This is a genomic window from Actinotignum vesiculae, assembly GCF_051267215.1.
Lineage (GTDB): Bacteria > Actinomycetota > Actinomycetes > Actinomycetales > Actinomycetaceae > Actinotignum > Actinotignum schaalii.
Window position 1 is genome coordinate 1 of record NZ_JBOZGG010000008.1, and the last position, 57,671, is coordinate 57,671.

Annotated in this window: 54 protein-coding genes and 1 tRNA gene (1 of these 55 running past the window's edge); 43 read left to right on the plus strand and 12 right to left on the minus strand. The window is 62.9% G+C overall.

Annotated elements, in window-relative coordinates; translation table 11 throughout:
• A partial coding sequence (locus ACRQHG_RS05460) for an Ig-like domain-containing protein (protein ID WP_435719700.1) occupies window positions 1–1,983 on the plus strand: 1,983 nt, incomplete at its 5' end.
• A 131-nt stretch (window positions 1,984–2,114) separates the two neighbouring features.
• Here ACRQHG_RS05460 and ACRQHG_RS05465 read toward each other — a convergent pair.
• The 7 genes from ACRQHG_RS05465 to ACRQHG_RS05495 form a co-directional block, all read right to left on the minus strand.
• On the minus strand, window positions 2,115–5,189 hold the full coding sequence (locus ACRQHG_RS05465; protein WP_435719701.1) for an AAA family ATPase: 3,075 nt from the start codon (window positions 5,187–5,189) through the stop codon (window positions 2,115–2,117).
• Window positions 5,190–5,195: 6 nt separating this feature from the next.
• The gene (locus tag ACRQHG_RS05470; RefSeq protein WP_435719702.1) at window positions 5,196–6,515 is read right to left on the minus strand and encodes an exonuclease SbcCD subunit D; all 1,320 of its coding nucleotides are present in this window, start codon (window positions 6,513–6,515) and stop codon (window positions 5,196–5,198) included.
• Between the two features lie 120 nt (window positions 6,516–6,635).
• Window positions 6,636–7,262, minus strand: coding sequence for a phosphoribosyltransferase (locus tag ACRQHG_RS05475; RefSeq protein WP_435719703.1), 627 nt, complete (start codon window positions 7,260–7,262; stop codon window positions 6,636–6,638).
• A gap of 14 nt (window positions 7,263–7,276) precedes the next feature.
• Complete coding sequence (locus ACRQHG_RS05480; protein ID WP_435719705.1) at window positions 7,277–8,149, minus strand: inositol monophosphatase family protein; 873 nt, start codon at window positions 8,147–8,149, stop codon at window positions 7,277–7,279.
• Complete coding sequence (gene rsgA, locus ACRQHG_RS05485) at window positions 8,150–9,268, minus strand: ribosome small subunit-dependent GTPase A (RefSeq protein ID WP_435719706.1); 1,119 nt, start codon at window positions 9,266–9,268, stop codon at window positions 8,150–8,152.
• Entirely contained in the window at window positions 9,265–10,614 is a 1,350-nt protein-coding gene (gene aroA, locus ACRQHG_RS05490) for a 3-phosphoshikimate 1-carboxyvinyltransferase (RefSeq protein ID WP_435719707.1), read from the minus strand. The genes rsgA and aroA overlap by 4 nt, the downstream gene beginning before the upstream one ends.
• A complete protein-coding gene (locus ACRQHG_RS05495; RefSeq protein WP_435719708.1) occupies window positions 10,615–11,118 on the minus strand; it encodes a DoxX family protein in 504 nt (167 codons plus the stop codon).
• Window positions 11,119–11,225: 107 nt separating this feature from the next.
• Between ACRQHG_RS05495 and ACRQHG_RS05500 the strand changes: the two genes are divergently transcribed.
• The 10 genes from ACRQHG_RS05500 (at window position 11,226) to ACRQHG_RS05545 (ending at window position 17,459) form a co-directional block, all read left to right on the plus strand.
• A complete protein-coding gene (locus tag ACRQHG_RS05500) occupies window positions 11,226–11,819 on the plus strand; it encodes a sigma-70 family RNA polymerase sigma factor (RefSeq protein ID WP_307886242.1) in 594 nt (197 codons plus the stop codon).
• On the plus strand, window positions 11,816–12,145 hold the full coding sequence (gene rsrA / locus ACRQHG_RS05505; RefSeq protein ID WP_026429087.1) for a mycothiol system anti-sigma-R factor: 330 nt from the start codon (window positions 11,816–11,818) through the stop codon (window positions 12,143–12,145). Before ACRQHG_RS05500 ends, rsrA begins: the two co-directional genes overlap by 4 nt.
• Window positions 12,146–12,306: 161 nt before the next feature.
• The gene (locus tag ACRQHG_RS05510; RefSeq protein ID WP_096334972.1) at window positions 12,307–12,381 is read left to right on the plus strand and encodes a 50S ribosomal protein bL37; all 75 of its coding nucleotides are present in this window, start codon (window positions 12,307–12,309) and stop codon (window positions 12,379–12,381) included.
• Window positions 12,382–12,985: 604 nt separating this feature from the next.
• Window positions 12,986–13,684 (plus strand): MIT C-terminal domain-containing protein, encoded by a 699-nt coding sequence (locus ACRQHG_RS05515; RefSeq protein ID WP_435719709.1) that lies wholly within the window; start codon window positions 12,986–12,988, stop codon window positions 13,682–13,684.
• 248 nt (window positions 13,685–13,932) lie between these two features.
• Window positions 13,933–14,283: a PadR family transcriptional regulator gene (locus ACRQHG_RS05520; RefSeq protein WP_435719710.1), complete on the plus strand. Its 351-nt coding sequence runs from the start codon at window positions 13,933–13,935 to the stop codon at window positions 14,281–14,283.
• On the plus strand, window positions 14,270–15,082 hold the full coding sequence (locus ACRQHG_RS05525; RefSeq protein WP_435719711.1) for a DUF5808 domain-containing protein: 813 nt from the start codon (window positions 14,270–14,272) through the stop codon (window positions 15,080–15,082). The genes ACRQHG_RS05520 and ACRQHG_RS05525 overlap by 14 nt, the downstream gene beginning before the upstream one ends.
• Before the next feature lie 2 nt (window positions 15,083–15,084).
• Window positions 15,085–15,459: a hypothetical protein gene (locus tag ACRQHG_RS05530; RefSeq protein ID WP_435719713.1), complete on the plus strand. Its 375-nt coding sequence runs from the start codon at window positions 15,085–15,087 to the stop codon at window positions 15,457–15,459.
• Window positions 15,452–16,303 carry an ABC transporter ATP-binding protein gene (locus ACRQHG_RS05535; RefSeq protein WP_435719715.1) on the plus strand — a complete coding sequence of 284 codons (852 nt, stop codon included), beginning with the start codon at window positions 15,452–15,454 and terminating at the stop codon, window positions 16,301–16,303. Before ACRQHG_RS05530 ends, ACRQHG_RS05535 begins: the two co-directional genes overlap by 8 nt.
• Window positions 16,300–17,139 carry an ABC transporter permease gene (locus ACRQHG_RS05540; RefSeq protein ID WP_435719717.1) on the plus strand — a complete coding sequence of 280 codons (840 nt, stop codon included), beginning with the start codon at window positions 16,300–16,302 and terminating at the stop codon, window positions 17,137–17,139. The genes ACRQHG_RS05535 and ACRQHG_RS05540 overlap by 4 nt, the downstream gene beginning before the upstream one ends.
• 83 nt (window positions 17,140–17,222) lie before the next feature.
• Window positions 17,223–17,459 (plus strand): type II toxin-antitoxin system Phd/YefM family antitoxin, encoded by a 237-nt coding sequence (locus tag ACRQHG_RS05545; protein ID WP_435719718.1) that lies wholly within the window; start codon window positions 17,223–17,225, stop codon window positions 17,457–17,459.
• 52 nt (window positions 17,460–17,511) lie between these two features.
• Here ACRQHG_RS05545 and ACRQHG_RS05550 read toward each other — a convergent pair whose 3' ends face one another.
• Entirely contained in the window at window positions 17,512–23,817 is a 6,306-nt protein-coding gene (locus ACRQHG_RS05550) for a DUF4011 domain-containing protein (protein WP_435719720.1), read from the minus strand.
• A gap of 320 nt (window positions 23,818–24,137) precedes the next feature.
• On the opposite strand from ACRQHG_RS05550, the gene ACRQHG_RS05555 reads away from it, so the two are divergent.
• Window positions 24,138–24,923, plus strand: a complete 786-nt coding sequence (locus ACRQHG_RS05555; RefSeq protein ID WP_435719722.1) for an L-threonylcarbamoyladenylate synthase — start codon at window positions 24,138–24,140, stop codon at window positions 24,921–24,923.
• A gap of 96 nt (window positions 24,924–25,019) precedes the next feature.
• Here ACRQHG_RS05555 and ACRQHG_RS05560 read toward each other — a convergent pair whose 3' ends face one another.
• On the minus strand, window positions 25,020–25,613 hold the full coding sequence (locus ACRQHG_RS05560) for a GDSL-type esterase/lipase family protein (RefSeq protein WP_087069889.1): 594 nt from the start codon (window positions 25,611–25,613) through the stop codon (window positions 25,020–25,022).
• A gap of 160 nt (window positions 25,614–25,773) precedes the next feature.
• Here ACRQHG_RS05560 and ACRQHG_RS05565 point away from each other — a divergent pair, with 160 nt between their 5' ends.
• The 5 genes from ACRQHG_RS05565 (at window position 25,774) to ACRQHG_RS05585 (ending at window position 31,975) form a co-directional block, all read left to right on the plus strand.
• Window positions 25,774–27,075: a hemolysin family protein gene (locus tag ACRQHG_RS05565; RefSeq protein ID WP_435719724.1), complete on the plus strand. Its 1,302-nt coding sequence runs from the start codon at window positions 25,774–25,776 to the stop codon at window positions 27,073–27,075.
• Complete coding sequence (locus ACRQHG_RS05570) at window positions 27,068–28,093, plus strand: hemolysin family protein (protein WP_435719726.1); 1,026 nt, start codon at window positions 27,068–27,070, stop codon at window positions 28,091–28,093. Before ACRQHG_RS05565 ends, ACRQHG_RS05570 begins: the two co-directional genes overlap by 8 nt.
• Window positions 28,094–28,296: 203 nt before the next feature.
• Window positions 28,297–29,925, plus strand: coding sequence for a M23 family metallopeptidase (locus ACRQHG_RS05575; protein ID WP_435719728.1), 1,629 nt, complete (start codon window positions 28,297–28,299; stop codon window positions 29,923–29,925).
• On the plus strand, window positions 29,925–30,845 hold the full coding sequence (locus ACRQHG_RS05580; protein WP_435719730.1) for a glycerophosphodiester phosphodiesterase family protein: 921 nt from the start codon (window positions 29,925–29,927) through the stop codon (window positions 30,843–30,845). Before ACRQHG_RS05575 ends, ACRQHG_RS05580 begins: the two co-directional genes overlap by 1 nt.
• 185 nt (window positions 30,846–31,030) lie before the next feature.
• On the plus strand, window positions 31,031–31,975 hold the full coding sequence (locus tag ACRQHG_RS05585; protein WP_435719732.1) for a zinc-binding dehydrogenase: 945 nt from the start codon (window positions 31,031–31,033) through the stop codon (window positions 31,973–31,975).
• A gap of 523 nt (window positions 31,976–32,498) precedes the next feature.
• Here ACRQHG_RS05585 and ACRQHG_RS05590 read toward each other — a convergent pair.
• Window positions 32,499–32,571 (minus strand) — tRNA-Arg (locus ACRQHG_RS05590).
• Window positions 32,572–32,643: 72 nt separating this feature from the next.
• On the opposite strand from ACRQHG_RS05590, the gene argS reads away from it, so the two are divergent.
• Window positions 32,644–34,320, plus strand: a complete 1,677-nt coding sequence (argS, locus tag ACRQHG_RS05595) for an arginine--tRNA ligase (protein WP_435719733.1) — start codon at window positions 32,644–32,646, stop codon at window positions 34,318–34,320.
• Window positions 34,317–35,852: a diaminopimelate decarboxylase gene (gene lysA, locus ACRQHG_RS05600; RefSeq protein WP_435719735.1), complete on the plus strand. Its 1,536-nt coding sequence runs from the start codon at window positions 34,317–34,319 to the stop codon at window positions 35,850–35,852. The genes argS and lysA overlap by 4 nt, the downstream gene beginning before the upstream one ends.
• Here the strand turns inward: lysA and aroD are convergent.
• Window positions 35,849–36,655, minus strand: a complete 807-nt coding sequence (gene aroD / locus ACRQHG_RS05605) for a type I 3-dehydroquinate dehydratase (protein ID WP_435719736.1) — start codon at window positions 36,653–36,655, stop codon at window positions 35,849–35,851. The genes lysA and aroD overlap by 4 nt on opposite strands.
• Before the next feature lie 287 nt (window positions 36,656–36,942).
• On the opposite strand from aroD, the gene ACRQHG_RS05610 reads away from it, so the two are divergent.
• The 24 genes from ACRQHG_RS05610 (at window position 36,943) to ACRQHG_RS05725 (ending at window position 57,030) form a co-directional block, all read left to right on the plus strand.
• Window positions 36,943–38,229 carry a homoserine dehydrogenase gene (locus ACRQHG_RS05610; RefSeq protein WP_126134862.1) on the plus strand — a complete coding sequence of 429 codons (1,287 nt, stop codon included), beginning with the start codon at window positions 36,943–36,945 and terminating at the stop codon, window positions 38,227–38,229.
• Window positions 38,229–39,113, plus strand: coding sequence for a homoserine kinase (gene thrB / locus ACRQHG_RS05615; RefSeq protein WP_126134863.1), 885 nt, complete (start codon window positions 38,229–38,231; stop codon window positions 39,111–39,113). Before ACRQHG_RS05610 ends, thrB begins: the two co-directional genes overlap by 1 nt.
• A gap of 98 nt (window positions 39,114–39,211) precedes the next feature.
• Complete coding sequence (gene rho / locus ACRQHG_RS05620; RefSeq protein ID WP_435719737.1) at window positions 39,212–41,167, plus strand: transcription termination factor Rho; 1,956 nt, start codon at window positions 39,212–39,214, stop codon at window positions 41,165–41,167.
• Between the two features lie 195 nt (window positions 41,168–41,362).
• Window positions 41,363–41,575: a 50S ribosomal protein L31 gene (gene rpmE, locus ACRQHG_RS05625; protein WP_016441737.1), complete on the plus strand. Its 213-nt coding sequence runs from the start codon at window positions 41,363–41,365 to the stop codon at window positions 41,573–41,575.
• Between the two features lie 124 nt (window positions 41,576–41,699).
• Entirely contained in the window at window positions 41,700–42,806 is a 1,107-nt protein-coding gene (prfA, locus tag ACRQHG_RS05630) for a peptide chain release factor 1 (RefSeq protein ID WP_087069881.1), read from the plus strand.
• Between the two features lie 16 nt (window positions 42,807–42,822).
• A complete protein-coding gene (gene prmC / locus ACRQHG_RS05635) occupies window positions 42,823–43,740 on the plus strand; it encodes a peptide chain release factor N(5)-glutamine methyltransferase (RefSeq protein ID WP_284896330.1) in 918 nt (305 codons plus the stop codon).
• The gene (locus tag ACRQHG_RS05640; RefSeq protein WP_087069879.1) at window positions 43,727–44,323 is read left to right on the plus strand and encodes an L-threonylcarbamoyladenylate synthase; all 597 of its coding nucleotides are present in this window, start codon (window positions 43,727–43,729) and stop codon (window positions 44,321–44,323) included. Before prmC ends, ACRQHG_RS05640 begins: the two co-directional genes overlap by 14 nt.
• 78 nt (window positions 44,324–44,401) lie before the next feature.
• Window positions 44,402–45,604, plus strand: coding sequence for a glycosyltransferase family 4 protein (locus ACRQHG_RS05645; protein WP_126134866.1), 1,203 nt, complete (start codon window positions 44,402–44,404; stop codon window positions 45,602–45,604).
• Window positions 45,601–46,020 (plus strand): hypothetical protein, encoded by a 420-nt coding sequence (locus ACRQHG_RS05650; protein WP_126134867.1) that lies wholly within the window; start codon window positions 45,601–45,603, stop codon window positions 46,018–46,020. Before ACRQHG_RS05645 ends, ACRQHG_RS05650 begins: the two co-directional genes overlap by 4 nt.
• Before the next feature lie 221 nt (window positions 46,021–46,241).
• Entirely contained in the window at window positions 46,242–47,060 is an 819-nt protein-coding gene (gene atpB / locus ACRQHG_RS05655) for a F0F1 ATP synthase subunit A (protein ID WP_016441731.1), read from the plus strand.
• 23 nt (window positions 47,061–47,083) lie between these two features.
• Window positions 47,084–47,302: an ATP synthase F0 subunit C gene (gene atpE / locus ACRQHG_RS05660; protein ID WP_016441730.1), complete on the plus strand. Its 219-nt coding sequence runs from the start codon at window positions 47,084–47,086 to the stop codon at window positions 47,300–47,302.
• A gap of 3 nt (window positions 47,303–47,305) precedes the next feature.
• The gene (gene atpF, locus ACRQHG_RS05665; protein ID WP_016441729.1) at window positions 47,306–47,836 is read left to right on the plus strand and encodes a F0F1 ATP synthase subunit B; all 531 of its coding nucleotides are present in this window, start codon (window positions 47,306–47,308) and stop codon (window positions 47,834–47,836) included.
• Window positions 47,836–48,675 (plus strand): F0F1 ATP synthase subunit delta, encoded by an 840-nt coding sequence (locus ACRQHG_RS05670; protein WP_435719738.1) that lies wholly within the window; start codon window positions 47,836–47,838, stop codon window positions 48,673–48,675. Before atpF ends, ACRQHG_RS05670 begins: the two co-directional genes overlap by 1 nt.
• 9 nt (window positions 48,676–48,684) lie before the next feature.
• Window positions 48,685–50,310, plus strand: a complete 1,626-nt coding sequence (gene atpA / locus ACRQHG_RS05675; RefSeq protein WP_016441727.1) for a F0F1 ATP synthase subunit alpha — start codon at window positions 48,685–48,687, stop codon at window positions 50,308–50,310.
• A gap of 3 nt (window positions 50,311–50,313) precedes the next feature.
• Window positions 50,314–51,246, plus strand: a complete 933-nt coding sequence (locus ACRQHG_RS05680; RefSeq protein WP_435719739.1) for a F0F1 ATP synthase subunit gamma — start codon at window positions 50,314–50,316, stop codon at window positions 51,244–51,246.
• Between the two features lie 29 nt (window positions 51,247–51,275).
• Window positions 51,276–52,736 carry a F0F1 ATP synthase subunit beta gene (gene atpD / locus ACRQHG_RS05685; RefSeq protein WP_016441725.1) on the plus strand — a complete coding sequence of 487 codons (1,461 nt, stop codon included), beginning with the start codon at window positions 51,276–51,278 and terminating at the stop codon, window positions 52,734–52,736.
• Complete coding sequence (locus ACRQHG_RS05690; RefSeq protein WP_126134871.1) at window positions 52,736–53,011, plus strand: F0F1 ATP synthase subunit delta/epsilon; 276 nt, start codon at window positions 52,736–52,738, stop codon at window positions 53,009–53,011. The genes atpD and ACRQHG_RS05690 overlap by 1 nt, the downstream gene beginning before the upstream one ends.
• 13 nt (window positions 53,012–53,024) lie before the next feature.
• A complete protein-coding gene (locus ACRQHG_RS05695; RefSeq protein WP_026429109.1) occupies window positions 53,025–53,414 on the plus strand; it encodes a DUF2550 family protein in 390 nt (129 codons plus the stop codon).
• Entirely contained in the window at window positions 53,415–54,110 is a 696-nt protein-coding gene (gene nucS, locus ACRQHG_RS05700; protein WP_126134872.1) for an endonuclease NucS, read from the plus strand. It abuts the gene before it with no gap.
• Window positions 54,111–54,119: 9 nt separating this feature from the next.
• Window positions 54,120–55,280, plus strand: a complete 1,161-nt coding sequence (locus ACRQHG_RS05705; protein ID WP_126134873.1) for an N-acetylglucosamine-6-phosphate deacetylase — start codon at window positions 54,120–54,122, stop codon at window positions 55,278–55,280.
• 66 nt (window positions 55,281–55,346) lie between these two features.
• Window positions 55,347–55,631 carry an Rv1322 family protein gene (locus tag ACRQHG_RS05710; protein WP_126134874.1) on the plus strand — a complete coding sequence of 95 codons (285 nt, stop codon included), beginning with the start codon at window positions 55,347–55,349 and terminating at the stop codon, window positions 55,629–55,631.
• 47 nt (window positions 55,632–55,678) lie between these two features.
• Complete coding sequence (locus tag ACRQHG_RS05715; RefSeq protein WP_126134875.1) at window positions 55,679–55,939, plus strand: type II toxin-antitoxin system Phd/YefM family antitoxin; 261 nt, start codon at window positions 55,679–55,681, stop codon at window positions 55,937–55,939.
• Window positions 55,940–56,191: a type II toxin-antitoxin system RelE family toxin gene (locus tag ACRQHG_RS05720; protein ID WP_126134876.1), complete on the plus strand. Its 252-nt coding sequence runs from the start codon at window positions 55,940–55,942 to the stop codon at window positions 56,189–56,191.
• 62 nt (window positions 56,192–56,253) lie between these two features.
• Window positions 56,254–57,030 carry an alpha/beta fold hydrolase gene (locus tag ACRQHG_RS05725; protein ID WP_126134877.1) on the plus strand — a complete coding sequence of 259 codons (777 nt, stop codon included), beginning with the start codon at window positions 56,254–56,256 and terminating at the stop codon, window positions 57,028–57,030.
• Between the two features lie 157 nt (window positions 57,031–57,187).
• Here ACRQHG_RS05725 and ACRQHG_RS05730 read toward each other — a convergent pair whose 3' ends face one another.
• Window positions 57,188–57,671, minus strand: partial view of a cell division protein DivIVA gene (locus tag ACRQHG_RS05730; protein WP_241227345.1) — the 3' portion only. 842 nt of this gene lie beyond the right edge of the window; the window shows 484 of its 1,326 coding nt (coding positions 843–1,326); its start codon lies beyond the right edge, outside the window — the gene reads right to left on this strand; the stop codon is at window positions 57,188–57,190.

Here is a 57,671-nt window from a genome sequence, read left to right on the forward strand (position 1 = left end):
TTCGACACCTCCAAGGTGACCGTCACCGATCCGGATACCGATGGCGATACGGTCCCAGATTCTTTGGATAAGTGCCCAGATGTTGCCGGCCCGGCTTCCAATAACGGTTGCCCTGCGTGGGGTGATGGTGATGGTAAGCCCGGTGCTGAAGTGACGCTGGAGAAGGATCCTGCTAATGGCAAGGTTCCGGATACTGCATCATGTGAGGCGACTGGTGGTGCTACCTGCACCATTGGCCCGGATGGCAACGTCGTCGTCAAGGTTCCGGAAGATTCTGTCCCCGGTACTGAAATTCCGGTGACCATTAAGGATGGCGACACGACCCTGGACACCTCCAAGGTGACTGTTGTTCCCGCGAACAACCCGATCTGGAACGACACAACTACCAAGCCGTCTGTACCGGCCGAGCTGCCCAATGAGGGTGGCCCTGTCCCGGCAGGCTCCACGGTTGAGGTGACCGGTCCGGGTACCGCAACCCTGAACGAAGACGGCTCGATTACCGTCACTCCGAACGCGAACGCCAAGGATAAGGACCAGATTGTCGTCAAGGTTAAGGACCCGAACGGTAAGGATCTTGACTCCGCTACCGTGACCATTGTTGACCCCGACACCGACGGCGACAATGTCCCCAACGGTAAGGATCAGTGCCCGACCATTGCTGGGCCGGCTTCCAATAACGGTTGCCCGGCGTGGAACGACGGCGAGGGCAAGCCCGGTGCGGATGTGACGCTGGAGAAGGATCCGGCTAACGGTCCGATCCCGTCCTCGGCCACCTGCGAAGCAACCGGTGGCGCCACCTGCACTATTGGCGGGGATGGCAATATCGTCGTCAAGGTTCCTGGGAATGCGAAGGATAAGGACGAGATTACTGTCACGATCAAGGATGGTGACAAGGTTCTTGATACCTCCAAGGTGACCGTCACCGATCCGGATACCGATGGCGATACTGTCCCGGATGCGCTTGATCAGTGCCCGGATGTTGCCGGCCCGGCTTCTAATAACGGTTGCCCTGCGTGGGGTGATGGTGATGGTAAGCCCGGCACTGATGTGACGTTGGAGAAGGATCCGGCTAATGGTCCGATTCCGGATACTGCGTCGTGTGAAGCAACCGGTGGTGCTACCTGCACTATTGGCGCCGATGGCAACGTCGTCGTCAAGGTTCCTGGTGACGCGACCCCTGGAACTGAAATCACAGTAACCATTAAGGACGGCGATAAGACGCTCGATACCTCTAAGGTAACGGTTACTGAGCCGGACAAGCCCGTGTGGAACGACGGAAACAGTAAGCCGGGTGTTCCAGTTGACCTTCCTAATACCGGCGGGCCGGTACCCGACGGCACCACGGTGGAAGTGAACGGTCCTGGCACCGCGACCCTCAATCCCGATGGTTCAATCACGGTTACTCCGAATCCGGACGCTAAGGATAAGGACGAAGTTGTCGTCACGGTCAAGGATCGCGATGGCAAGGAACTCGATACCGTGACCGTGACTGTCACCGATCCTGATAGCGATGGGGATGGCCTGACCGATTCTGAAGAAGAAAAGATCGGAACCGATCCCAACAACCCGGATACTGACGGCGATGGCATCAACGACGGGGACGAGGTCAATGGCACCAAGAACCCGTTCAAGGACGATAAGTTCAATAAGGACGGTAAGCCTGGTAACACTGACCCGCTCAACCCTGACACTGATGGTGATGGTCTCACTGATGGTGATGAGGTGACGGGCGCGAAGAATGGTGGCAAGCCGACTAACCCGAATAAGGCCGATACCGATGGTGACGGTATTAACGATGGTGACGAGATCAAGAACGGCACCGACCCGTTGAACCCGAACGATCCGGGTAAGCCTGCGCCGAAGACTAAGAAGGTCAAGAAGACTCTTCAGGTCACTGGTGCAACGAGCGTTGGTCTTGCTGGTACGGCGGCATTCTTGCTGCTTGCCGGTGGGCTCGTGGTGACGCGGCGCCGTAAGGCATAAGTGCTGAACTGATCGCGTAACGCAAGAGAGGGGCTGGCAGACGAACCTTCACAAGGACAGTCTGCCAGCCCCTCATCTATGTACAAATCCGCTCACTCAATGGTTCTGAACGGCGGATTTCCCTAGAAAATTTAGGCAGTCACGCGGATATGCGAGGTGCCGTCGTCTTGCGGGATAACGGAGATGCGTTCGCTGATCATCTGTTTCATTTCCGAGACGTGGGAGACAACCCCTACGGTGCGCCCGTTTTTCCCTAGGCCGTGCAACACTCCCATGACCTGATCGAGCGCTCCATCTGAAAGCGAGCCGAATCCTTCGTCAATGAGGAGGGTATCGAGGTGGATCCCTCCGTTTTCCGCGCGCACCACTTCCGCTAAAGCGAGTGCCAGGGAGATGGACACATAGAATGTTTCGCCTCCCGAGAGTGTGCGAACGGAACGTTGGACCGGTTCGGGGCCGGCGTGGTCGATAACAGCCAAGCCGAGGCCGGTTTTCGACTGGTGACTGCCCTTCTCCTTTTCGTCCGTTCGGATGAGTTCAAAACGCCCGAGGGAAATATCCGCGAGCTGCTCATTAGCAACATCAACAACTTGCTCGAAACGGTGTTGCAGCACGAAGGTTTCCAAGGGAACCTTCGTTACTGATTCGGGGCCCGCGGTAGCCAAGGAAGCTAAACGCACAACCGCCCCGGAATGCTCACGCACCTCCCGCCATGCCTGAAGATCCCGCTGTGCGACGCGTAAGCGGTCCCCGCCGGAGCGGGCCTGGTTCTCCGCCCGAGTGGCTCGCGCCCGCGCTTCTTGCGAAGCGCCGCGTGCTAACGCGCTGGCTTCGGCAGCCCCCGCGACGTCAGCCTGAGCATCCTCGGGAAGTTCCGCGAGTTCCGGTTCGGCGAGCTCGCGTTTCACATCGCGGCATTCCTCATCAAAAGCGGTGATGGAATCTTGGAGCTGTGCCTCTTCCACTTTGCTGAGCACGGCAGCCTTTACCGCCTGGGCATCCGCGAACTCAGTGCCGGCCAGAGCCGCAGCGAGCTCATCACCGCGAGCCTGTTCATCTTCACGTGCTGCGAGCACCCCACTCGCGGCGGTGGTCCAGGCATCCTGGGCTTCGCGTAGTGCATCAAGAGCCGTGCGGCGCGCTGCGATAGAAGAAAAGCCGGCGTATTCCGCACTGAGGCGAGTGAGCTGGGTGCTGATATCACGTGCGAGAGAGGTGTTTTCAGCCTCTAATTGCGCCACTTCGGTGCGCAATTGCTCTAGGTCGGTTTCCCGCGTGTGGGCTTCCTCGGCAAGCTGCGCCAGCCGCTTCTCCAAGTTCGCAACGTGCAACGCTCCCTGCTGCGCCGCACTCACATCAGCACGGGCAGCAGCTAATTCCGTGCTGGCCGCCTCCGTGGTGGCATCCCCGGCCACGGCGCGTTGTTCAGCAAGCTGAGCTTTTATTTTCTCCACATGAGCTAGGCAGGTGCTGTAGTGTTCTCGGGCGGTGCTGGCAGCTGCCTGGGCAGCCTTCACCTGCGCGGCAGTGGCACGCACCGCTTCGGGCGGGGCGGGCGCCGGGTGAGTACAGGATCCGCACACCGGGCAGGGCTCATTCTCACGCAGCTGCCCCGCTAATTCACCTGCGGTGGACTGCACCCACGCATCGGTGATTTCCCTGGCGGAGCTTTCCTTTTCCTGAACCTGGGTGAGAGCATCTGCCAGCGCAGCACGGGCTTCTGCTTCCGCTTTTTCGCTGGCGGCCACCCGCTCCAATACCTCAAGGAGTTCCGTGGCGCTGCGCACCCGCTGCGCGGCAGCAGCCTCACCGCTGGCGGTGGTGCGGGCAGTATCGAGCTTGCCCTCTACTTCCTCGCGTTCAGCTGTGGCGGTAGTGGCTTCCTCACGCAGTTTTTCCGCCGCGCGCTGGCGCTCGGCGAGCTGTTCGGTAGCGCGGGCAGCTTCCTGCTGTTTGGTCTCTACCTCTTTTTCCGAGCGCTCCAATTCGGTCAGGCGCCCGCTAGCTTCGCTCAGCTCGGTGACCAGACGGCGCCCGGATTCCACCCCGGCAGGGCTGAGATCAGTGACGGGGCCGTGTTTGCCCCCGGTGCCCGTGCCGACTTCTGCGAAAACAGCCACGAGGCGGGCTTGGGCTTCTGTGCAGGCAACGGCACAATCGCGCCTCTCTTGGAGAGCCCGATCAAGGGCATGCACATGTGGCAGGAGCGGGGCGGCGGCGCGGTGGGCAGCGAGGCGGACACGTTCCGCTGTGATAGCGGCTTCGCGTTCCTGGAGCTGGCCGGCCCGGGCGCGCAGATCCCGGCGGCGTTCAATGCGGGCAGCCAGGGTGCGTTGTGCGTTTTCAGCTTCCCGAGCCCGTTCGAACGCGGCCTCGGCTTTTTCAGCCTGGGCGAGTGCCTCGCTAGCACGCCCAGCGGTGGTAGCGAGTGCCTGGTCGAGGCCAGAAACAACCGCTTCGCCTTCAGCTGGTAGATCCACGCCTTGAGCGGCGGCGGTAAGGGACTCGCTTTCCTCAGGGGGTAGCTCTAAGGCGGTCGCGGTATTGGAGACGGCCCGCACGAAGGTTTCCTGAGCGTTTGCGATAGCTCCGCGTGCCGCACGGGCGTGATCTGTGAGCCACTGGGTGACGGAGCCAAATACCCGGGTATCGAAAATTTGGGTGAGCAGCTTGGTGCGCTCTTGGCTTTCCAGCCGCAGAAATTCGGCGAACTTTCCTTGCGGAAGCACGATAGTTTGCAAGAACTGTTCTGCATTGAGGCCGAGGAGGTTGCTGATATACACCCCGACATCGCGGGCTTTGGTGGCAATCGGAGTTCCGCCATCTATATCCCCGAGGTCCACCGCCGTTTCGGAGAGTTTCCATAATTTCGCGGTGGCTGCGGTGGGTGAGGAATTTCCCGGTTTGGTGAAGCTCGGGGTGCGCCGCACCCGGAATGTGCCCGCTTCGATGGTGAAAATAACGTCCGCGTAGCTGGTGGTGGAGGGATCAACATACGTGGAGCGCAGGCGCTCGGTTGAGCTTTCTTTCCCGCCCGCGACAGTACCGAAAAGCCCGAAAACGACGGCGTCAATAATGGTTGATTTGCCAGCTCCGGTGGGCCCTTCCACCAGGAAAAGCCCGGATGCTCCCAGGGCGTCAAAATCAATAACTTCCCGCCCCGCGAAGGAGCCGATACCTTGAAGTTCTAAGCGGCGCAGCTGCATGAGGCCCTACTCCTTCTCCCCGGTGCGGACGGCTTCCCATGCCGCCACCATGACCTGGTTTTCTTCTTCTGTGAGATCCCGGTGCCCGCTTTCCGTCATGAATTGGCGCAGCACACTCAGGGCATCAAGGCGGCGGGTATCCGCTGTGCTGTGGCGGGTGGCGGCCGGATCCACCACGTGGCGAATTTCCAAAGCGTGCGGGAAAGCGGCCCGTACCCGGGTGGTGAGATCTGCCGGACGGGCCGGATCGGTTACCAGAATACGCGCGAATTTATCCCGATTATCACGGTGTGCGGGGCTGAGTACCTCAGCTAGCGGCGCTTCGATGGTGACGATGGGGCGCCATACCGGAGCTGGAATGAGTTCTTCTTCCACCAGGGCGCCGCCTTCAAAGGTGAGAAGAACAGAAGATTTGGGCCGGGTTTCCGAGAAAGAAAAAGCGATGGGCGAACCCGAGTATCGCATAGGCGGCAGCCCGCTAGCTTCACGCGTGCCCGGTTCTGGCGCACCGCCCACTCGCTGCGGGGAATGCAGGTGGCCCAGTGCCACGTAGCTCAGGCCCGCCGTGGCGCTTGCCTCTGCGCCTCCCAGGGCGAAAAGCGCGGCGGGAACAACTTCCACTCCGCCTACCGAAATATCGCGTTCGGATTCACTGGCTGCCCCGCCGGCAACGAAAGCGTGTGCCATAGCGATGCGTGCCACCGGCTTGCCAGCGTGCGGACCGTGCTGAATATCCGCGGCAATACGCTCCAAAGCTGCGTGCATGACCGCGGCGTGTGAACGCTCCAGCAGCTCTGCGCCATCGGCGCGATCAACATGATCGACACGATCCGCATTATCCGCGCTTTCCGAATGATCCGCACTGGCATGACCAGCGTGACCAGCGTGCGCATCACCGCCCGCCAGGCGGCGGCGTTCCACATCGGGATCCAAATAGGGGATGGGGTAGACCAGCGCTCCAAGATTACCGGCGCGATCACGCACTTCTATCGGTTGGGCGCAGCGCAGCGGATCGGTGCGAATGACAATGCGCTCCTGGAAAAGCTCCGCCCCGAATCCCAGGCGCTGCGGGGAATCATGGTTCCCGGAGATCAAAATGACCGTGGTGAGTTGCGCGAGCCGGCGCAGGGTGCGCGAAAAAAGCTCAACCATGGGAGCGGGTGGGACGCTGCGATCATAGACATCCCCGCTAATCAGAAGGGCATCTACGCCGCGTTCCCGCACGGTATCCACCACGTGATCCACCCACATTTCAAAGGCGGGAGTGAGATCCGCCCGGTGCAGGGTGCGCCCGAGGTGCCAATCGGAGGTGTGCAAGATCTTCATGGCTTCAGCCTACTGTGGGGCTACGACAAAAATTTTGGCCCGATGGAGTTCTTGCTCGCGGAGCGCACCGGCTCACGGAATGCACCGGCCCGCGGAATGCCCGGTGCACCGCACCCCGCTTTATGCTTCCGCCTGGCCTCCATTGACCGGGTCCTTATCCGACCACGGGAAGGCAATCCACGCGTCGGTGTGCAGATAGGCGTAATCGGGTTTGAGCACCGAGCGCGACTTTTCATAGAGGACCGCCACGCGAATCTCAGTGGCGTACTCTTCGCAGAGTTCCTTCACGAAGCGTAAGGTACGCCCTGAGTCAGCGACGTCGTCGACAATTAAAACCCTTTTGCCGGCCATTCCACGCACGTCACCGGACGGTTCCACCAGGCGCGGATCTTTGAGCGTGACGCCGATGCCGGTGTAAAACTCGACGTTGAGGACGAGCATGCTCTTGAGGTCTAAAGCGTAGGCAATTGCGCCGGCGGGAAGCAGTCCGCCGCGGGCCACGCTCACGATAATCTCTGGGCGGTAGCCGGAATCCCAGATGTCGCGGGCGAGTTCGCGGGTGACCTCGCCGAAACGGTCCCAGGTGAGAACCTCGCGCGCGGGCGTGTTGGCGGGCGCATGCGTGGGTGCGTTCACGGGCACATTCACGGGCACATTCGTGGGCGCACTACCGGGCGCACTACCGGGCGCGCTGCCGGGAAGACCCTCGTTCTCGATCAACGGCTCGGCCTTATCACTGCTTCCCACGGCTCCTCCTTCGCTTAGTTCCGGCTACCCGGCTGCACATGTGTCTCATTAATAATTGCTTGGGCGGCGGCGTGCAACTTTCCGTTGGTGACCAGTGCGCTTCCCCACCACGGCCCCGGCTTGCCCTCCAGCGAAGTGAAGGTTCCCCCGGCCTCTTCCACGATCGGCACCAGCGCCGCCATATCGTAAACGTCAAGGCCCGGCTGCGCGGCAATATCGAAAGCCCCCTCGGCCAGCAGCATGTAGGGCCAGAAAGCCCCGTAGGCGCGGGTGCCCCAGGTGGCGCGGGCGAAAGCAATGAGGGTGGCCATGCGCCCGGTTTCGTCCCAGCTTGAGAGGGAAGAAAAACCGAAAGCGGCCCGGTCCATCCGGTCAATATCGGAGACGCGCAGGCGCTGGGGTTCGCCCCCGTTTTCACTCAGCCACGCCCCGCCGCCGCGGCTCGCCCACCAGCGCCGCCCGAGCGCGGGCGCGGAAGCCATACCGGCCACCATCTGGCCGTTTTCTTCCACGCCGATGAGGGTGGCCCACACCGGGTTGTGGCGCACGTAGTTGCGGGTGCCGTCAATCGGGTCGATAATCCAGCGCCGCGGGGCGTGCTCCAGGCTGCCGCCCTCTTCCTCCCCGTACACGGCATCCCCGGGGAAATCCCGCTCCAGATACTCGCGGATAAGTCGCTCGGCCGCCCGATCCGCATCGGATACCGGCGAATTATCGGGCTTCGTATCCACGGTCAGGCGGCGGCGTTCATAACGCTCCAGGGTGAGGGCGTCCACGGCATCCGCAACGGTGTGCAGAAAAGCGATGGTGGAGCTGGCATTGAGCATTTCGCGACCGTCGAACGCGGCGGGCGTGGTAGTCGCGTCAGACCCGGTGTGAGCATCCATTTATTTCTCCCATTCTTCGAAGCCGCGCGAGGCGAGCACGCGGCGCAATGAACTCACCCGCTCGCGCAGGCGTGGATCGGTGAGGCTATCGAGGGCGCATTCGGGTTCGGTGGCTTCGTGGCTGCACCCGCGCGGGCATTCCAGCGCGGTTTCTTCCAGGTCGGGGAAGCCGCGGAGGATATCTGCGGCATCCAGATGAGCCAGCCCGAAGCTGCGCACCCCCGGCGTATCAATGAGTTGCCCGCCGCCGGGCAGCGGAAAGGCGATAGCGGAGGTGGAGGTGTGCCGGCCTTTCCCGGTCACCTCGTTGACGTGCCCGGTTTCGCGCGCGGCGGCCGGCACCAGCGCATTGAGCAGGGTGGATTTGCCCACTCCGGAATGCCCCACGAGCACCGTGGTGCGCCCGCGCAGCGCCGCGCGCACGGCCTCCAAGCCCGAGTGCGTGGTTGCGTTCTGAGGTGCGGGAAGTGCGTCCACGTCCGATTGCGTGGCAGATTCGCCAGGCGCGGGCACCGTGTCAGAACCCGCTTGCGTGCCCGCGTCCCCGGCTGCGGGAGCTGCGCCGTCGTACCCCAAAGCCGTTGCGAGAATCGGGACCCCGAGCGGTTCGTAATACGCACGCAAGGCGTCGGGGCGCGCCAGATCCGCTTTGGTGAGGATGAGGAGCGGATCCATGCCGGCGTCGCGCGCGGCCACCAGGCAGCGGTCGATCATGCCGCGCCGCGGTTCGGGTTGCGCGAGGGCCGCCACAATCGCCATCTGGTCCGCGTTCGCCACGATGGTGCGTTCGCGTTCGTTGCCTTCGTCCGTGGAACGCGTGAGTTGCGAGCTGCGGTCCTCGATAAAAACGATGCGGGCCAGGGTGTCCTTGCGCCCGGAAAGGTCACCGGTCAGGCGTACTTTATCTCCAACAACGACGGCGCCCCGGCCCAATTCCCGCGCTTTGACCGCAATGACGCGGGTGCCTTCGTTCATGAGCACGGTGTAACGCCCGCGGTCGATGGTGATGACCTGGCCGAGGGGCCGGTCGGAGTAATCGGGCCGAATCTTCGTGCGCGGCCGCGAGCCCTTTCCGGGCCGCACTCGCACGCGGGGATCGTCGGTGCCGATATCCCTCATCGGTCCACCAGGTCTGTCCACATCTGGGCGAAACGCGGCATGGTTTTCCCGGTGGTCGCAATATTTTCCACCCGCAGCCCGGGGATGCGCAGGCCGAGGATCGCCCCGAAAGTTGCCATGCGGTGGTCTTCGTAGCTGCGGATAATCGGGCTGTTTGGCGTAGGTACTGCAGCCGCCGGCGTGATGATAATGTCATCGCCTTCTTCGCGGGCGGGAATTCCCACGCCGCTCAGCTCCGCGGTGATCGCAGCCAGCCGGTTGGTTTCGTGCCCGCGCAGCTGCCCGATATTGCGCAGCGCGCTCGGGCCGGTGGCGAAGGCCGCCACCGCGGCAATCGTGGGCGTGAGCTCCCCAACATCGCTAAGATCCGCATCGAGGGGTACAATATCCCGCGGCCCGGTCAGCTCAAGCACACCGCCATCGCGCAGTTGGGCGCGCGCCCCCATCGCCGTGAAAATATCGACGATTTGCGCGCCGGGCTGGGTGGTATGCTCCGGCCAGCGCGGAATTTCCACGGTCCCACCCGTGACCATAGCGGCGGCCAGGAAAGGCGAAGCATTGGAAAGATCCGGTTCCAGCACCACTGTGCCCAGCTGCGGGATGCCCGGATGCACGTGCCATTCCACCGCCGGGTGTTCGCGATCCGCGGGCGCTCCGCCGGCCGCGAATTCTTCCACGTGAATACCGGCCCGGCGTAGCACGTCCACCGTCATGGCCAGGTGGAAAGCGGAAGGAACCTTCGGCCCCACCGAACGCAACACTAGCCCGCCCTCGCAGCGCGGGCCGGCCAGCAGCAGCGCGGAAATAAATTGCGAGGAGGCGGAAGAATCAATTTCCACGGTTCCGCCGGCCAGGCGCCCCTGGCCGTGCACCCGCACCGGGAGGACCGCACGCCCGGCGCTATCGCTGGCGGCATCAACCTCCACTCCCAGATCACGAAGAGCCCGCACCACCGGGTCCATAGGGCGCACGCGGGCGGCGTCGTCGCCATCAATCACAACCTCACCACGCGCGAACGCGGCCACGGGCGGGACGAAACGCATGACCGTTCCCGCGAGCCCCGCGTCAATAGTGGCGCCGTGGAGCGGTGCGGGGGAAATATCGAGGACGCCCTCAGCTTCGGTTGTACCGCGCTGCCAGGCGACCCCCACGCCCATGCTCGCGAGGGCGCGGGCCATGAGCTCGGTATCGCGGGCGCGCAGGGGCGCGAGGATTCGGCCCGTGGTGCCGGGCCCGCCCAGCGCGGCGGTAATAAGGAAGCGTGCCATGAGTGATTTGGACCCGGGAACGGCCACGCTGCCGCGCACGGGGGAGGGGTGGAAGGGTGCTGGCCACAGGTCAGTCATTTAGGAACGCTTCGCCTCTCTGATTTGTTCGCGTGCGTGAGCGCGCACATCCGCGAGCTCATTGCGCTGATCGCGCCATTCGGAAACACGGTACCCCAGGGAAGGCTTGCCCTTGCGATCCGTCCACGCCAGTGCGGCGCCGCCGGCCAGCCCGAGCGCGCCGAGCAGCCCGCCCAGCACCTCGCGCCGCTCGCTCTTCTCCGCCGCCCACACCGGGTGATTGGCCAGGGCCACCGGGATTTGGGTGAGGGCGAGAGCCGCGCCGGATAGGCGCTGGAATTTGCCGATGGAAAGGAATGCCCCGCCGATGAGCTGGACGGCGCCCAGCGCGCGGGTGAGAGTGGTGGTGTCAACGGATTCGAGATCAACCCCGGCCATTCCGGCCAGGCCGGCGATGTTCTCAGCCCGTTCCTGGTGGTCCTCGGGGTGGCGTACCGTGGACAACCCCTGTGCAATAAAGGGCGCGGCAAGCAGGGGCCGCGCGAGGAATCGAATCATACCCATACCTATATTGTTACACTAAATCGGGGAATATACCCGTGTTTTCCGGGCGTTATACCCATGTCAGTCCAGCAGACGGACTAGGCTAGACCATGATGAGCACAGACCTAATGAGAAGCGCCCCCGATGAAACCGCAGCCGAACGCGCCGCGCGGTTCGAACGGGATGCTCTTCCGTATCTCGACCAGCTATACGGGGCCGCGATGCGCCTCACGCGCAATCCCACCGACGCCGAAGATTTGGTTCAGGAGGCCTACGCCAAAGCCTTCTCGGCCTTCCACCAGTACCGGCCGGGCACGAATTTGAAGGCGTGGCTCTACCGCATCCTCAATAACACCTTTATTTCTAATTACCGCAAGGCGCAGCGCCAGCCCAAGCAGGCTGACTCCTCGGAGGTGGAGGATTGGCAGGAATATCGGGCGGCTTCGCATGCTTCCTCGGGGATGATGTCCGCGGAAGCGGAGGCCTTGGAAAATCTGCCGCAATCGGAAATTCGCGATGCTTTGAGCGCGCTGCCGGAAGACCGCCGCATGGCTGTCTACCTGGCGGATATTGAAGGCTTCTCCTACCAGGAGATCGCGGACATCATGGAAACACCGATCGGAACGGTGATGTCCCGTCTGCATCGCGGGCGTAAGCAGCTGCGGGAATTGCTCGCGGATTACGCGCGTGAACTCGGCTATGGGAAGAAGGAGAAGAAGTGAGCGGTGAGGATAGGTTGCAGCGCGGGGTAGAAGACTCGTTCCGGAACCGCGGAATTGAATTAGATAGCGCCGCGGGGGAGTGTTCCTGCCGGGATATTACTGATTATCTTTTCGAGTATCTGGATCACCAGCTTTCCGCGGTGCAAAGCGAGCGTTTGCAGGCCCATATTTCGGGGTGCTCGCGGTGTACGGAACGGGCGGAAGCGGAAACCCACGTGCGCGATATTTTGCGAGCCTCGTGCCGGGAAGTCGCGCCGGCGACGCTGCGGGTGCGCATCGCCCAGCAGATTTCGGTGTATCGGCGTACTACTCGCGATTTCGGGTAGCGCGCGTTACGCTTCGCGCGGGCGCCGCGACGGTTGTTGCGCGCGCCGTTTCGGGTAGTTTCGCCACATTGTGCCGGTTTTATTTACCTGACCGGTCGCCCTTGGTAAGCTAATGTGGTTGCTCGTTTACGAGCTGAGAAAACGTGACGTGAGGAGAGAACATGAGCCAGCGTGGTCGTAAGCGCAAGGATCGCCGCAAGAAGAAGGCGAACCACGGCAAGCGCCCCAATTCCTAAAGTGGTGTGCTCGCTGTTGCGAGAAGCGTAGAGGGTCCGGTTTTCCGGGCCCTTTATTTTTACGACGACGCCGCTAGCTGGCGGGATGGGATTTGGCGGGGTATGCCGCCGCTCGACTCGATCCGACTCGATTCGAGACCCCAGTGTTCCCAAGAATCACAGGAGTCACATGAATCTCAGCGGGGAGGGGGTATGTTTTCACGGATGTACTTCATATGTAACACAGACGCAGTACACCTCGGAAAGCACCCCCATTCCAGCCACTTTTGCGCCCGAGCTAAGCGACAATCCATAGTGACAAAAATGTCACTATGCATGTCACTATGCAGAGAAAGGTGGCGCTCACGGTGAGGGTTCGCGGGATGCCAGTTCCAGAAAATACGCCTGTGAACTGGTGAAATGATGCGCGGGTGCTGGCCGGTGTATGGCCGTATTCCATAGTGACAAAAATGTCACTATGCATGTCACTATGCAAGCCGGAACGGCGTTTGTGGCCGGTCCTGGGGAGCTGTTGGCTTTGGGGTACTGGCTTGTCAACTGGTGAAATAGCGGGAAATGCGTCGTCGTATCCACAGTGGTATTCCATAGTGACAAAAATGTCACTATGCAGAAAGTATGCAGGAGGAGAAGGCGCGATTCGCGCGGTGATCTGCAAGCGGATGCTGTGAGCCGCGGGGTGGGATCAGCCACCTCTGCCGGGAACGCCTGGTCGGTCATCTATATTTTCCTTATGGGGAAACGTGTATTGGAAACTAGTGGTGACCACGGCGTGCAGGGATCTTTGCACCGATACGGATCTGGCCGGCACAGTGTCGCGTTTCCGGGCTACCGCATCTTCGACGAGGGGCAAACCGGTGTTACCTTCGATTTGCTATTTGCCTCCTATCTGCGGGGATGTACGGATGTTGAATTGCATGACCCGTTCATCAGCTATTCGTATCAGGGGCGTAACCTCGTCGAGCTAATGGCGGTTGTGGCTCTAGTGAAGAAACCCGAAAAGCGATGCCGCTTTCGGTTGTTCACACTGAGGGCGAAGAAGGATGAGCATCACGAACTTCAGGTTCGGATGCTCGATAAGATCACGGAAAATGCCGCTGAGCAGGGCATTGACCTCGATGTGATTTTCGATTCGCGTGCGCACGACCGTTGGTTGCGTGCCGATACTGGATGGCTCATCTTCTTGGGCCGGGGCCTCGATATCTACCACAACTTCGAGGGTGGCCGCTATGCCTTCCCTACCTCGCGCCAGGAATTCCGAAAGGTTCGGGGTTTTAGCATTGCCTATTCCCTGGATAAAAAGTAAGGGAAGCCGTGGGAGAGTGGGTGGAAACGGGGGCTAGCCCCCGACCTCCGTGGATAGAGGATCAGCCCACACCGAGGAACCTCGGGCGGGCTGAACTATTGGCTCAATAATAGCACAGAAACGACTGGATTTCTCATATCCTGAAAACTCGCCGCGCTACTGTGCTATCCCTACTACTATGTGATGCATACAAGCGGTGCGAACGTACCTGCACGGCACCCGCACCGCGGTAAATGAAAGGGGGAGTGGTGGCTGATTCTCAGCTTCGTAAAGGCGTGCTTGAACTTATTGTGCTCGCCTCGCTTTCCAGGGCGCCGGCCTACGGCGGGGCGTTGCTCCAGCGCCTGGAAAATGGGGGTATGGCGGTATCGGCCGGCACCCTCTACCCGCTTCTTAACCGTCTCAAAAAGGCTGGTCACCTGGCCATTCATTGGGAGGAATCCCCGGCCGGGCCCCCGCGCAAGATCTACACGATCACCGTGGCTGGCCGCAGCTACGGGGAACGACTCGCTGGCGAATGGCGCAATCTTGCCGCCGTCGTCACATCCCATCTCACCGCCCTCACAACCGACCGAGGTGATAACAATGCCGGAGCCTAACTCGCCTACAACCCCTACGGCCCCCACCGATTCCGGGATTCCCACCGATTCGGGGGTTCCCACTGATTACGAAGTTCCCACAATCTTCGGAATCCCCGCTTCCATGGAAGCCCTGCGCTCCCGCGAAGCTCGGGCGCGTTGGTTCGAACCGGAAAATCCCCGGATTTTCGTGCCGCGCAGCTTCGGGATCGGCTGGGATATTAATATGGGCACGCTCGCGGTGCGCCTGGGAATGATCCGCCCGGATGATTCCCTCCCGGACCTGGAAGACTATATTCCTCCCCGCACCTGCCGCGCCCTCAGCATCGCGCCAGCTCTTGGCGGAGCCCTCGCCGTGGGAGCAGCCGCCCTGGTGGCCAGCCGCCACCGGCTTCTTCCCTCCGGTTTTCGCGCCAACCTGCGCCCGCGCCGCATAGTTCCGGCAGCGCGGGCGGTGGCGCCCGCTGCGCTCCTCGGGGCTGCCGGCACAGCGCTCGCGGCCTGGGGTAATCGCGAACGCATGGATGTTCCAGCTACCGCGCTCGCGGCCGGATTACAGGCCACGGCCCTCCTCTCGCTTGCAGCACAAGACCGCTACGCCAGCCACCGCCCAGCCTCGGCAGCCCTCCTGGCCGGATGCACCGCGGTGGCGCTTCCCGCGGTGGCAGCTGGCGTCGTCGTCGCCACTACGCGCGGAGCGCTACGGAATCTGGACCGTTTGCTCAAACGTAAGCACTCGGATACCCCGGCCGCACCCGCGGGCGCCGCCGGTGCCGCACACGGCGCCACAACCTCACCCGATACGAAAGAAACTGAGTAACCATGGAAGATTTTCTTGCTTTGCCCGCGGCGGCACAGATCGCCCTGGGAATCGTGGCGCTGATTCAACTCGCCCTGCTCATCACGAGCCTGGTGCTGCTGTCGCGGTGGCCGGAGCGGCAGCTCGCCGGGGTGCCGCGCCTGGGGTGGGTGGTGATTGTGCTGCTCGGCTCGCTGGTGGGGACTTTGCTGTTCCTCTTTATGTACGCGCGGGCGAACAAGTCGTTGCGGGAACGGCACGTCTGGGAGAAGCAATCCGCTGCGGCGCGGGTGCTCGGAACGCAAGCGCCCGGAACGCAGGCGGCGGCGTCCACAGCGCAAGCGCCCGCAACCCAAGCCGCCAACGCGAGCGAAACGGTGCGTGAGCTCTATGGATAAGACGTACGCGGTCCGCACCGAAAATCTCAGTAAGAATTTTGCGGGGCTCGCCGCCCTCACGGATGTCAATCTGCACGTGCCCGAGGGCTCGGTGTACGGGCTGATCGGCGGAAACGGCGCCGGGAAAACTACCACAATTAAAATTCTGTTGGGGCTTATCGCCGCCAGTTCCGGCACGGCGCGGGTGCTCGGGCATGAACGGGGCACGTTGCCGGCCGCCCCGGTGCCCGGCGTCGCCTACCTGCCGGATGTGCCCAGCCTGCCGGGGTGGATGAGCGCGCCGCAAGCCCTCGAATTTTTCGGCGAGGTATCCGGGGTGGAACGCGCGGTGGCTCGCCGCCGGGCCACCAATCTGCTCGAGCTGGTGGGTCTGACCCGCGCCCCGGGGAATATTGGCGGGTTTTCCCGCGGCATGACGCAGCGCCTGGGAATTGCATTGGCCCTGGTGGGTGCTCCGCGGCTCCTAGTGCTGGACGAACCGACGAGCGCCCTTGATCCGCTCGGCCGCGCCGATGTGCTTAATATTATTCGCGAGCTGGCCGGGCGTACCACCGTGCTTCTCACCTCGCATCTGCTCGCGGATGTGCAGCAGGTATGCGACCACGTGGGGATGCTGCATGAGGGAACGCTCCTCGCCGAAGGTCCCCTCGATGAAGTGCTCGCGCTCTACCGGCCCGAACGTGCCACGGTGCAGGTCAGTGTGGCGCGCGCGGATACCGAAGCGGCACGCACCGCCATCGCGGCGGCATGCGGGGCAGCGGGCGTGGAGGCGCAGCTTGATGTCGCCCCGCCCTCGCTCCAGCATGTATACGAATACCTCTCGCGCGGAAAGGTAAGCCAATGAGTTCTGCTGATACTCGCGCCACTGATACTCGCGTTGCGGACACTTGCGCTACGCACATCCGCACCGGCAACCGCGCGGTGCTGCGCTACGACCTGCGCCGCCTGCTGCGCGTGCCCAGCACCTGGGTGGTGCTCGGCCTGGCGCTGCTGCTCGCGGTGGTCTCCCCGCTCACGGCGCTCTACGCCCCCGATATTATTGCCGCGCTGGCCGGGCCTGATACCGCCGCGGCGCTCGGCGCGGCCATGCCCGAGCCCACCTGGATCCAGGCGCACGCGCAATGGGTGAAAAACCTCCACCAGATTTTCGGGGTGCTTTTCGTGATGCTCGGCGCCTACCAGATCGTCACCGGGATACTCGGCGGCCCGGTGGTGCTGATCGTGACGCGCTCTGTGAGCCGCACGGCCGTTTTCGCCGGGAAAATGCTGAGCACGGTGCTCCTGGTGGCCGCGGTGGCTTTCGGCGGCAGCGCGGTGGCCGGCCTCCTCACCCGTATTCTTTTCGACGACGGCGCCGTGCTTGCGCTCCTGGGAGCCGCGGCACTCTGGCTGCTCGCGATTATTTTCCTGCTTTCCGTGGTGGTCCTGGCCGCGGTGGCGACGGGAAATATGCTGGCCAGCGCCGGTATCGGTTTCGTTGCGTACCTCGTGCTGGCGTTCGGCGGCATGTGGGAGGCGGGCGCGTGCTACAGCCCGCTCGGTTTGAATGATGCGGTGGGCGCCGTGGCGAGTGGTGCTGAGGTTCCGGGCCTGTGGTGGATAGGAACGACGACGGCGCTCGCGGCCTGCGCGCTCCTCTGGCTCGCACTGCGCCTCTACCAGCGCCGCCCGCTCGGGTAAGTTGGTGTGGCCGGGGTGAGCTCGGTTTTTGGGAATCGGCTACGGCCCTCGCCCCGACTTATTCCTTTGCGTAGACTCGCGGTATGAACGTTATCCCCGTCGCCGCAGCACAGGAAAATCTGCCGGAGCTCATTGAGACGGTGAATGCACACAGCGCGCCGGTGACTATCGCGGGCCGGGGAGCCAATGCCGTTTTGTTGAGCGAGGATGACTGGCTGGCGCTCCACGAAACTCTGCGTTTAGTGAGTGTCCCCGGCTTCGCCGAATCGGTCAAGGCGGCCCGCCACGAGGGCGGCACAAGCGATCCGCTTGAATGGTAGAAGATAAGCGGCTCCCGCATTATGTTCGGTGCGGGAGCCGCTTCGCTGCCGGCTAGTCCCGGTGCTCGTTACCGTACAAAAGCACCGCTTCACTCACTCGCCCCCAGGCGTCCGGACCGAGCCGTAAGAGGCTGAATTCTTTGAGAACATGGCGCACGAAATCCTCATCAGGGAATTGGCCCCACTGGTATTCTTCTGGATACTTTTCCACTAATACGCGCGCCATATTATAAATTTCGCGCAACGGAATCTCGTTAATGCCTCGGCCGGGATAGGGGCGGTAGTAATGCCAATTCTCCGGGTAAACATCCTCAGGCCATACGAATTCTTGGCCATCGGAATCATCAACGAAAATCTGATCCTGAGGGATGAACGTATCGAGTATTTTGTTAACCTTCTCGGAGGTCCGTTGACGCCCAAACCTTTTAACAATCGCTACCCGCAAGGACTGCAAAGGAAGCGGCGCACTCTCTTCGATCATCTCCCGCACGGCTTCGCGAACTTCGGCTGTTCGCGCGGTAGACATGGGGAATTCCAGCTCCTCGCGGCTCCCCAAGGGAGATGTGTTCGGGAGAGTTAACGGTGCTGGGCATGGCGGAATATCCGCGCCCCAGTCATCAACGCTCTCGCTTAGGTGACGGACGGATTCTCCGGGTTTCGTGCCGTGTTTTTCCCAGGCTTCCCCAAAACGCCAGCGTTCCTCAGATGTATCAATGGGATTTTCCGGGGTGGCTGGCTTGAGCGCGACCCGAATTGTGCTTCGCTTCGGTTGCGGAACAGATTGCGGGGTTGGTTGCGGATCCTCCGGGGTTCCGTGTTGATCTGGCTCAGCCGCACGTTTCGCTTTCGTGTGCGTGTTGCGATGCGCCGAGGGGACTTCGCGCCAGGTGAGAGCCGATTCGGCATCCGGGTCCTGGTGGTTGCTTACCGGGGCGCGGCTGCTTTCCGGGGCTGGGGTGAGTTCCTCGCTAGGCGCGGCATCGCTATCCGCTGCTGCCGCGCGGGCGAGTTTGGCTTTGCGGCCGGCCAGCTTTTTCGCGGCCCGCTCCTGGCGTTTTTCGGCCTTCCGTTCCTCCGCCGCGTACCGTTCCTTGGCTTTCCGCGCAGAAGCATCAATGCGGTCAATGACCCCGGCCGGATCGCGCCGCAGCTCCGGGAGCCACACGCGTTCCACCGCGAGCCACCCCATCATGGAGGTCAGCAGCTGCGGAGTAATATCACGATCCGTCACGGTGGGGAGCGAACTCCATTTTTCGTCATCGAACATGACAGCCAGAAGCCACACCTTGCTACCCGGCTCGCGCACCACGATATCGAGGGTGTAGCTCGACAGGCCGTAATCACCCTCCACTTCCCAGCCGCGCTCGCGCAGCTCGTGCATGAGTCGATCACGCACCGGGTTGTCATTAATACTCAGGGCGCGGGGAAGCGCGGAACTGCCCTCCGCAGCCGAATCGGCCGGTGCGGGAGCTGCGCCGTCGTTCTGAGTACGCGCGCGGGCCCGCAGCATGTATTCACGTAAGTCCTGCATTCCGCGCGAGCGGGTGCGATTGAGGTCGATGTCTTCCGGATCGAAGGAGGTGACCACCAGAACCTCGCTGCGCGCGCGGGTAATGGCGACGTTGAAGCGGCGCTCACCGCCCTCGCGGCTGAGCGGCCCGAAATTGAGGGGAAGCGGGCCACCGGGTTCGCGCGGTGAAAATGCGGTGGAGAAAATAATGACATCGCGTTCGTCGCCCTGGACGTTTTCGAGGTTCTTGACGAAAAGCGGGTCCTTTTCCTGTTCCATCGCGGCGCGGATGAGGGGATCGCGTGAGTCTTCCAGCAGGTCAAGGATGAGGTTGCGCTGCTGGATATTGAAAGTGACAACGCCAATTGATTGGTGCGCTAATGACGGAGAATTGAGGCGCCGGTGAATATCGCGCACGATTTCTTCGGCTTCCACCCGGTTGGTTCGGAAGGTGGCCCCGCGGCTGCGGTCGAACGTTCCAGAAACGCGCCGCATACTCACGCCCGCGCCGCCGAAAAGTGCCGCGTTACCCGGCGAGGGGAAACTGGAGAGTTTGCCTTCGTAATAGGCTTCGTTGGAGAAAGCAATGAGGGATTCATCCCGCGAACGGTAGTGCCAGGAGAGCCACAGCCGCGGCAGGCCGGACTCGACCGCCTCGGAAAGAATTGACTCCAGATCGCTGACCACCGTCTCTACGAGGGGGCGATCCGGATCGTCAAGATCCTCATCGTCACCGCTGAAGGGCCCGGTTTTCCCGAACCGCGTAGGTGGCATTTGCCGGCTATCCCCGGAAATAATCACTGCTTTAGCGCGGCCGATGGCACCCATTGCTTGATCAACGGTAATTTGGCTCGCCTCATCAAAAATGACGACGTCGAAAACTACGGCAGTGGGATCTACGAACGTGGCAAGCGATGCCGGGCTAGCGAAGAAACAGGGTGTGGCTTCCAGGATCTCCTCGGTGAATTCTTCCAGCAAGGAGCGGAAACTGCGCGCCCCGCGTTTGCGATCTAGGTTGCGCCGCAGAGTCCCCACTTTCCCGTGGAGCTCCCCGGGGCGGAAGGACCGCCGCGCCATGAGGGTCGCCGGTAGCGCCTGGGTGGCTTCACCCTGGATCGTGGCGAAAGCCTCCTGGAGGCGAGTGAGATCCGAACTATTTTGTTCCGAGAGGGAAATATGGCCGCTGAAGGCGCGCATGCGTTCTTCCGCGCTGGTAGAGGCCACCCCGCGGCGGAAGGCGAGGGAGATGTCACGGTCGGGCACTTCGCCCATTTCGATTTGGTGCTGGAATTCTTCCAGGCCGTTCTTGCGCAAGATCGCGGTGGCGCGGTGCCATTCGACCGCGGCAGCTAGGGAATCACGCCCGGCTGCTGACCAGCGCGGATACCATTCTTGGAAAACACTCATCCACCGGTTTTCCGAAGGGAGCTGCAGATCGGCGGCAGTCGCCCAGGCGTCCCAGGTGGAGCTGATGATGTCGAGCGCGGCGCGAGCATCATCCAGGCTGCCGGCGCGGCGGGTGAGCTCCACCAGGGCGGGGAAGCGGGTGGAAAGCTCCAAAGAACGCTGGAGAGAATCCGCGGCCTCCGCGAGCGCTGCCGGAGCGCTCGGGTCACTAAGAGCCACACTCACGCGCTGGCGTGCACCCGGGATATTCTCTAGTTCTGTTTCCAGATCAGCTAGGGCGCGGCGCATATAGCTGAGCCGGCCGAGCGCGGCCCGGACTGTATCAGGGGAGTGCTCGCCCTCGATATCCGGTTCCCGCCCGGCGGGCAGTGCCGGAATAAGGGCTGAACGGTAGGCCGCCACGCGCTTCTTCTTCCCGAAGAAGCCGCCCTCCGCAAGCTCATCAAGCGCGCGGCTGAGTGCGGAGGTATCGCCGTACGCGAAGAATGCGGGAGAGAAAATGTCGGTGAAAAACTCCAGTTCGGGAGCTAGCCGGGAAAGCTTATCGGCAACCGTTGCGATTTTCCAGGTGGAGGAGGCCAGCTGCCGGGCCTCCTCCGGATCTAGTAGCGGTGAGGTTCCATCGAGTGCCTTGCGTACATCCGAAAGCGGAACGCTCTTGAGGGTATCGACCAGCTCCGGGTATTTCTCGCATTGCGCGGCCATGGCCGCGAGCCCGTCAAAAGCATGGATGAGGTCGGGGAGTGGGGCGTGATACGGACCCACCAGCTGCCAGGCGGACATGGCGGCCAGGTCGGTACTGCGTGCACGCACCGCGATATTGGGCAGCGCTTCATCGATAGTGGCGATAGTTGCGCGCGCATTCGGATCGGTGACGAAGCGTTGCGGAACTACCGCGACCGCTCCCTCGCCAAGATCGAGGGAGGCGGTGACGGCCGACCAGAGCGAATGCCCGGCCGCATTCATTCCGTGCACGAGCGCCGGGTAGGCGGCGAGGGGTTCGAGGCGGGAACGCAGCAGTGCCCGGGCATTATCCCAGCGGTGCATATCGTAATGAACACTCGCGTCAATCGCGCCGCGCAATTGATCCCGAATCGCCTGGGGGCGTTGCTCCCCGCCGTGTAAATCGAGAATAAAAGGTGCCAGGCCAATGCGTTCCATGCGTGTTTTGACGACGTCGAGCGCGGCCTGCTTCTCAGCTACGAATAGTACTCGTTTCCCCTGTTCCAGGAGGTGGGCGAGGATATTCGTGATGGTTTGGGATTTCCCGGTTCCCGGAGGTCCCTCCACCACGAAGCTATATCCCTGACCGGCCGCGGATACCACTCGCATCTGCGCCCCATCGGCGGGAATAGGAAGATTGAGCTCTGCCTCATTCGGTGTAATCTGTTCAATCGGCGGGAGGTCGCTCGGCTCCACGAAGCTTTCCCCGGGGCGCAGCGTCAGGTGTTCAAATACCGGAGATTCCATGAAAATATCCCAGTGATCGCGCAGATCCCGCCACATTCCGAACGTGGAGAACTTGGCGATACCCAGGTAGACATCCCGGGTCACCGTAAAGGGAAGATTCTCGCGCACCAGCGCGGCGGAAATCTCACGGAGCGCGTAGTCGATATCGAGACCGGAAGCATCAAGTTTCGGTTCGGAAAGCGCGGTGATATGCACGCCGTGTTCCTGATGGAGCCATTCCACCAGAGAATGATTGGGGGTGGCCTCAGCGCTGTTATCGGCTTGGATCGTGAAACGGGAACGGCCTGAACCGCCACCCAGCCGTACCGGGAGGAGGAAGAGCGGTGCGCTGGCATCTTTCCCGTTTTTGCTCGTATAGCGCATCGTTCCGAGCATGAGATAAAGATTGGCTGAGCCGGTTTCCTCCGCCAGCGTTTTCGTGGTGCGAGCCAAGTTCTTAAAGAATTCGGCGTAGCGGTACTCCGTTACGTGCCCGAACAGGATGCCGCGCTCGCTCAGCTCATCGCTCACCTCAGCATCGGATAAATCACTCACATCCGTAGTTCCGCGCAGGAAACGATTATCGGAAAGATCATCCTGAGCGCGCATCGTAATACGATCCCCGCGGGAAATGCGATCATCAATATCCGCCAGCATTCCAGCCCGAACTTCGAATTCCAGGACTTCTTTGGCCGGTTTGATATTGAGGAGGCGGTTGCGCAAGGTGAGGTCCAGGAGCTCACGCTTCCAGCGCTGCACCCGGGCCGGCGCCGCATCGCTGGTATCCAACGTGAGATAGTCTGCGGAATCATCCCCGGTTAACTGCTGCGCCAATTTCCCGGCAGCTCGAATAGCCGCCGCGGGAGAGTGCGCCTGCGGTGCGGACGCGGCGGCCTCGGCCTCGGCTGTAGCTGAGGCCGTGCTTGAGGCATCCGGCAGGGCAGCAGCTGGAGGGGCTTGAGTGGGAAGCGGGCGCAATCCATCCCTATGCGATTCCGCCAATCCGATGAGGGCAAGAACAGTACCGTCTGTCAGCTTGGCCTTGGTGCGATTGAGGTTATCTGGGAAGCTGAGCGCGGCGTCGTAAAAAGCGGCATCTAAAGCAAGAACCGCACCGGAACGCAAATAATTATTGATGGAGGCCGGTTCGGTAATAACCGGTTCGCGCAGGCCGTCCTCCGTGCTCGCAATACCGACGAGGGCGTGCCCCGGCACCAAAATAATTACCGGGAGCAGCCCGCAGGACTGCGCCAGGGCCGCATAGGTAAGGACCAGGTCGATGCAGGTGCCGGCTTTCGCGGTGAGAACCTCCTCCGTAGTGCGGATACGCTGGCCGGTATTTTCGAAGGACGCGGGTGGGGTGACGTAACGGATATCCTCGGCGGCTAAAACCGCGTAGACAGCCGACATGATTTGAAGCACCCGTTCGATACCGGCCTGGTAGCCCTGCACCGAGGCATCGCCGGTGGCTTCCTTGAGTAAATCGGAAACCTTGCGCACCAGCGCGGGAATCTGCGGGGCGTTGGGCTGCGCAAAAGCCGCCAGGGACTCAAAATATGCCGGAGCGTGGAACCACTCATTCGGAGCGAGGATACGTATATCGGCTCGGGCATACCCGGCCGCGGAACTCCCCTCGGTGCGCAGATGTGCTTCCAGGGTTCCGGGTTGGGATTCGGTGGCCTGTAAGAGAGGATTGCTCGGGTCGAGCCGGGTGTGCGCGAGGAAACGCGGTGCTACCGGGGCGGCCTTTCCGGGGCGGAGTTCAGGAAGGGGAACCGTGAGCTCGAAAAGCGAATCCGCGCCAATGCGAGCGGAAAGTTCCAGATGGGCTGGTTCGCTCGCCTCGCTATCCGACGTATTGGTAACGAGGATGTTTTTGATAACGGGAACCTGGTTATGGGCAAGTGCCCAGCCGGTTTTCCCGGCGTAGGAGATCTCAATGCGGAGGATTCCGGATTCCACAACAAGAACGTCGATTCCCTCAGATCCCACTCCGCTCATTCCCGCTAGTGCCCTTCCGTATGGTGTGTGCCGTGCCGTGTCCTCATTGGCAATCGGCGATATTTTCGACAATCCACCCGATATGTTACTCCGTATCTCCCCCGGGCAGGCGGGTATTTTAGTCCGCGGAACGATTCACGCGCGTCCAATATGTGAACACATCGTCTCAGAATCTGGAATTTACATTAGTGTCCAGAGTGCGCGGTTTCCCGGCGCGGCACGCGCCGGGCGTCGTCGTACTAAAAACGGCCACCGCGTAAACGTTTCGCGAGGAAACGGAACCACCCACGGTAGAGGAGAAGGAGGCCCGCGTGGCTGAAGGATATGTGCACTGGAATGGCGAACTGAATACGGAAGCCACCCAGCTGCTTCGCGCGGGCGGCGCCATGTGCGTGGTCCCCACCAAGGTCGGCTATATTATCGCCACCACCGATTCGGCCGGGCTGGAACGCAAATTCGCGGTGAAGAACCGCAAACGCAATAAGCCCGCCGTGGTGCTGTGCGGCTCCATGGAAGAACTGGAAACCCTGGCGCAACTCACCCCGGAAATTCGCGATTTTTACCAGAAGAACTGGGACGAGGATATCCTCATGGGCTGCATCCTGCCCTGGCGGGCCGAGGCTGCCGAACAATACATTCCGGAAGAAGGCGAAGCGCGCAACCTCGTGCGTGACGGGCGCGGAACCTCCTGCTTCGTGATCCGCTACGGCAAAGCCGCCGAACAGATCGCCGCGGACCTGTGGGAGAAGGATAGGAAGCTGGTCTTCGCTTCTTCGGCGAACCCCTCCGGGCGTGGGAACCGCGGCAAGGTGGAAGGAATCGGCACCGATATTGCCACCGAAGCGGACCTGGTGATCGAAGCTGATGATTACGTGACGTCCATCCAGCCCGATGCTTCCGAAGCTACCCGCTGGGAGCAGGGCGTGATGGTGTCCTTCGTGGACGAATCCGGGAAACTGGTGCCCGAACAGAACGGGCAGCGCATGGTCACTCCCGCGCCGGTGCTCATCCGCAAGGGCGTGTACCTGGATCGGATTCTCCAGCTGCTTTCCGAATCCTTCCTCAGCTGGGATTTCCGGCAGGGGGCGTACTACTAAGTCGCTAAAAAGCTTTGCTTTCGAGTAGTGAGCTGCGCGGCGGTCGATCTGGTGGTCGGCCGCCGCGTTGTAGTGCCGGGGCTATGTAGTTGGTTACTAGTTGGCCGCCGCGCGAATCCCGAGCCACTGGTTCCACCCGTGGTGGAGCACCAGCCATGCCATAAGCCCGTAACCGGCCTGGCGCGGCGCATAACCCCCGCTCAGGTCCATATCGGTATTCCACTGCTCGTGATCCACCAGGGGGCTAAAGGTATCCACGAAGGGGAAACGCCGCCGCTCGGTCACATCCCGGTAGGCATTGGATAAATTGAGCTGCACATCGCGGGGCAGATCCGGGCGCGGGGGCGGGCCCACCACGAAGGGGCGCATGCGCATCCGGTCCGCGGAATCCAGCAGATTAGCCAGGTGCAGGCGCGCCCGCGCCATGGTGCCACCGCGTTCCAGATCGTGACTACCCAGGCCGATCACCAGGCGCGATTCAATATCTGGGCCGGTGCGTAGGGCAACTTCCCGCTCCCAGCGCTCCGCCATCTCCGAAATTGTTTCCCCGGGAACAGCCAACGTGAGGGGGAGGAGCGGAGGATCGGTGAGGGTGCGAGCCATCACGCGGCCCGTCCACCCGAGCGCCCGCGCATCGCCGTACCCGGCCACCAGCTCATCGCCAATAAAGATGACACGTAAAGAATCCACGGCTGCCTCCCTTGCTACTAGGTAAATCCTAGCGTGCTCGCCCGCATCGAGTGGCGCGCGCAGACCGGTCGCGTGTGCGTGCGGCTCACGTACTCCGGCGGCCGCGCGCGCCGCCCCCGCGAATCGCTAGACTGCAAGAAGCACCTACCCTGGAGTTTATGTGACCAACGCTCTTCTTTTACTTCTCGGCATCCTCCTCACGCTGGGAACCGCGCTTTTCGTGGCCGCGGAATTCTCCCTGGTGGCCCTGGACCCGGCCGCGGTGGAATCGCGCGCCGCCGAGGACCCGGCCGCCGCCAGCGTGGCCGGCCGCCTCCACCACCTTTCGCTCTTCCTATCCGCCTGCCAGGTGGGCATTACCATCACCACGATCCTGCTCGGCTACGTGGCCCAGCAACCCCTGACGGAAATATTGACGGGCTGGCTGGGCACGGCCGGGGTGGCGCGCGCCGCCGCGGTTGCTATTGCCGCTGCCGCGGCCTTCCTCCTCGTCAATCTTTTCTCCATGCTTTTTGGGGAATTGGTCCCCAAGAATATGGCGCTGGCCGAACCCCTGCGCACCGCCGCCCGGGTGGGCGGCCCGCTGCACGCCTTCAGCGTGGTGTTCAAACCCGTGATCGTCTCCTTCAACGCCACCGCGAACTGGCTGCTGCGCCGCATGGGCGTGGAACCGGCCGATGAAATCTCCGGGGCGCGCTCGGGTCCCGAACTGGGTGCCCTGGTGCGCCAATCCGCGGCGGCCGGCACCCTGGAGCCCTCCACCGCGCGCCTGCTCACCGCCTCCATCGGCGCGGGCGGGCTCACGGCCATCGATATTATGACCGACCGCGGCCGGGTGGAATACCTGGAAGAAACCGCTTCCGCGGCAGACGTGATCACCGCGGCCCGCACCACCGGCTTCTCGCGTTTCCCCGTGGTGGGTGAGGGTGGCCTCGACGACATCCGCGGATTCGCGCACCTGCGCCCCGCCGTGGCCATTCCCGCCGAGCGCCGCGCCGACGTGCCCGTCACCTCCTCCTCGGTGATGCGCGAAGCATTTGCGGTGCCCGAAACGATGGAATTGCCCGAGCTCCTCGTGGTGTTGCGAGATATCGGTGGCCAAACGGCCGTCGTCGTCGATGAATACGGCGGAACCTCCGGAATCGTGACGCTCGAGGACGCCGTGGAAGAAATCGTCGGCAATATCGCGGACGAACACGACCGCCGCGGCACCGGCGCGCGCCGCACCGCCCCGGGAACCTGGGTGGTGCCCGGCTTGCTGCGCCCGGACGAAGCCTTCCGCATCTGCGGGGTGCGCCTACCCGAAGACGGCCCCTACGAAACCCTCGGCGGGCTGATTATGGCCGAACTTGGCCGCATTCCCGCGGTGGGGGATGCGGTGGAGGTCGACGACGCCCAGCTGACAGTGCGTGCTATGGACGAGCGACGCGTCGAAACGGTGGAGGTGAAAATCCATGAGTAATACCCTCGCCCTCATCCTCACCGTGCTGTTGCTCGCCGGAAACGCCTATTTCGTGGCCTGCGAATTCGCGCTCACCGCCTCGCGGCCCTCCCGCCTGGAACCTCTGGCGGAAAGCAATCCGCGCGCCGCGAAAACCCTGGCGGCTTCCCGCAACCTCAATGAAATGCTGGCTGCCTGCCAGCTCGGCGTGACCCTGTGCTCGGTGGCCCTCGGGGCGCTCGCGGAACCGGCGCTCGCGGCGCTGCTGCTGGTGCCGCTGGCCGCGGTGGGTGCCGGGGCGGTCCTCGCCCACACCATTGCTTTTGTGCTGGCCCTACTCCTGGTGACCGCCCTGCACGTGATCTTGGGTGAAATGGTGCCGAAGAATCTGGCGGTCACCCATCCTGAGCGCCTCGGCATGCTGTTTGTGCCTTCGCTGCTGGTTTTTGACCGGGTCTTCCGCCCGATCACCGGATCGCTCAACTGGCTCGCGGTGCATATCGTTTCCTGGATGGGGATGAAACCGAAAGACGAGGTGATCTCCGCGTTTACCGCTTCCGAGGTTGCGGCGATTGTGCATGCCTCCCAGGCGGCCGGGGTGCTCCAGGATACCCAGGGGCTTATCACCGGGGCGCTGGAATTTTCCGAACACCAGGTGGGGGACACCATGCTGCCCCTCGATAAGGTGGTCACCTGCCCGCGCACCGCCACGCCCGCGCAGGTAGAACGGCTGGTGGCCGACCACGGATATTCACGGTTCCCACTCGTGAGCGGCGGGAATATCGTCGGGTACATTCACGTGAAGGATATTCTCGACGCCGCCCAGCGCGACCTGCCTATCTCCGCCCGCTTGGTGCGGCCGGTCCGCAGCCTTGATGCCGGAACCAGCGTGGAGGACGCGCTGCGAACTATGCAAACCTCGGGAACGCATATGGCCATCGTGGAAGATAACGGAAAGGTAACGGGTGTGATCTTCCTCGAAGATGTCATTGAAGACCTTGTCGGGGACGTGCGTGATTCCATGCAGCGCCGTGCCTAAAACGGCGAGATAGCGCGGATTGGGCGGGGTGCGATTGCTGCGATGAGGGCGCGGAACGGTTCGGCGTGGGGCCGGTAGGGCGCGATGCGATACGGCTCATGTGGTGAAAACTCTTTGCCTTTCCGGCGCTGACCGTTATCATTTTGTAATAGTGACGGGCCGGTGGATGAGCCGGCCATCTGGCAGGGAAAATGAGGAGAGCAGTGAGCGCGGTACACCACACCTCTCGCGGCGGGCGCAGAGCGGCCCGGGCGCATGAGGCTCCGCAGGAGCGCGCCGGGAAACGCGCCGCACGCGCCGCTGCTGATATGAGCGTGGAGGGCTCGCGCTCGGTGGCGTCTCGGCCTGCGGGTTCCCGGGCGGCGGCTTCGCACGCCGTGCCCGTTTCACCCTCGGTGCCTGTTTCGCATCCTGCACGCGCGGCGCACGCTGTGCATGCTTCGCATGCACGTGTCGCCGCTCCCACCGCTCAGGTAACTTCTGCAACTCTGGCGGCTCCTGTAACTCCGGCGGCTCCTGAAACTTCCGCCGGGCGTGCCCGCCGCGCTGCCGCGCCGGAGTCCCTTTCAACTTCCCGCGCGGTCGCTACCGTTGAAAGTGCCGGCCAGGTGCGTACCTCCGGCAAACGAGCCGAAGCTGCGCAACCCGAGCGGCGCGGGCGCCGCGCCGCCGTCGTCGCCCCGGCTGCGGCAACAGAAACGGCCGCAACGGTTACCGCGCCCGCAACAGTCGCACCGCTCGCAACGGTGAGCGAACTGCCCGCGCGCGGCAAACGCGCCCGCGTCGCGGCGCCCGCGAGCACCGAAGCGGTGCCCACAGCGCTCCCCACCCCGGAACTAAAACCGCAGGTGAACGCGGGGCGCGGGGCCGCTTTCGGCGTCGTTCTTCCTTCTTCTTTGACCATCGCCGCCTGCGAAGCCGCGCCCACCGGCGGAATCGGCACCGTGGGAATCACCACCGATACCGAGGGCACCGAAGTCCTCTCCGAATCGGATATTGACGCGGCGGTGCGCGCGGGTGAAGCCCGCGGGCGGGCGCAGAACCGGGAGCGCTCGGACCGGATCCTGGCCGGGGCGGCCGCGCACTGGGCGGTAGCGCGTTCCGTTTCTCCTTACCGCAATATTCTTATTGGCGCGGTGGCCTGCTTGGGCATGGTGCTTCCCGTTATGTCCACCTTGCAGGGCAATGCGGCGCAGGCCGCGAACCCAGCTTTCGTGGCACCCATGGCAGAAGAATTCACCACCCCGGCCCAGCTCACCGGGGAAGTCGGTGCGATTCAGCGCGCCCAGGCCCGCACCGCGGCGGAAAATCCGCGCCGCGCCTGCCCCACCTCCGCTGGAGCTTCCGGTACTCGCGCCGCTTTTGATATCCCTACGGATCGTCTTATCGTCAAGCCGCTGCCCGAGGGTAGCTATCGCCTCACCTCGCCGTTCGGCACCCGCGTGGACCCGATCTCCGGGGAAGTTTCCTCCCACGCCGGGCAGGATTTCGGCGCCCCGGCCGGCACCCCGATCCACGCCATCGCTGACGGCGTGGTCAAGCACGCCGGCGAAGGCATCCAGGGCCGCTCAAATAATCTCATTATTATCGAGCACACCATTAACGGAGAAAAGTTCAGCTCCTGGTACATCCACATGTACGACGACGGAGTTTTCGTCAAGGCCGGTGACAAAGTCAAGGCCGGTGACGTGATCGGAGCGGTGGGCTCGAATGGCTACTCCACCGGCCCGCATCTCCACCTGGAGATCCACGCCGCCAACGACGAACTCCTCGACCCGCTCGCCTTCCTGGAAGAACGCCAAGCCCAGCCCCTCGAGGCGGATTGCAAGTAATGGGGCGACTCTACGATATTGATGGGCCCGCGCTCATCATCGCCCACCGCGGCGGCGGTAACGAATACCCGGAAAACTCCCTGCGCGCTTTTGAGGCTCTCTACCGCGCGGGATTTCGGCATATCGAATCGGATGTGCACGCCACTGCGGATGGCGTAGCGGTCATCCTCCACGATCCGCTCCTGGACCGCACCACGGACGGCGTTGGCCCGATCAGCGCGCACACCTGGGCGGAAGTAGCGCAGGTCCGCAACGAAGCCGGGGAGCGCCCGCCGCGCCTGGATGAAGTCCTCGACGCCTTCCCGGACGCCGTTTTTAACCTGGACGCGAAATCCGATGCCGCGGTGGAACCGCTGGTGGCAGCGGTGCGGCGCACCGGGGCCGCGGGGCGGGTGTGCCTGGCCAGTTTCTCCCAGGCCCGGGTGGAACGCATGCGCAGCCGGCTGCCCGGGGCCACATTTTCGCTGGGCCGCTCGGCGGTGGCCTGGCTCATGGCGCTCTCCCGCCTGCCTGGCGTGCAGGGAGTGCGCATCGCCAAATTCCCCGGTTCGCAGCGTGGCTTCCAGGCCGTTCAAGTGCCGGTAGATATCGCGCTGCCGCGCCCGCGTTCGCTACCCCGCCTTCGCTCGCTGCCCGGCCTTCGCTCGTTACCCCGCCCGTGGCCGCTTTCGCGCTCAAGCCGCTCGCCCCGAGCCGGGGATGAGTCTGGCAGCGGCACACTCGGCCACCCGGTTCCCGTTCTCACCGCGCGGTTTGTGCAGCTCGCCCACGCGCAAGGGCTGGCGGTGCACGCCTGGACGATTAATTCCGCCGTGGAAGCGGAAGGACTGCTCGACCTGGGCGTCGATGGCATTATTACCGACGAACCCAGCGCCATGCGCAGCTACTTCGATAACTCGCAGTACTCGGTGCGGATCTAAACACCGGTAGCGGGAGGGGAGCGCGGTCGGGAGCGGCGTCGTCGTACCACATTCTGGACCACGCCGGCGCGCCACGCTCTCAGCGCAACTTCCGCGAAAATAGTGATGAAACAAACAAAAAGTGTTAGGCTTAAAGTCCCTTGCAGCGCATCGATGCGCCGCACCGCCACACAGAAGGAGTTGTGATGAAGGCCTGGCAATTTACGAATACCAACGAACCGCTTGTTCTCAATGAGGTTCCCGATCCCACGGCCGGCCCGGGCGAGGTGGTCCTGGAGATGAAGGCGGCCGGTATTTGCCATTCGGATGTTGGTCTACTCACGGATGAGGGCTGGCTGTCCATGCTCGCCAAGCGCCCCATCACCATCGGGCACGAAAATTCGGGCGTGGTGGCTGAAGTGGGCGAAGGCGTCACGGAGTACAAGGTTGGGGATCGCGTGGGTGTGTGCCCCACCACCGCGGCCGGTGCCCCCGGTTACAGTTTTGACGGCGGTTTTGCGCCGAAAATGGCGGTTCCGGCCGAAGCGCTCGTTCCGCTTCCGGACGGCGTTGATTTTATTTTGGGCGCGGCCGCAACCGATGCCGGGATGACCTCCCACGCGGCGGTCGTGACCCAGGGCGGCCTGCAGAAGGGCCAAACCGTGGGGATTATTGGCCTGGGCGGTCTCGGGCAGATCGGTGCGCGGGTGGCGGTGCTCGCCGGCGCGGATGTGTACGTGGCTGAAATTAATGAAAAGGTGTGGCCGCTGGCCGAAAAGATCGGCGCCAAGGGCGTGAAGAAGGATATTAAGGACTTCTCCGATATTACTTTCGACCTCATCGTGGACTTCGCCGGTTTCGGCACCACCACCGCGGACGCCGTGGATATTATCCGCCGTGATGGCACCGTGGTGGTTGTGGGCATGGGCAAGCTGGAATCGCTTATTTCCACGAAGAGCCTCATCCTCAACCAGTGCCGCCTCATCGGCTCCAACGGCGGCACCAAGGCCGATATTGCCGGGATTTACGAGTTTATGGCCACCGGGAAACTCACCCCGCAGGTCACCACCATTCCCTTCGAGGAGATCCCCGAAGGCATCGAGAAGCTCAAGAATCACGAGGTCGTGGGGCGCCTGGTGGTTGAGTACTAAAGGCCGGTAGCGTTCCGGCTGCGGCGCGCGTTTTGGGCTAATAGACAAATGGTGGGTCTTATACCGGGAGTTTGCCCTGTCATACCAACGAAAAGTCGGCCTTATTGAGGTCGGGCACCTCAATAAGCTTGCTTCCTTGACATCCGTTGCGTGACATGCCTTGACGGAAAACTCGTTCCGTCCGGGCTGCCATGCGCCACAGCCACGGGGTGGGCAGAGGCGTCAGAGCCGCTTTCTGGGCCGTGTAGGCGCCATAGTGCGCGTTAGAGACACGAAATCGGGGACAAACGGTGCTCTCCCTCGCACTTCGTTTGTGTACCCGATTCGTACGGATCTGATCCGGATCCAAGCCAACGACACGCCGTCATTAGACCCACTTTTTGTCTATTAACCCCGCGTTTTAGTACGACGGCGCAGCTCAAGGCGCCGCGCACTCGTCAAGAACGACGGCGCAGCTGGGGCCACCAGTGCAGCGATGGGCCCGCATATCTTTCGATACGCGGGCCCATTTTCGTGCGATTTGTGCCCCGAACAGGATTCGAACCTGCGGCCTTTCGCTCCGGAGGCGAACGCTCTATCCCCTGAGCTATCGGGGCGCACTGCGCTACTTTACCACGTCGGCGGGTGGCGGTGTAATTCTGTCGTAGATAGCACGTACACTTAGATGCGTGACTCCGGAAGAACTCAGTGCATGTATCGCGGCGGAAATCAGCGCCGCACGTAATGAAGGTCAGCTTCACCTCGATGGTGATATTCCCGCGGTGAAAATCGAGCGCCCGCGTTCGCGCGAGCACGGGGATTGGGCCACGAATGTGGCTATGCAACTCGCCAAGCGCGCCGGGATGCCCCCGCGTGACCTGGCTACCCTGCTGGCCGGGCGCCTCGAAGGTGTGGCCGGCATCGCCCAGGTGGAGGTCGCCGGCCCCGGTTTTATTAATATTCGCCTCTCGGCCGGGGCGGCCGGGGAACTGGCCCGCAGCATCGTGGAACAGGGCGAGCGCTACGGCTCCTCCCAGGCGGGCGCCGGAACCACCGTCAATTTGGAATACGTTTCCGCGAATCCCACCGGCCCCATCCATATCGGGGGGGCGCGCTGGGCCGCGGTGGGGGATACCCTCGCCCGGATTCTCAGCTTCACCGGCGCGAACGTGGTGCGCGAATACTATTTCAATGATCACGGCAACCAGATCAACCATTTCTCGGAAAGTCTGCTGGCCGCGGCGCTGGGCCGCGAAACCCCGGAAGATGGCTACGGTGGAACATATATTTCCGATATTGCCGATCAGGTTATTTCCCAGGAGCTAGCCGCCGGGCGTCCCGATCCGCGCACCCTCCCGGAAGCCGAAGCTCAGGAAGTATTCCGCGCCGGCGGGGTGGAGCTCATGTTCGCGGAGATCAAGAGTTCCCTGGCTGATTTCCGGGCCGAATTTGATGTGTTCTTCCACGAACAATCCCTTCACGATTCCGGAGCGGTTGCCGCCGCCATTGAAAAACTGCGCGAACGCGGTGTTATTTACGAAGAAGATAACGCGGTATGGCTGCGTTCCACCGATTTCGGTGATGATAAAGACCGCGTCATCGTGAAATCGGACGGAGAAACCGCCTACTTCGCCGGTGACATCGCCTACTACCTCGATAAGCGCCACCGCGGGGCCGATCACGCCGTCTATATGCTCGGCGCGGATCACCACGGCTATATCGGGCGCATGTACGCCATGGCCCGGGCATTCGGGGATACCGCCGGCAAGGGCGGTAATATGGAAATCCTCATCGGCCAGCTGGTCAATCTCAAGCGCGATGGTGTTCCGGTGCGCATGTCCAAGCGCGCGGGCACCGTGGTCACCCTGGAGGATCTGGTGGACGCCGTGGGTGTGGATGCGGCACGCTACTCGCTGGTGCGGGCCTCGGTGGATACCACCCTGGAGCTGGACCTCAATGTGCTGGCCTCGCACACCAATGACAACCCGGTCTACTACGTGCAATACGCGCACGCCCGCACCGCGAATGTGGCCCGCAATGCCGCCGAACACGGGGTGCAGCGCGCGGATGCCTTCACCCCGGAACTCCTGGAGCAAGCCGATTCTGATCTGATCGGGCAGCTCGCCCGCTTCCCGGAAGTGATCTCGCTGGCCGCGGCCAATCGCGAACCGCACCGGGTGGCCCGCTACCTGGAAGAACTGGCCGGCGCCTACCACACCTGGTACGGCAAGGCCCGGGTTACCCCGCGCGCGGATGAAGAAGTCAGCGATCTGCACCGCACCCGCCTCTGGGTGAACGACGCCACCCGCCAGGTCCTCGCCAATGGCTTGCACCTGCTCGGGGTGAGCGCCCCGGAGAAAATGTGAGCGGCCCGGTGAGCACCGCGGTGAGCGCCGCGGTAAGTAATCTCGAGCAGCTGCCCGCGCCCCTTCCCGAGGGTTCGCCCACCGGGGTGTGGTCCACCACGGTACGCCGCCTTCCCGGTGACCTGGAGGTGGGCGGGTGCTCGGTGCGCGCCCTGGCAGAACGCTTCGGTACACCGCTCTACATCCTGGATGAAGCCGATGCCCGCGCCCGGGCCTCCGCCTGGGTGAGCGCGATGAGTGAGGCTTTTGCGGAGCTGGCGGGAGCGGATGTTTACTACGCTTGCAAGGCTTTTGCCAGCGTGGGCGTGGCCAGGTGGATGCTGGAAGAAGGCCTCCACCTGGATACCTGTTCCGAAGGGGAGTTGCGCATCGCCCTGGCGGCCGGAGCGCGCGGGCACCAGCTCGGCTTGCACGGCAATAATAAATCCGCGGCGGAAATCGAGCTGGCCCTGGACCATGCGGTTGCCCACCTGGTGGTTGATTCCCTGGCCGAAGTGGATCTGGTGGCCGCCGCGGCCGCGCGGCGCGGGCAGGTCGCCGCCGTCGTGGTGCGGGTGACTTCCGGTATTCACGCGGGCGGCCACGATTTCATTGCCACGGCCCACGAGGATCAAAAATTCGGTCTCTCGCTCGCCAGCGGCGCGGCTTGGGAGGCGATTGAGCGCATCGAGGCCAATCCGTGGCTGCGCCTGGTGGGATTACATTCGCATATCGGCTCTCAAATTGTGGCGACGGAAGCTTTCGTGGCTGCGGCACGCGCCATCTTGGATCTGCGGGCCCGGGTGGCCCGCGAGCTGGGAACCGTCATCCCCGAAATTGACCTGGGCGGTGGTTACGGGGTGCGTTACACCGGCGCGGACCTGATTCCGCCCACCCCGCGCGACTTCGCCGCGGTGCTCGCCGCGGAAGTTGCCCGACACAGCGCCGAGAGCAGCATTCCCGCCCCGCGCATCTCCGTGGAACCGGGCCGCTCCATTATTGCCCCGGCCGGCATGACGCTCTACACCGTGGGAACCGTCAAGAACGTCCACGTGGATGCCACCCGCACCCGCACCTACGTTTCGGTGGACGGAGGCATGTCCGATAACATCCGCCCCGCCCTCTACGGCGCCGATTACACCGCGGCCCTCGTGGACCGCGTGCCGGCCAACACCGGCACGGGCACCAGCACAGGCACCACTATTGAGGCCGACGCCGCCGCCGCGGCAAGCGCGGCGGATCCCGCTGCCGGTGTGGCGGCCACCCAGGGGAATCCCGAAGGTGCGCGCGTCTGCCGAGTTGTCGGTAAGCATTGCGAATCGGGCGATATTGTGGTGCGCGCCGTCGCCCTCCCGGAGGATATTCACGCCGGTGACCTGCTTGTCACGCCGGCCACCGGCGCCTACGGGCGAGTCATGGCCTCGCATTACAATATGCTGCCCAGCCCGGGAGTTATTGCGGTGAGCGGCGGCCGGGCCCGCTGGCTTATTCGCGGGGAAACCGTGGCCGATATCCTCGCGCTAGACGCGGATTACCCGGCCGCCGAAAACTAATCCTCCGGCAGCACGGCCTCGCTCACCTGAGCGGGCTTTTCCCAGGTATCCGGGGCGCTGCTCCACGCCGAAATCGCGTCCACCACCGGGCGCAGCTCGGCTACCGCGATCTGCCCGGCCGCGGTGGCCTGCCCGGCCTGACCCCAGGTACCCGCGGAGCCGAAAATAGCGGAAGTAATCCGGCTCATGGTGCCCAGCGCCCCCATGGCGATGGTGATGAGCGGAACGTGCAGCTCCTGGCTGGCCCGGTAGGTCGCGTTGAGCACCGTTACCACATCACCGGGATGAGCGGGAGTCACCGCAATTTTCGCGATAGACGCCCCGTGCACCTGCAAGAGCCGCAGGCGATTCACGATCTCATCTTCGGGCGGGGTGGAACGGAAATCATGGTAGGAACCGATCACCGGAATCTGAGCCCGGGCCGCCTCCTGAATAATGCGTTCGGTCCAGGCCCCGGTGCGGAACAGCTCCGCATCCACCGCATCCACCAGCCCGGATTGGATGAGCCGGATCACCAAAGGCCCGTAATCATCGGGCATAATCGCCTTCTGGCCACCCTCCGCCGCGGAACGGAAGGTGCCCAGAATCGGTAGATTCGTGGACTCACGCAAAAGGGTTCCCACCTCGGTGAGGGTGGAAAGATCCTCGAGGAAATCCACACGCCATTCCAGAACGTCAATGTCCTGTTCGGGAAGCTTCGCTACCTGCGTCCGCAGCTCGTCACCATTGGCGGGCGTAATGGACACGAGGATTTTTGTCGGCCCGGAGCCGAAGGTGACGTCCTTGATTTTCACAGTGGGCATCGCGCACCTCGCTTTCTCTTTGTGCATCGGTTGATGCATTTTCCATGGGGATATTGTACCCATCCGCGTGGCGGGCGCCACACCCAGTTTTTGCCGCATACCGAGCCCATACGCTCGCTGCGGGCGGGCCGGTGGCGCGCCCCGGCCCTACCTTCGCTAGGCTAGGACACGCGAGGACAGAGAGGCCGGCGCATCGCCCGGACCGAGCCGGTATTGCCCGAGCCAAGCCGCATCCGCGCGGCCGAGCCGGCATCCGCGCGGCGCGTTCGTCAAGATAAGGAGTAGGCGTGAAGGAAGTCAAGGTTGCCCTGCTGGGGGCGGGAACGGTAGGAAGCGCCGTCGTCCGCCTGCTGCAAGCCAATGCGGAAGAATTTAACCTGCGAGCCGGGGCGCGCCTGCGCGTGATCGGAATTGCGGTGCGCAACCTGGAGGCCCCGCGCGATCCGGCCATTGATCGCACGCTGCTCACCACCGATGCCCACGCCATTATTGCCCAGGCGGATATTGTTATTGAACTCATGGGCGGCATCGAACCGGCGCGCGAATATATTTTGGCCGCTTTTGCCGCCGGTGCCTCGGTGGTCACCGGAAATAAGGCGCTGCTGGCCGAACACGGTCCAGAATTGTACGACGCCGCGGCGCGTGCCGGCGTCGACCTCTATTACGAAGCCGCGGTGGGCGGGGCCGTCCCGGTGGTTTACGGGCTGCGCGAATCCCTCGCCGGAGACCGCGTCACCCATATCCTCGGAATCGTCAACGGCACCACCAATTACATCCTTGACGAAATGACCACCAACGGGGAAAGTTTCGATGCCGCGGTGAAGAAGGCGCAGGAGCTCGGCTACGCCGAAGCTGATCCGAGCGCCGATGTGGACGGGTACGACGCCGCGGCAAAATGCGCCATCCTGGCCTCTCTCGCTTTCCACACCCGCGTCCAGCTTTCGGATGTGCACACCCACGGAATCCGCGATATCACCCCGGAGATGATTGCCTCGGCCGGGCGTGGCGGCTACGTGGTCAAGCTGGTGGCCTCCGCCAAGCGGCGCGCGGACGGCATTGAATTGTACGTGGGCCCCACGCTCATTCCCGCCCAGCATCCGCTCGCTACCGTGCACGGCGCCTATAACGCCATTGTGGTGGAGGGCGAAGCCGCGGATCGGCTCATGTTCTACGGGCCGGGTGCCGGCGGGAACCCCACCGCCACCGCGGTGCTTTCCGATCTGGTGGCCGCCGCGCATCACCGCGTGCACGGTGGGCTGGCTCCGCGCGAACTGGCGTACGGCGAGCTGCCGATTCTGCCCCCCTCCCAGGCGCGCTCGCGCTTCCAGCTGAGCATGGACGTGGCCGATCACGTGGGTGTTCTCAGCGAGGTTACCGGGACTTTTGCCCGCCATAATGTTTCCATTAGCGGGGTGAGCCAAGAATCGCCCACCGCGGATCACCTGTGCCGCCTCACGGTTACTACCCACGAAGCCCTCCAAGCCGATGTGGAAGCAACCATTGCGGATCTTTCCGCCGCCGCGGGCCTGGCGACCGTACGCACCGCGAGCTTCGTGCGGGTGGAGGTGGCCTAATGCGTATCGCCACCTCCGAAGCGCGGGTGCGGGTCCCGGCAACCTCCGGCAATCTCGGTCCCGGCTTCGACTGCATGGGCATGGCGCATAACCTCTGGGACGAAGTGAGCGTGCGCCTGACCACCGGCGCTACCCGGGTGAGTATCGAAGGGGAAGGCGCGGATGTTCTTCCCACCGGTGAAGATCACCTCATCGTGCGGGCTCTGCGCCGCGGTTTTGAGGCGGCGGCCCTGCCCGGCGTCGGTTTTGAACTGCACTGCGTTAACGCAATTCCGCAGGGGCGCGGCCTCGGTTCTTCCGCGGCGGCTGTGGTGGCCGGCTTACTGTTAGTGCGCGGCCTGGTAGATCGCCCCGATATATTCGACGACGGCGTGCTCCTCTCCCTCGCCACCGAATTTGAAGGGCACCCCGATAATGCCGCACCGGCGATTTTCGGGGGCGCCGTCGTCACGTGGATGGAAGGAACGCAGGCCCGGGCGGCGCGTATCCCCACCGCGGTGGACACCACCCTCCTTATTCCCGGGGAACAGCTCCTGACCGAAAAGGCGCGGGCCGCGTTGCCGGATACCGTTCCGCACGCAGATGCCGCTTTTAATGCGTCGCGCACCGCCATGCTCGCCCTTGCCCTGGAGCACTACCCCGATTTGCTGTGGCAGGCCACCGAGGATCGCCTCCACCAGGACTATCGCGCCGGGGCGATGCCGGCCTCCGCGGACGCGGTGCGGGCACTGCGCGCGGCCGGGTTCCCGGCCGTTATTTCCGGTGCGGGCCCATCCGTGCTAGTATTTTCACGCCTTGACGCTGACACAGTTTCTATGATGCAGCGGCGTGGATTTACGGTGAATACCGCTGGAATGTCCACACGGGGCGCCTATCTGGTGTAGACTAAGGTCTAACCGACGTTCTTATACCGGTTATTTCCCACGTACTTGAAATTGTCATAAGTGCGTTAACAACCCCTGAATTCCGAGGAAGGAACCTCGTGACGGAAACCCCAACATCAGGCGCAATCTCAACGATGCGGGTGCCGCAGCTGCGCGCGCTCGCCGAAGAACTCGGCCTGGACATTGACCCGAAAGCTAAGAAGGCGGACCTGCTCGCGGCCATTCGCGAAGTTCGCCCCGCGCGGCGCGGGCGGCCCCGCAAGGAAGATAGCCTCGCCAATATCAAGAAAACGCGCGAAAAGCCCGCTGCTGCCACCACGGCAAAGCCCGCAGCGAAGAAGGAAAGCGCGGATGAAGCCGCCTCGGTGTCGACCGCTGCGGAAGCAGCCACCCGCCCCCACGCGGTAAGTGCCGCCAGTGCTGATGCCGCACCCGTGGCGGCGCCCAGTACCGCCGCCGGCCGCGATGAACGTGAGGAACGTAAAGTGCGGCGCCGAGTGCGCCGGGATCACCGCGAACCGGTGCATATCGATCTGCCCGAACCGAAGCAGGAAGCTGCCTCGACTGCCCGCCGTTCCGATTCCCTCAGTGACGAAAACACCCTCGCGGCCCTGGATGCCATTGGCGATGCCGCGGAACGCCGCGCCGGTGACCACCATGACACCACCTCGGAGCGCCGCCGCCGCAAGCGCAACCGGCGCGGTGAGGAACATGAAGAAGCCCGCCGCTCCCGCCGCACCTCGGAACGCGCTGAACGTACTGATCGCGCGGATCACGAGGCGGAGGATTCCGCGCCGGCTTCTAAGCCCGAACGTGAGGAACGCCAGGAGATTCCGGCCGGTAAGCGCCAGGCGGAGGATACCCTCGTTCCCGTTGCCGGCATTGTGGATACCCAGGGTAACCAGATGGTGCTGCGCACCGGCGGCTACCTGCCCGGCCCCAATGATGCGCAGATTTCCACCGCGCTGGTGCGCCAGTACGGTCTGCGCCGCGGGGATGCCGTGGTGGGTGCTATTCGCCAGCACGATGAGGATAATTCCTCGCATAATAACCGCAATAACAAGCGTAATCCGCGCCGTCGTTACAATAATCAAAACAATAACCGGTCCGGTAACCAGCTCGTCCAGGTGGATACTATTAACTCCCTGCCCGCAGCTGAAGCAGCGCGCCGCCCGGACTTTAATAAGCTCACCCCGGTCTACCCGGATGAGATTTTGCGCCTGGAAACCGAACGTAAGGGCCTGTCTACTCGCGCCATCGATTTGGTTGCCCCCATTGGCAAGGGCCAGCGCGGCCTCATTGTTTCCCCGCCGAAGGCCGGGAAAACCATGATTATGCAGCAGATCGCCAAGGCGATTGCCGCGAATGATCCCGAGGTTCATATCATGGTGGTCCTCGTGGATGAACGCCCCGAAGAAGTGACGGATATGCGTCGCATCGTCAAGGGCGAAGTGATTGCTTCCACCTTTGACCGCCCGGCTTCGGATCACACTATCGTCTCCGAACTGGCTATTGAGCGCGCCAAGCGCCTGGTGGAACTCGGTCAGGATGTGGTGGTTCTTCTCGATTCCCTCACCCGCCTTTCGCGTGCCTACAACCTCGCGGCACCGGCTTCGGGGCGTATCCTTTCCGGTGGTGTGGATGCCGCGGCGCTCTACCCGCCCAAGAAGTTCTTCGGTGCGGCGCGCAATATCGAAAATAGTGGCTCGCTCACGATTATCGCTTCCGCGCTGGTGGAAACCGGCTCGAAGATGGACGAAGTTATTTTCGAAGAATTCAAGGGCACCGGCAATATGGAGCTGCGCCTTTCGCGCCAGCTCGCGGATCGGCGTATCTTCCCGGCGATCGATATCAACGCCTCGGGTACCCGCCGCGAAGAAATGCTCTACAAGCCCGAAGAACTCAAGGTCATCTGGCAGCTGCGCCGGGCCCTGGGAACTCTCGGAGTGGATGAAGCGGCGGACTTCGTGCTCAAGCGGATGCGGAATACCGAAAATAACGCGGAATTCCTCGTGTCGATTATGCGTTCCATGCAAGGATCGCGCGGCGAATAAGCCGAATAAAAACGGCGGGAGGAGCCGGCCGGGTGGCCGGGTACCGAGCGCGTGGCGCACATAGTGATGTGATACGCGCACGGTACCTTGTCTCGGCCGGCCCGCCCGTGCCATAATTTTCTGTCGGCTCCCGGTTCACCGTGATATGGAGAACCATGCTCGGACCCGGGGGCAGCTACGAACCAAGGAGAGATAATGAAGCAGGGAATCCATCCCGATTACCACGAGGTCTCCGTGACCTGCACCTGCGGTAATGAGTTCACCACCCGTTCCACCTACAACGGTGACCATATGCGCGTGGAAGTGTGCAATAACTGCCACCCGTTCTACACCGGCAAGCAGAAGATCCTGGATACCGGTGGGCGCGTGGCTCGCTTCGAGGCACGCTACGGCAAGCGCAAGAAGTAAGCGCCACGGAAAGGAGCGTCACCGCAAGGGCGCTCCTTTTCTTTTTGCACCATTGTCGGTAGGGTCGCCACTCTCCGGTGGCGGCAGGGCACGCGCTGGGTGCGCGTGAAGAAAGGTCCTCGTTATGGCTGATACACGTCGTGAGGTTGCCGAGCACCATCTCGCTGAATTTGAAAAAATCGAAGCGGATATGGCCAGCCCGGAAGTTCTCTCCTCCCCGGATAAATTGCGTTCACTCGGGCGGCGCTATGCCGAACTCGGGCGGGTGGTACGCGTGTACCGGCGTTTCCTGCAGGCCGAACAGGACCTCACCGAAGCTAAGGAAATCATCTCCCAGGGCGGGGAAGATGCTGAACTCTTCCGTCCCGAACTTCCCGGAATGGAAGAACGCTACGAAGCAGCCTCCCAGGAACTCACGGAAGTCCTTATTCCCCGCGATGAAGACGACGCCCGCGATGTCATTATGGAGATCAAAGGCGGGGCCGGCGGGGAAGAATCCGCCCTCTTCGCGGGGGACCTGGCCCGCATGTACGAACGCTACGCCACCTCCAAGGGCTGGAGTTGGGAAGTGCTGGGTGCCAACCAAACCGAGCTGGGTGGCTATAAGGACCTTGAGGTTGCCATCCGTTCCCGCGGGCAGCTTGAGGATCCTTCCGAAGGCGTCTGGGCCCACCTCAAGTACGAAGGCGGGGTCCACCGGGTGCAGCGCGTACCCGTAACCGAATCCCAAGGGCGCATCCAGACCTCCACCGCCGGGGTGCTTGTTTTCGCGGAAGTGGATGACCCGGGCGAAGTGGAAATCGCCGCGAATGACCTGCGGATTGACGTGTACCGTTCCTCGGGGCCAGGCGGACAGTCCGTGAACACCACCGATTCGGCGGTGCGTATTACCCACCTTCCCACCGGGATTGTGGTCTCCATGCAGGATGAAAAATCGCAGATCCAAAATCGTGAATCCGCTATGCGGGTGTTGCGCGCCCGGTTGCGTCAGCTCCAGCTGGATCAACAGGCCGCTGAAAACGCGGAATTGCGCCATTCTCAGGTGCGTACCCTGGACCGCTCCGAGCGCATCCGCACCTATAATTTCCCGGAAAATCGTATTTCCGATCACCGCACCGGCTACAAGGCCCATAATCTCGACGCGGTTCTCGATGGGGACTTGGATGCCGTCATCGATTCGGCCCGGATTATGGATGAAGCGGCTCGTATGGAAGCCGCGGAAGAAAAGTAGAAGGTAGCCGAGCGCTATGACCACCTGGGCGGAATTGCTGGCAGGTGCCACCGCGCAGCTCACCGCGGCCGGGGTAGATTCGCCGGCCGCCGATGCCCGCTGGCTGGCCGAAGCTGCCGCCGGGAAGCGCCCCGATCCGCGCACCACCCCGCCTCCGGCACAGCGCGAACTTTTCACCCGGTATCTGGCCCGCCGCGCCACGCGCGAGCCACTTCAGCATATTACCGGGCGGATGTATTTCCGCTACCTCGAGCTGGTATCCACCCCCGATGCGCTTATTGTGCGCCCGGAAACTGAGATCGTAGCCGACCGCGCCATCGCGGCCGCGCGGGCGTGCGTAGCCGCGCATACCCGCGGGAACGGTACCGCCAGGGGGAACGACGGCGCAGCGGCGGCGCGGAACGGCGCCGCCGGGCAGCAGGCAGGCCCCCTTGTTGTCGATCTTGGCACCGGCAGCGGGGCCATTGCCTTGAGTATCGCTACCGAAGTCCCCGCTGCCCGGGTGATCGGCGTCGATACAGATCCCCGGGCCTTGCACCTGGCCACCACCAATAATGCTCGCTACGGCTCGCCCGTTACTTTTCTGCACCACGATGTGACTGAGCCGCTTCCCGAACTGGACCACGCGGTCGACGTCGTCGTCGCTAATCCTCCCTATATTCCACCCGATACGCCCGTGAGCGTAGAAGTGCGGGCCGATCCGGCGCGGGCCCTGTGGGGCGGGGGAGCGGACGGCCTGGACCTGCCCAGGCTTTTCGTGGCGCGCGCGGCGCAGCTACTGCGGGACGGGGGTATCCTCGTTCTCGAACACGCCGAGACGCAGAGCGCGCCCCTGCGCGAATACGCTCGGACACAGGGTTTCACCCGGGTGGCAACCGGCCGGGACCTGGCCGGGCGAGAACGTTTTTTGGAGGCAGAATATGGACACCTGTGATGCCGCGGTAGCCGCCCTCGCGCGCGGCGAGCTCGTGGTTCTCCCAACCGATACCGTTTACGGCCTGGGCGCGGATGCGTTTTCGCGCGCGGCTGTCACCCGGCTCCTCACCGCGAAAGGGCGCGGGCGCGATAAGCCCTCCCCGGTGCTCGTCGCCTCGATGGAGGACGCCGCCCGTTTGACCTCCGCCATCCCGGCCGGCGCCCGCGCACTCGCCGCGGCGTACTGGCCCGGGGCTCTCACCCTCATCCTCCCCGCGAATAACAGCATCGGCTGGGACCTGGGCGAAACCCACGGAACCGTGGCGCTGCGCATGCCCGATCATCCGCTCGCTCTGGAGCTGCTGCGCCGCACCGGCCCGCTAGCCGTTTCCTCCGCGAACCTTACCGAGCACGCCCCGGCCCGCACCGCCGCGCAGGCCCGTGCGCAGCTGGGCGAGAAAGTCGCGGTGTACCTGGACGGGGGCACCGCACCGGGCGGGGTGCCGTCCACCATTGTGAGCTTCGCGGGAGAGCGGGCGCAGATCCTGCGCCACGGCGCTATTGCTGATGAGGATATTGCCGCCATCGTGCCGCTGGGCTGAAGCGATGCGGCGGCGCCGCACTGAAGCACGGTGCGAGCCGGCTAGACTGAACGGCAACAGCACTAGGAAGGAGAGAGCATGCGCGTCTACCTGCTCATGATGGTGCTCAGCTGCGCCATCACTTACTTCCTAGTTCCCGCGATTCTGCGCCTGGCGCTGCGCGTGGGCGCCATGACGCAGGTGCGCGAACGCGATATCCACACCGTGCCTATCCCGCGATTGGGTGGGGTGGCGATGTTCTTGGGATTTTCGGCCTCGTTCGCCATTGCCTCACAGATCCCCTACCTGCACCGGGTGCTCGGGCCTGCCTCCCAAGCCTGGGCGATTTGGCTGGGCGCCGGGCTCATGTGCCTGGTGGGTGCCATCGACGATATCTGGGAACTCGATTGGATGACGAAACTGGCCGGCGAAGTGCTGGCCGCCGGGGTCATGGCCTGGCAGGGCGTCCAGTTCGTCACGCTGCCCTTTATGGGGCTGACCGTGGGCTCCACCCGCCTATCGATTTTCTTCACCATCCTCATGGTGGTCATCACGGTGAACGCTGTGAATTTTATGGACGGGCTGGACGGGCTGGCCGCCGGGATCGTGGGGATTGCCTCCCTGGCTTTCTTTATTTATTCCTATATTCTTACCCGCAATGCCACCCCGGGGGATTACACCTCGGTTGCCTGCGCCGCCGCGGCGGCCACGGTGGGGATGTGCGCCGGGATTCTGCCGCATAATTTCCACCCGGCTCGTATCTTTATGGGCGATTCGGGCGCGCTTATGCTCGGCATGGTGCTGGCCGCCTCGGCTATCCAGGTCACCGGGCAGATCGATCCGCAATCCACCTCCCTCGGCTACGCGCTCCCGGCGTATTTGCCGCTGCTGCTGGCCCTCGCCGTGGTGGTGCTGCCCCTCTCTGATTTCATCTGGGCCGTCACCCGGCGCCTGGCCCGCGGGCAGTCTCCTTTCCACGCCGACGCCGGCCACCTCCACCACCGCCTGCTACGCCTGGGCCATTCGCATACCGGCACCGTGCTCATTCTCTATCTGTGGACGGCTATTTTCTCCTTCAGCTGCATGTTGCTTATTGTGCTACCCGCCCGGCACGTCGCCCTGATCGGTGCGGCGGGGGTGGTGCTCGGTTGCGTGGTCACCTTCGGGATGTTTGGCCGACGGCGCAGCTCGGCGGCGCGCGGGGAGCGAATCCCGGAGGAGAATGCCGGAGATGCGCCTGTTTCCATGATTGAGCAGGCGAGGGAAACAGAGCCGGTGCAGGAAGCGGAGGAACATCAATGAGGGCCCAATCCGGGTGGGGGGCCGCCCCGAGCGGAGGCGCCGCGCGCTTGCTGCGCCGTGCCCAGCTAAGCGCAACACTCGGATGCGTCGTCGTCGGAATAATCGGAATAGCGATGTGCCTGCTTGCCGGTCAAGGTGAGCACGCCTGCGCCGTGGGATGGGCCACCCTCATTGCGTTTATCCTCCAGGTGGTGACCTGGGGCAGTGCACGTTACCTGCCCGGTGGGAGCGGATGGGCCCTGGCTAGCTACGCGGTCAAACTCGTGGTGGTGTTGGGCGGCCTCGGAGCGGTGCGGACTTTGACCGCCGCGCCGGTGGGAACCGCGGCGCTGGCGCTTGCCGGGCTCATTATCTGTGCGCTCGCGGTGCAATCGTGGGTGGTATTACGCGCGGATCTTCGTGCGACCGCATCGTGAGCCGGCCGGGATGCCAGGCCGCGTTTCGCGGGTATATTCGGGAACAGGGCGCTTAGTCCTAGCCGCGCAGAGGCGGTAAGAGTAACGTAGACCACTGTTCACGGCGGCAAAGTTCAAGGCCGCGCGGTGATGACAATTGTGATTTCCACGCTAAGATAGGTTAGCAGTGCCGTTCAGGCGGGGTTCCCGCCGCGGAAAGATTCGATGGAGAGGGTGAGCGCATGGCAGTCGGTTCGTTCGCGAATCTGAGCATGCTCGGCCTGCCGATGGAGAACGACGGGTTCCACGCCCCGGGAGTTGAGGAATTCTTCCCCGCCCCCATCTTCTTCGCCGGCACGCCATTTGAGATGAATCGCGTGATGGTGATTCGTCTTCTTGCGGCTTTAGTTCTTCTGGTTTTCTGCGTTATCTATGCCAAGCGCGCCAAGCTCATTCCGGGTCGTGCGCAGGCTGCGATGGAATCCCTGCTGGACTTCTCGCGGGTGCAGATCGGTGAAGAAATTCTTGAAGGGCAGGCACGGAAGTACCAGCCCCTGCTCGCCACCATTTTCCTCGGTACTCTCTTTATGAACCTGACCGGCGTTATCCCGGGCTTGCAGCTCGCGGGTACGTCGGTTATTGGTATGCCGCTCATTTACGCCGTGGTGGCGTACGTGGCTTTCATTATTGCGGGTATGAAAGAACGCGGGGCGGGTACCTTCTTCAAGGAACAACTCTTCCCGCCCGGGGTGCCCTGGCCGATTTACATCATCATGACGCCCATTGAGTTGCTTTCTACCTTCATTATTCGGCCCGTCACCCTGACGGTTCGTCTCTTGGCCAATATGCTTTCCGGGCATATGCTGCTCGTGCTCTGCTTCCTGGGCACCCACGCGCTCTACTTCTCCATGGGCGGGGGCCTCGGTATCGGCCTGGGTACGGTCACCCTGGTGGCAGGTATCCTCTTCACCGTCTTTGAACTTTTCGTGGCGTGCCTGCAGGCGTATATTTTCGCCCTGCTCACCGCCGCGTATATCCAACTTTCTATTTCCGCCCACTAAAACAACAAGAAAAGGACAATCCCATGACTGGATCTGCAGCAGTTCTCGCGACCATCGGTTACGGTCTCGCGGCTATCGGCCCCGGCATCGGCGTCGGCCTCATCGGTGCGAAGAACCAGGAAGCTACCGCACGCCAGCCCGAGATCCGCGGCTACCTGCGTGTCAATATGTTCCTGTCCATCGCCTTTACCGAAGCACTCGGCCTGATCGGCTTCGCCGCGGGCTTCGTGTTCGGAGCTTAAGCAATGTATCTCGCTGAAGAACACAGTGTTATCATTCCGGCCATTCCGGATCTGCTGTGGGGCACGGTATCTTTCCTCATCGTCGCCATCGCGGTGTATAAATTCGCCTGGCCGACGCTGACGAAGATGCTTGATGAGCGGCGGGAGAAAATCGAAGAAGGTTTGCTCGCTGCCGAGCGCGCCCGCGAGGAAGTGGCTCAAGAACGCGCCACCATCCAGTCCGAAAAGGACGCTGCGGTGCGCGAAGCCGCGGATATCCGCGCCCAGGCACAGTCCAATGCCTCCGATATTATCGAGCGTGCACGCCGGGAAGCCGGCGAAGAAGCGCGGCGCATTTCCGCCGCGGCTCAGGTTCAGATTAAAGCTGATACCGACGCCGCCGCGCGGATTCTCCGCGCGGATCTTGGCACCATGGCCTCGCAGCTGGCCGGTCGTATCGTGGGTGAGCAGATTCGCCTCGATCCGAGTGTGAACCAGGGCGTTGTCGATTCGTTCCTCGATAATCTCGAGGAGCAGGCGCGAACGGGGGCGTAATGCGGTCCACGAGTAAGCAATCCGCCGCCGCGGTCACCGCCGAGTGGGACGCGCTGCTTCAGGAACATCCCGGCCAGGAAATTGACTTGGCGCGCGAACTTTTCGCCGCTGCAGACGCCATCAATGCCTCTCCTTCCCTACGTGGCACCCTCGCGGATACCACGCGGGCCGGAGCGGCACGGGAAAGCCTGGCAAGCGCCATTTTCGCCGCCCACGTGAGCGCACCGGTTCTCGCGGTGCTGCGCGCGGTGGCGGGGCGGACGTGGACGGAGGACGCTGATCTCGTCACGACCGTGGATACCCTCGGTGCGCACGCCGTGCTGGTGCGGGCGCGCGGCGCCGGGGTGCTTTCCGGCGTGGAAGATGAGCTCTACCAGCTCATGCGCACCCTCAAAGAAACTCCCGATCTGCGCATCACGCTCTCCCGCGAGGAATACTCCGCGGAGGAACGCGGGGCGCTCTTTGATCGCGTGGTTCCGAATATCCGGGAGGAAACCCGGGTGCTGGCACATCGCGCCCTGGCGCGGGTCCGGGAAGCAACCCTGGCGGCCTCGCTTATGGAGTACGCGGCTCAGGCAGCTGAGCTGGGTGAAGTTTCCGGAGTATCGGTGCTGGTAGCCCGGCCGCTCACGGCAACGCAAGAAGAACGCCTCCAGCGCGCCCTGACCGCGATGTACGGAACCGAAGTTTCCATTCACGTCTCGGTGGATCCGGCTGTGGTGGGCGGTATGCGCATTCAGCACGGCTCGGATGTTATTGACGCGACGCTGCAGTCCAGAATTAAAGATGTACGCGATAAAGTCGCGGTCATGCCGGCGGCACCGGCGAGCAACAGGTAAGGAAAAAGAATGGCTGATCTGACAATCCAGCCCGAAGAGATTCGGGCAGCGCTCGATAACTTCGTGCGTAGCTACACGCCGGAGCAGTCCGAGAGTGAGCAAGTTGGTCACGTCACCATGACGGCGGACGGCATCGCCCGCGTGGCCGGCCTGCCCGGTGCGATGGCTAATGAACTTCTCGTTTTCGAGGATGGCACCCGCGGACTGGCGATGAACCTGGAAGAGCGCGAAATCGGCGTCGTCGTTCTCGGTGACTTCTCCAATATTGAAGAAGGCCAGGAAGTGCGCCGCAGCGGTGAGGTGCTCTCCGTCCCGGTGGGCGACGGATACCTCGGCCGCACGGTGGACCCCCTCGGCAAGCCGATTGACGGCCTGGGCGAAATCGAAAATCTCAGCGGCCGACGCGCCCTGGAGCTGCAGGCTCCCGGCGTAATGATGCGCAAGTCGGTGCACGAACCGCTGGAAACCGGTATCAAGGCTATTGACTCGATGACCCCGATCGGGCGCGGGCAGCGCCAGCTCATCATCGGGGACCGCCAGACCGGTAAAACCGCCCTCGCGATTGACACCATCCTCAACCAGCGCAAGAACTGGGAAACCGGGGATCCCTCCAAGCAGGTGCGCTGCATTTACGTGGCCATCGGCCAGAAGGGTTCCACCATCGCTTCGGTGCGCGGCACCCTGGCTCGCTACGGGGCGCTGGAATACACCACCATCGTGGCCTCCCCGGCATCCGATCCGGCTGGCTTCAAGTACCTGGCTCCCTACACCGGTTCGGCCATCGGCCAGCACTGGATGTACGAAGGCAAGCACGTGCTCATCGTCTTTGACGATCTCTCCAAGCAGGCCGAAGCCTACCGCGCTGTTTCGCTGCTGCTGCGCCGCCCGCCGGGGCGTGAAGCCTACCCGGGCGACGTTTTCTACCTGCATTCGCGCCTGCTGGAACGCTGTGCCAAGCTCTCCGATGAGCTGGGCGGGGGTTCCATGACCGGCCTTCCCATTGTGGAAACCAAGGCGAATGACGTCTCGGCCTACATTCCGACCAACGTTATTTCCATTACCGACGGTCAGATCTTCTTGCAGTCCGACCTCTTCAACTCCAATCAGCGCCCGGCCGTGGACGTGGGTATTTCGGTATCCCGCGTGGGTGGCGACGCGCAGATCAAGGCCATGAAGAAGGTTGCCGGTACCCTGAAGATCACCCTGGCGCAGTACCGCTCCCAGGCGGCCTTCGCGATGTTCGCCTCCGATCTTGACCCGGCCACCCGCCAGCAGCTCACCCGTGGTGAGCGCCTCATGGAGCTGCTCAAGCAGCCGCAGTACACCCCGTACCCCATTGAGGAACAGGTTGTTTCGGTGTGGGCCGGCTCGAAGGGCTATCTCGATGATGTCCCGGTGGAGAAGGTGCACGATTGGGAAGCCCGCATGCTTGACTACGTGCGGCACAACTCCTCGGTGCTGGAAACCATTGCCTCCACCGGTGAGATGGATAAGGACCTCGAAGCCGAACTGGAAGCCACGGTCAGCGCCTTCACGGAGTCCTACCGCACCGCCGAAAACCTGCCCGCTGGCGGGGAAGAGGATGTCCCGGCCGAGCAGGCCCGTGAAACTCTCGCGCGGCCGACGAAGGGTTAATCGATGGCCGGCGAACAGAGGATTTACAAGAGCAAAATTCGGGCGACGAGCACCTTGCAGAAGGTGTTCCGCGCGATGGAGCTCATTGCGGCCTCGCGTATCGGCTCGGCGCGTCGGGAGGCGCAGGAACTGGACCCCTACGCGCGGGCGGTAACCCGTGCGCTCGGCCTGGTGGGGCGCCATGATTTTGACGCCCAGCACCCGCTGATGCGCGAACGCACCGATACCAATCGGGTGGCGGTACTCGTGGTGACCTCCGACCGCGGCATGGCGGGGGCCTATTCCGCCAATGTGCTGCGCGAAGCGGAACGCACCGTGGAGAATCTGCGCGCCGAAGGTAAGGATCCGGTGCTGTACGTGACCGGCCGGCGCGGCCTGCAGTACTTCAAATTCCGCGGGGTGAATATCGCCGGGGAGTGGAGCGGTACCTCGGATAAGCCCGATCCGGAGCAATCCGATGAAATCGCGCGCACCCTCCTCGATGCTTTCACCGCCCCGCCGGAAGAAGGCGGCGTCGCCGAAGTACATGTGGTCTACACCCGCTTCGAATCGATGGTGAGCCAGGTGGTCCAGGTGCGCCATATGCTGCCGCTCGCCATCGTGGACTACGAGGAAGGCGATCTGGAGGATACCGGATCGGAATTCTCGGGCGGCGGCACGGAAGAAACCGAACCGCTCTACGATTTCGAACCTTCGGCACACGACGTTTTCGAAGCGCTCGTGCCCATGTATGTTCGCAAACGTATCTCCTCGATTCTTCTCATGGCAGCGGCCTCCGAACTCGCCTCGCGCCAGCAGGCGATGCACGCGGCCACCGATAACGCCGCCGAACTCATCGAGAAGTACACCCGGCTCGCCAATAACGCGCGCCAGGCTGAGATCACCACCGAGATCACTGAAATCGTCTCCGGTGCCGATGCACTAAGTAACGGATAACGCGCTTCGTAACGGATAAGGAACACACTATGACTGCACAACTAGAGGAGCAGACCGCGGACCTGGCCACAACCGGCCGGATTACGCAGGTCATTGGCGCCGTCGTCGACGTCGAATTTCCGTCCGACGCGCTTCCCGATATCAATAACGCCCTGAAAACCACGGCCACCCTCCCCGCCGGTGACGGAAGCGTCATCGAGCAGGAGATGGTCTTGGAAGTGGCTCAGCACCTGGGTGATAACGTGGTGCGCACCATCGCGATGAAGCCGACTGACGGCCTGGTGCGCGGCGCCGTCGTTATCGATACCGGTGCCCCCATCACCGTTCCGGTCGGTGACGTGACCCGCGGGCACGTTTTCAACGTCGTGGGCGAACCGCTTAACGTTTCCCCCGATGAGATCGAGGTGAAGGAACGCTGGTCGATTCACCGCCAGGCTCCCGCCTTCGACGAACTCGAGCCGGAAACCCAAATGTTCCAGACCGGCCTCAAGGTCATCGACCTGCTCACCCCTTACGTGCAGGGTGGCAAGATCGGCCTCTTCGGTGGCGCGGGCGTGGGTAAAACGGTCCTCATCCAGGAAATGATTCAGCGCGTGGCTCTCGACCACGATGGCGTTTCCGTATTCGCCGGGGTGGGTGAACGTACCCGCGAGGGTAACGACCTCATCCACGAAATGGACGAAGCCGGGGTGCTCGATAAGACGGCCCTCGTTTTCGGCCAGATGGACGAGCCGCCGGGGGTGCGCCTGCGCATCGCCCTGTCCGGCTTGACGATGGCGGAGTACTTCCGCGACGTCGCCAACCAGGACGTGCTGCTCTTTATCGATAACATCTTCCGCTTCACCCAGGCCGGCTCGGAAGTATCCACCCTGCTCGGGCGTATGCCTTCCGCGGTGGGTTACCAGCCCACCCTGGCCGATGAAATGGGTGCGCTCCAGGAGCGTATTACCTCCACGCGTGGGCATTCCATTACCTCGCTGCAGGCCATTTACGTTCCGGCGGACGATTACACCGACCCGGCGCCGGCAACCACCTTCGCTCACTTGGATGCGACCACCGAGCTCTCGCGTGATATTGCATCCATGGGTATTTACCCGGCGGTGGATCCCCTCGCCTCGACCTCGCGTATTCTGGATCCGCAGATCGTGGGCCAGCAGCACTACGAAGTCGCGACCCGCGTCAAGGCGATCCTCCAGAAGAACCGCGAACTTCAGGACATCATTTCCATCCTCGGTGTGGATGAACTCTCCGAAGAAGACCGCTTGACCGTTGCCCGCGCGCGCCGGATCCAGCAGTTCCTCTCGCAGAATATGTACACCGCGGTGAAGTTCACCGGCGTGGAAGGCTCCACCGTTCCGGTTGCGGAAACTGTGGAAGCGTTCCGCCGTATTTGCGACGGCGAATACGACCACGTCCCCGAGCAGGCCTTCTTCAATATTGGCGGCATCGAGGATCTGGAACGCAAGTACCACGAACTGCGGAGCGAATAATGCTGGACGTTGAGATCGTTTCCCAGCGGGAGCTGGCGTGGCGCGGTAACGCCGAATCGGTGACCGCGCCCGGCACCGAAGGCTCGGTGGGTATCCTCACGGACCACACCCCGCTCGTCGCCCTCCTCACGGAAGGCAATGTCGAGGTGCGCGGCTGCGAGGACGGACGCGATCGCAGCTTCACGATGTCCGGCTCCGGCTTCCTCACGGTGACCGCTAACCAGGTTATCGTGGTGGCCGATTCGGTCACCGAGCAGTCGGTTAGCGGGCAGTAGGCGGAGAGCGCGAATGAGCTGGCAAAGCGTAGCACTGATCGTCGTGCTGGTTCTCCTCGCGCTCCTCATCTACTTCCTGGCGCGGGTGCGGTACCTCTTCAACCAGTGGGGGTCCTCCCAGGCGGCGGTACGCCGGCAGCACCGCTGGCATACCGGCGTGGTGTTTTTCCGCACCGATGCGCTGGAATGGTTTAGGGTCGCCTCCCTATCCTGGCGCCCGGCGCTGCGCCTCGACCGGCGTTCCCTGAGCATCAACCTGGTTAAAGTCCGTGACGATATCGCCACCGCCCGCGTGGGGGATGCTCATACAGAAATTGATATGGCCATGAGCTGCCAAGCGCATACCGCGCTGGTGGCGTGGGCGGATTCGGCCCCGCCCCGGGGAGATTGGGTGTTGTTCTAGATGCGCGTTGTTTTTGCTACCTGTTCGGTGGATTATTCCGGACGCCTGGACGCGCATCTCGAACCGGCCACTCGGCTCCTCATGGTCAAGGCGGATGGCTCGGTGCTGGTTCATGCAGATACCGGCTCCTACAAGCCCCTCAACTGGATGATGGGCCCAACCCTCTTCACCGAAGAAGAACCGAGCGCGGCCGAGCGCGAGGCGGGCGTGCGCACCATCTGGAACGTGGAGCACAAGAAAACCGATGACCGGCTGGTTATTCGGATCTACGAGGTCTTTTCTGATTACGAGCAAGACCTCGGGGTGGATCCCGGACTCGTCAAGGACGGGGTGGAAGCGCACCTGCAAAAACTGCTGGCCGAACAGGTGGAACGCATCGCCCCGCAGGCCAGCTTGGTGCGCCGGGAGTATCCCACCGCCATCGGTCCGGTCGATCTGATGGTGCGCGACGGCGAGGGTGGCTATATCGCCGTCGAAATTAAACGCCGCGGCGAAATCGACGGGGTCGAACAGCTCACCCGCTACCTCGACCTCTTGCGCCGCGATCCCCTCCTCACCCCGCTGCGCGGTATTTTCGCAGCCCAGGAAATCAAACCTCAGGCCCGTGTGCTGGCCGAAGACCGCGGCATTGACTGTATGATCTTGAATTACGACGATATGCGTGGCATAGACCACCCGGAGGATCGACTGTTTTAGGACGGGATAATGGGGTTCTTATACGGCCGGGCAGCGTTGCCCGGCGGCGTACGCGAATGTGAAATCGCGTGGGACAAGGGAGTTCTCACGCGGGTAGATACGGTATCGAGCGATGTGACGGCAGAGCTCCCGGAGGGGTGGCTCATCCTCCCCGGGCTCGTTGATGAACACTGCCACGGCGGGGGAGGGGCTTCCTTCCCGGATGCGAAAGATAGCGCGGAAGTGGCGCAGGCGGCCGGGGAACACCTGGCGCACGGGACCACTTCGATAGCCGCGGCTCTCACCACCCTGAGCGTGGAGCGCATGGAGGCCGGGGCAAGTTTGCTGGCCGATGCGGTCGAGGATGGGACCCTGGCCGCCATTCTTATTGAGGGGCCTTTCCTTTCTAGCGAGCGAGCGGGGGCGCAAAACCCCGCCTATTTGGAAACCCCGAGCGTGGAGATCGCCAACCGGCTCCTCACCGCTGCCCGCGGGCATGCCTGGGGCATGACGCTCGCCCCCGAGCTATCGGGGGCGAGCGAGGTGGTGGACCTGCTGCTTGAGCACGGTGTGGTGCCCACCTGGGGGCATACCCACGCGGAGGCCGGCCCGGCGCGGGAGCTCCAGGAGCGGGCGATGGCGGGCGGAGCAACCCCGGTGGCCACCCACCTCTTTAATGCCATGCGCGAATTGCGCCACCGTGCGCCCGGTCCGGTAGCCGAGTATTTGGCTGCCGCGCGGCGCGGCAGCTGCGTCGTCGAACTTATTGGAGACGGCGTGCATATTAGCTCCGAGCTGGTGCGCAACGTGGTCGAAATCGTGGGCCCGGAAAATATCGCGCTCATCACCGATGCCATGGCGGCTGCCGGTATGGCGGATGGTACCTACGAGCTGGGCGGGCTGCGGGTGCACGTGACCGACGGGCAGGCGCGGCTGCGCGGGGGCAATCTCGCGGGCGGCACCTCGCATCTTCTCGATATTGTGCGCACCGTGGTCGGCGCAGGAGTCGATATGAACGACGCCGTTACCATGGCGAGCGCCACCCCGGCCCGCGTGATGGGCTTGACCGATCGCGGCTCCCTCGAGGTGGGCAAACGTGCGGATCTGCTGGTTGTGGATGAGGAGCTGCGCCCGCGGCGGGTCTACCGAGCCGGGCAGTTGGTTGCGCAGGACGGCAAGCTGGTTGCATAGCCGGGAGACTGCGGCGTCGTACGCGATGCTAGTGGACTCTGCGCGCTCAGGGGCTACCATGGAAGAATGCGCCGGTCGAAAAAGTACTCCCGTCCCGTTCGCCCGCTGAATATCAGCGCGGCGATGGGTGGGCTCACCTATGAAAACGGCCGCGATGGCGCCACATATAAAGTGCGGCGCATCGCCAGCGCCGCGAAGGATTATGTGTGCCCCGGTTGCGGTGGGATGATCCGGGTTGGCGAAAGCAATATCGTTGCCTGGACGGAGGACACCATCTGGGGTGCCCAGTACGGGGTGGATTCGCGCCGCCACTGGCATCCGGGTTGCTGGCAGCACCGCGGTCGCGCCTAGACTACAACTAATTGTGTACGGTGTGTACACAATGTAAAGTATGTGATATGACTATTGCAGAAAATCAGGTTAGTACTAGGGAATTACGTGAAGAACTCTCCTATGTGCTCGGGGAAACGCTTCATGCCGGTAGGAGATTCACCGTTACTCGCAACGGCAAACCCGCTGCTGCCATTGTCACGATTGATGATCTTCACGCCTTAGAAGAATTCGAGATGGCTCAGGATATCGCTGCCTATGAGCATGCCAAGCGTACTGATGACGGTGTGCGCATTACCCTGGAAGATTTCAAGGCCAGTCTCGATTAAATGTATCGCGTTATTCTGTCAAATTTAGCCGGTAGGCAGCTTCGCAAGTTAGAAAAGCCGATTCGGGACCGAATCCTTGGGGAAATAGAAAAGCTTGCGGTCCAGCCTCGTCCGGTAGGGGTAAAGAAACTAACGAATTATCCCGCCTGGCGTATTCGTGTGGGTAACTATCGTGTCATCTATGAAATAGAAGACGATAAGCTCCTCGTTACGGTTTTGCGTGCTGCGCACCGACGCGAAGTGTATGCCTGATAACTAGTCGCCAGGGTCGCCGTACCCGGGGTAAGTTCCGGTAGCGGCGTTACAATCGAGTTATGAAACTTGCCACACATATTCACGAAGGTGCGGGTATTCCGCTTGTTCTGCTCCACGCTATGCCGATGACGTCCCGGATGTGGGAGGGCGTGCGCGCTGAGCTTTCGGATCTGCACACGATTGCTATTGATGCCCCCGGTTTCGGGGACTCGCCTTCCGGTAGTGAGGTCGACGACGCCGCGGGCGCCACCACGCCACACATCAATTCCTACCTGGCTGCCCTCGAAGAAACCCTGGCCGACTATGACTCCATCGTGCTCGCCGGAATTTCCATGGGCGCGACCGTCACGGCCGCTTATGCCCTGCGCCACCCCGAGCAGATTGCCGGGCTCGCGCTGCTGGACGGTTCGATTCTGGGGCCGGAGCCCTCGCCTTCCCCGCGGGAAAAAGCCATTGAGAAGCTTGCCTCGGGGCAGAGCTGGGATGTGCTGGCCGGCTGGGTGGATACTATGCTCAGCTCGGCGGCCAGCCCGGAGCTTAAAGAGAAGGTTGCCGCCTATTTCAAGACGGTAGATGCCGGAGCTTTCTCCTGGTTGCAACAAATGATGCTCACCCGCCCGGGTACCCGCGGTGTTATGGAGCTGGATGTTCCTATCCTGCTGCTGCGCGGGGTGGATGACCCGAATGCCAAGCACGAAGAATTTGCCCAGCTGCATGAGGTACGCCCCGATCAGCCTTTCGTGGAACTCGAGGGTGCCAGCCACTTCTCCGCGGTGGAAAAGCCGCACGAAGTCGCTACCGCGCTGCGCGAGCTCTACGAGACTGCTACTCGTTAGCGACCACCATCGCGAGACTCGGGAATCACACCGCTCTCAAGAATCACATGAGTATCGGCGGGGGCAGGAGGTGTTTTTAGAGGTGTAGTGCGTATGTCGTACATTCGAAGTACACCCCGGAAAAACACCCCTGCCCCCGTCGGCTCGTGAGGAGACACTACCGGTTGTCGGTAGCGTCCCAGTTGCTTTCGCCGGCCGCGTCGGATTCTGACGCATCGGACTTTGCCGCATCGGATTCTGCAGCTGCGGGAGACTGATTGCCAGTTCCTGAAGCCTCGGCGCCAGCCTCACCAGCCTCACTAGTTTGACCAGCTTCCCCAGCTTCAGCCGCTTCCGCAGCGGTGCGCTCCTCGGCGCTGCCCACGATTTCATCCAGGGCCAGCGGGATATTCGAGGTGGCCAGCATCGTGCGCATATCCTCCAGGTAGGAGGTCAGGGTACGGCGCTGTTCTTCCAGGCCGGCCACGTGGGCATCGGCCTGGCGTTGTGATTCTTCGGCGGCGTCGCGTGCTTCGCGGCGCATCCGCTCGGCATCTTCCCGCGCCGCGCTCACCAGTTCCCGGGCTTCGGTCTGGGCGGCGCTCAGCGCCGCACTCGCCTCAGCTTCCGAGGAGGATGTCAGGGCATTAGCCCGCTTCGTG

Coding starts and splice junctions, on each gene's coding strand:
- ACRQHG_RS05650 (WP_126134867.1), top strand. CDS start 45,601: ATGAGGGCCCAATCCGGGTGGGGGGCCGCCCCGAGCGGAGGCGCCGCG.
- prmC (WP_284896330.1), top strand. CDS start 42,823: ATGACCACCTGGGCGGAATTGCTGGCAGGTGCCACCGCGCAGCTCACC.
- atpB (WP_016441731.1), top strand. CDS start 46,242: ATGGCAGTCGGTTCGTTCGCGAATCTGAGCATGCTCGGCCTGCCGATG.
- atpD (WP_016441725.1), top strand. CDS start 51,276: ATGACTGCACAACTAGAGGAGCAGACCGCGGACCTGGCCACAACCGGC.
- ACRQHG_RS05465 (WP_435719701.1), bottom strand. CDS start 5,189: ATGCAGCTGCGCCGCTTAGAACTTCAAGGTATCGGCTCCTTCGCGGGG.
- ACRQHG_RS05710 (WP_126134874.1), top strand. CDS start 55,347: ATGCGCCGGTCGAAAAAGTACTCCCGTCCCGTTCGCCCGCTGAATATC.
- atpE (WP_016441730.1), top strand. CDS start 47,084: ATGACTGGATCTGCAGCAGTTCTCGCGACCATCGGTTACGGTCTCGCG.
- ACRQHG_RS05645 (WP_126134866.1), top strand. CDS start 44,402: ATGCGCGTCTACCTGCTCATGATGGTGCTCAGCTGCGCCATCACTTAC.
- thrB (WP_126134863.1), top strand. CDS start 38,229: ATGCGTATCGCCACCTCCGAAGCGCGGGTGCGGGTCCCGGCAACCTCC.
- ACRQHG_RS05690 (WP_126134871.1), top strand. CDS start 52,736: ATGCTGGACGTTGAGATCGTTTCCCAGCGGGAGCTGGCGTGGCGCGGT.
- ACRQHG_RS05480 (WP_435719705.1), bottom strand. CDS start 8,149: ATGGATGCTCACACCGGGTCTGACGCGACTACCACGCCCGCCGCGTTC.
- ACRQHG_RS05530 (WP_435719713.1), top strand. CDS start 15,085: ATGGAAGATTTTCTTGCTTTGCCCGCGGCGGCACAGATCGCCCTGGGA.
- ACRQHG_RS05725 (WP_126134877.1), top strand. CDS start 56,254: ATGAAACTTGCCACACATATTCACGAAGGTGCGGGTATTCCGCTTGTT.
- aroD (WP_435719736.1), bottom strand. CDS start 36,655: ATGCCCACTGTGAAAATCAAGGACGTCACCTTCGGCTCCGGGCCGACA.
- ACRQHG_RS05545 (WP_435719718.1), top strand. CDS start 17,223: ATGAACGTTATCCCCGTCGCCGCAGCACAGGAAAATCTGCCGGAGCTC.
- prfA (WP_087069881.1), top strand. CDS start 41,700: ATGGCTGATACACGTCGTGAGGTTGCCGAGCACCATCTCGCTGAATTT.
- ACRQHG_RS05720 (WP_126134876.1), top strand. CDS start 55,940: ATGTATCGCGTTATTCTGTCAAATTTAGCCGGTAGGCAGCTTCGCAAG.
- ACRQHG_RS05670 (WP_435719738.1), top strand. CDS start 47,836: ATGCGGTCCACGAGTAAGCAATCCGCCGCCGCGGTCACCGCCGAGTGG.
- ACRQHG_RS05500 (WP_307886242.1), top strand. CDS start 11,226: ATGAGAAGCGCCCCCGATGAAACCGCAGCCGAACGCGCCGCGCGGTTC.
- atpA (WP_016441727.1), top strand. CDS start 48,685: ATGGCTGATCTGACAATCCAGCCCGAAGAGATTCGGGCAGCGCTCGAT.
- rpmE (WP_016441737.1), top strand. CDS start 41,363: ATGAAGCAGGGAATCCATCCCGATTACCACGAGGTCTCCGTGACCTGC.
- ACRQHG_RS05470 (WP_435719702.1), bottom strand. CDS start 6,515: ATGAAGATCTTGCACACCTCCGATTGGCACCTCGGGCGCACCCTGCAC.
- ACRQHG_RS05495 (WP_435719708.1), bottom strand. CDS start 11,118: ATGGGTATGATTCGATTCCTCGCGCGGCCCCTGCTTGCCGCGCCCTTT.
- ACRQHG_RS05695 (WP_026429109.1), top strand. CDS start 53,025: ATGAGCTGGCAAAGCGTAGCACTGATCGTCGTGCTGGTTCTCCTCGCG.
- ACRQHG_RS05640 (WP_087069879.1), top strand. CDS start 43,727: ATGGACACCTGTGATGCCGCGGTAGCCGCCCTCGCGCGCGGCGAGCTC.
- ACRQHG_RS05570 (WP_435719726.1), top strand. CDS start 27,068: ATGAGTAATACCCTCGCCCTCATCCTCACCGTGCTGTTGCTCGCCGGA.
- atpF (WP_016441729.1), top strand. CDS start 47,306: ATGTATCTCGCTGAAGAACACAGTGTTATCATTCCGGCCATTCCGGAT.
- ACRQHG_RS05535 (WP_435719715.1), top strand. CDS start 15,452: ATGGATAAGACGTACGCGGTCCGCACCGAAAATCTCAGTAAGAATTTT.
- ACRQHG_RS05705 (WP_126134873.1), top strand. CDS start 54,120: ATGGGGTTCTTATACGGCCGGGCAGCGTTGCCCGGCGGCGTACGCGAA.
- ACRQHG_RS05715 (WP_126134875.1), top strand. CDS start 55,679: ATGACTATTGCAGAAAATCAGGTTAGTACTAGGGAATTACGTGAAGAA.
- ACRQHG_RS05515 (WP_435719709.1), top strand. CDS start 12,986: ATGCAGAAAGTATGCAGGAGGAGAAGGCGCGATTCGCGCGGTGATCTG.
- aroA (WP_435719707.1), bottom strand. CDS start 10,614: ATGACTGACCTGTGGCCAGCACCCTTCCACCCCTCCCCCGTGCGCGGC.
- ACRQHG_RS05525 (WP_435719711.1), top strand. CDS start 14,270: ATGCCGGAGCCTAACTCGCCTACAACCCCTACGGCCCCCACCGATTCC.
- nucS (WP_126134872.1), top strand. CDS start 53,415: ATGCGCGTTGTTTTTGCTACCTGTTCGGTGGATTATTCCGGACGCCTG.
- ACRQHG_RS05580 (WP_435719730.1), top strand. CDS start 29,925: ATGGGGCGACTCTACGATATTGATGGGCCCGCGCTCATCATCGCCCAC.
- ACRQHG_RS05680 (WP_435719739.1), top strand. CDS start 50,314: ATGGCCGGCGAACAGAGGATTTACAAGAGCAAAATTCGGGCGACGAGC.
- ACRQHG_RS05585 (WP_435719732.1), top strand. CDS start 31,031: ATGAAGGCCTGGCAATTTACGAATACCAACGAACCGCTTGTTCTCAAT.
- ACRQHG_RS05540 (WP_435719717.1), top strand. CDS start 16,300: ATGAGTTCTGCTGATACTCGCGCCACTGATACTCGCGTTGCGGACACT.
- rsgA (WP_435719706.1), bottom strand. CDS start 9,268: ATGAGGGATATCGGCACCGACGATCCCCGCGTGCGAGTGCGGCCCGGA.